This is a genomic window from Streptomyces sp. NPDC028991 (assembly GCF_055564775.1).
On sequence record NZ_JBVHVP010000003.1, the window covers coordinates 395,407 to 448,485 of the forward strand.

Sequence of the window (53,079 nt, forward strand, 5' to 3'; positions counted from 1 at the left end):
CGTGCGGGCGCGGGACGTGGAGCACTTCGAGGAGGTGCTGGAGCGGATCCGGGCCGAACCGTTCATCCGGAAGACGATCAGCGTCATGGTGCTGTCCCATCTGATCCAGGACGCTCCGGAGGCAGGCGCGAGCCACCCGGCACCCGAGGGCGGGGCACCGGACCGGGCCGGGGGCGCAGCAGACGTGCGCTGACCTGGCTCAGGACGCAGCGTTCCTGCGCCAACACGCAGCTCCTGTCGCTTGTCGTCCGTCTCCTTCGCTTTCTACCGTGGTGTCATCCCTCAGTCACAACCCGTAAGGAAGCGGAGGAACCCCTCTGTGCCCGAATCACGTGTGCCGCGCCGGCGGCGCTTCCTGGTCTGCGAACCCAGACACTTCGCCGTGCAGTACGCGATCAACCCGTGGATGAGCACCGGCCGACCGGCCGACGTCATCCGCGCCCTAGACCAGTGGCAGGCGCTGGTCGACGCCTACCGGACCCACGGCCACACCGTCGACGCCGTCGGGCCGGTCCCGGGCCTGCCCGACATGGTCTTCGCCGCGAACTGCGCGGTCGTCGTCGGGGGCCGGGTCTTCGGCTCCCACTTCCACGCACCCGAGCGCCGTCCCGAGTCCGTCCCGTACGAGGCGTGGTTCAAGACGGAGGGCTTCGAGGTGCACCATCCCGAGGCGGTCTGCGAGGGCGAGGGCGACCTGGTCCCGGCCGGCCGCTGGATCCTGGCCGGCACGGGGTTCCGCACGACCCGTGAGGCGCACCGCGAGGTGCAGGAGTTCTTCGGCGTGCCGGTGATCTCGCTGACGCTCGTGGACCCGTACTTCTACCATCTGGACACGGCCCTGTTCGTGCTCGACGCCGGGGACGACCGGGGCGACGGGAACATCGCCTACTACCCCGGGGCCTTCTCGCCCGGCAGCCGTGAAGTGCTCGAGCGGCTCTACCCGGACGCGGTGATCGCCACCCGCGAGGACGCCATGGCGTTCGGGCTGAACTCCGTCTCCGACGGACGCCACGTGTTCATCTCGCCCGGGGCCCGGGGACTCGCCGATCAGCTCGCCGGCCTCGGCTACGTCCCCGTCCCCGTCGACCTGTCCGAGTTCCACAAGGCCGGCGGCGGCATCAAGTGCTGCACCCAGGAGATCCGGGAGACCCGCTCATGACCGCACCCGCCCGCCCCCGCGGCTCCGAGGAGCTCATCCGCGCGGAGGAGCCCGTCCTCGCGCACAACTACCACCCGCTGCCCGTCGTCGTGGCCCGTGCCGAGGGCGCCTGGGTCGAGGACGTGGAGGGCCGCCGCTACCTGGACATGCTGGCCGGCTACTCGGCGCTCAACTTCGGCCACCGCCACCCGGCGCTGACCGAGGCCGCCCACCGCCAGCTGGACCGGCTCACGCTGACCTCGCGCGCCTTCCACAACGACCGGCTCGCGTCCTTCGCCGAGCGGCTGGCCGCGCTGACCGGCACGGACATGGTGCTGCCGATGAACACCGGCGCCGAGGCGGTGGAGAGCGGCGTCAAGGTGGCCCGCAAGTGGGCCTACGACGTGAAGGGCGTCCCGGCCGACCGGGCCACGATCGTGGTCGCGGCGGACAACTTCCACGGCCGTACGACGACGATCGTGAGCTTCTCCACGGACGAGACGGCCCGCTCGGGCTTCGGCCCCTTCACCCCCGGCTTCCGGGTCGTCCCGTACAACGACCTGGCGGCCATGGAGGCGGCCGTCGACGAGACGACGGCGGCCGTGCTGATCGAACCGATCCAGGGCGAGGCGGGGGTGCTGATCCCGGACGACGGCTATCTGGCCGGCGTGCGGGAGCTGACCCGCCGGGCCGGGTGCCTGTTCATCGCGGACGAGATCCAGTCGGGTCTCGGCCGCACGGGGCGCACCCTCGCCGTCGAGCACGAGTCGGTGGTGCCGGACGTGGTGCTGCTCGGCAAGGCGCTGGGCGGCGGCATCGTGCCGGTGTCGGCGGTGGTCGGCAGCCGGGAGGTGCTCGGTGTGCTGCATCCGGGCGAGCACGGTTCGACGTTCGGCGGCAATCCGCTGGCGGCCGCGGTCGGCACGGCGGTGGTGGAGCTGCTGGAGACGGGCGACTTCCAGCGCCGGGCGACCGAGCTGGGCACGGTGCTGCGCGAGGGCCTCACCGCCCTGGTCGGCAGGGGCGTCGTCGGCTTCCGCGCGCGCGGGCTGTGGGCGGGCGTCGACGTGGACCCGGCGCTCGGCACCGGGCGCGAGATCAGCGAACGCCTGATGCGCGAGGGCATCCTCGTCAAGGACACGCACGGCTCCACGATCCGCCTGGCGCCGCCGCTGACCGTCACCGGTGAGGAGCTGGAAGGGGCGCTGAGGACGCTGGAGAAGGTCCTGACGTCCTGACCCCGTCCCGAGGTGCTGTCACGGAGCGGCTCGGCCCCGGTCGAGCCGCTCCACGTGTGTCACGTTGTCGCGGTCCTCGGCGTCCTCGCCGGGCGCGCCCGCGAACCAGGCGTCGAGGATCTCCCGCAGCAGCGGCGCCGACGTCAGCCGCAGACTGAGCGCGAGTACGTTGGCGTCGTTCCAGCGGCGGGCCCCGTCCGCCGTGTACGCGTCGGCGCACAGGGCCGCCCGCACGCCCGGCACCTTGTTCGCGGCGATCGACGCGCCGGTGCCGGTCCAGCAGCAGACCACCGCCTGGTCGGCGCTGCCGTCGGCGACCTCACGCGCCGCCCGTTCCGAGCACACCGCCCACCGCGGGTCCGCGCCGGGCCGCAGCGCGCCGTGGGCCAGCACCTCGTGGCCGCGTTCGCGCAGTTCGTCGACGAGGAGGCGGGCGACGGGTTCGTCCATGTCGGAGGAGACGGAGATGCGCATGGGCGAAGCGTACCCACCGGGCCCGCTCGCCGCGCCGCTCACCTCATCAGCTCAACCACATGACTGAAGTCACGACCATACCCAGCATGATCGGGGGAACGGTACGACCCGAGAAACGTAAGACCGAGCAGCACTCCGCCAGGAGCGCCTGCGCGTGGAAAGGGAGGCCGCCACGTCCCCCAACGAGAACGGCCAAGAATCCGACCCCACGGCGATCCGCCGCCACCCGGCCCTGTTCCGGGCGGTCAGGCGTCGGCAGAACCCCCGGCTGCGCCGGTCGGACATCACTGTCACGGACGAGGCCGCGGTCAAGAGAGCGGTGAAGGCCGCCTCTCTGGGCAATGCCATGGAGTGGTTCGACTTCGGCATCTACGCCTATCTGGCCGGCACCATCGGCCGCGTGTTCTTCCCGTCCGGGAGCGACACCGCGCAGCTGCTGTCCTCGTTCGCCACGTTCGCCGTGGCGTTCCTGGTGCGCCCGCTCGGCGGCATGGTCTTCGGTCCGATGGGTGACAAGGTCGGCCGCAAGAAGGTGCTCGCGCTGACGATGATCCTCATGGCGATCGGCACCGCCGCCATCGGGCTCATCCCCAGCTACGACGCCATCGGCTTCTGGGCCCCCGTCCTGCTGATCCTGTTCCGCCTGCTCCAGGGCTTCTCGACCGGCGGCGAGTACGGTGGTGCCTCCACGTTCATCGCCGAGTACGCGCCCGACAAGCGGCGCGGCTTCTTCGGCAGCTTCCTGGAGCTGGGCACGCTGGCCGGGTACACCGGCGCCGCGAGTCTGGTCACCGGCCTCACGGCCTGGCTCGGCAGCGACGCCATGGACGCCTGGGGCTGGCGCATCCCGTTCCTGGTCGCGGCGCCGCTCGGCATCGTCGGTATCTATCTGCGGCTGAGGCTGGACGACACGCCCGCGTTCCTGAAGCTGGAGGAATCCAACGTCCACATCTCGGAGGCGGCGACCGCGGTGGAGACCACCGCCCGGGGCGACCTCGCCAAGATCTTCCGCACGCACTGGCGCTCGCTGGTGCTGTGCATCGCGCTCGTCGGCGCGTACAACATCACCGACTACATGCTGCTGTCGTACATGCCGACGTACCTGTCGGACGAGCTGCACTACAGCGAGAGCCACGGCCTGATGATCCTGGTGGCCACCATGGTGCTGCTGATGCTGATCATCAACCAGGTCGGCCGCCTGTCCGACCACTTCGGCCGCAAGCCCCTCCTCATGACGGGCATGGTCGGCTTCTTCGTCCTGTCCGCCCCGGCCTTCGTGCTGGTGCAGGACGGCAGTCTGCTCGCCGTCTCGGCCGGCATGCTGATGCTCGGTCTCTCCCTGGTCTGCCTGCTCGGCACGATGTCGGCGGCACTCCCGGCGATGTTCCCGACCAACGTCCGGTACGGGTCCCTCTCGGTCGGCTACAACCTCTCGGCGTCGCTGTTCGGCGGCACCACGCCGCTGGTCATCACCGCCCTGATCAGCGTGACCGGCTCCGACATGATGCCCGCCTACTATGCGATGGCCGCGGCCCTGGTCGGTGTCGTGGCGGTGGCCTGCATGAAGGAGACGGCCCAGCAGCCCCTTGAGGGCTCCCCTCCCTCGGTGCAGACCCAGGAGGAGGCGGCGGAGTTGGTCGAGTCGCAGGCCCCCACGCCGAAGTTCTGATCACGCGGGGCGGGGGCGGTGGGGCCGGCCCGCACCCCACCGCCCGGCAGAACGCCACCGCGCCGGCCGGGTCGAGCCGAAGAGCGGCCGGACCGGCCCCGGCCGGACCGGCACGGTCCGGGCTACGATCGATCACCGGACGCGGACGTCCGACACGGAGCCGTGCCTTGCCTACCGGGAGAGCGGGAGACACACCGTGTTCTACTACGTGCTCAAGTACGTGCTGCTGGGCCCGCTGCTGAGAGTCGTCTTCCGTCCCCGCATCGAGGGCCTGGACCACGTGCCGGCATCGGGCGCGGCCATCGTCGCGGGCAATCACCTCTCCTTCGCGGACCACTTCCTGATGCCGGCGGTGCTCAGGCGCCGGATCACCTTCCTCGCCAAGGCCGAGTACTTCACCGGCCCGGGCCTCAAGGGCCGGCTGACCGCGTTCTTCTTCCGCAGTGCCGGGCAGATCCCCGTCGACCGCTCCGGCAAGGAGGCCGGTCAGGCCGCGATCCGCGAAGGGCTCGGGGTGCTGGGCAAGGACGAGTTGCTCGGCATCTATCCGGAGGGCACGCGATCGCACGACGGCCGGCTGTACAAAGGCAAGGTCGGCGTCGCGGTGATGGCGCTCAGGGCCGGGGTGCCGGTCGTGCCCTGCGCGATGATCGGCACCTTCGAGGCGCAGCCGCCGGGCCGCAAGATCCCCAAGCTGCACCCCGTGGTGATCCGCTTCGGCGAGCCCCTGGACTTCTCCCGCTACGCCGGGCTGGAACGGGAGAAGGCCGTGCTGCGCGCCGTCACCGACGAGATCATGTACGCCGTCCTGACGCTGTCCGGGCAGGAGTACGTCGACCGGTACGCGGCCGACGTGAAGGCCGAGGAGACGGCGAAGGCCGCGAAGGGGCCGAGGTTCCCCCGGCTGCCGCACCGCTAGGGGCCGTCGCCCGCCCCCGGCCGCTCCTCGCCCGCCGACGGGGCCCGTTGTCTGCTGTCGGGGCCCGTTGTCTGCTGTCGGCAGAAGGGCGTGGCCGGGTGGCCGGGCGGGCGCCTACGGTCGCCGTATGACACGTGCTGTGGTGGTCGGAGCGACGGGACAGATCGGACGGGTGGCGGTGGCGGCGCTGGCCCGGGACGGCTGGGAGGTGACGGCCGTCTCGCGAAGCGGCGAGCGCGACGGGGACTGGCCCGAGGACGTCCGGGTGGTGCGGGCCGACCGGGAGGACGAAGCGGCCCTGTCGGCGGCGGTCGGTGACGGCTGTGACGTCCTGGTGGACATGGTGGCCTTCGGGGAGGACCACGCGCGGCAGTTGGTCTCGCTCGCCGGGCGGGTCGGCTCGGCGGTGGTGATCTCCAGCGTGTCGGTCTACGAGGACGACAAGGGCCGCAACTTCGACACCCAGGCCGACCCCGGCGGCTTTCCCGAGTACCCGGTGCCGGTCACCGAGGAGCAGCGCACGGTCCGCCCGGGCGACACCTCGTACAGCACCCGCAAGGCGGCGCTGGAGCGGGAACTCCTGGCGGCGGGCGACCGGTTGCCCGTCACACTGCTGCGCGCGGGCGCGGTCCACGGTCCGTACTGCCGGACCCCTCGGGAGCTGTACTTCGTCAAGCGCAACCTCGACGGCAGGCGCCGGCGCGTCCTCGCGTACGGCGGTGCCAGCCGCTTCCACCCGGCCGGCGTGCACAACGTCGCCGAGCTGATCCGGCTGGCCGCCCCTCGTCCGGGTACGCGCGTCCTGAACGCGGTCGATCCGGACGCGCCGACGGTGGCACAGATCGCAGCCGCGATCGACGCGGTGATGGGCGTGGAGGCGGAGGACGTACTGGTGGACGGGCCGCCGCCCGCGGACGCCGTGGGCGACACACCGTGGTCCGTGCCCGTGCCGGTCGTGTGCGACATGACGGCGGCCGAGCGGCAGTTGGGCTACCGGCCGGTCGCCCGCTACGCCGAGACCCTGCCGGACACGGTCGCGTTCATCGAGGAGCGGCTGGCCGGCCGGGACTGGCGGGAGGCCTACCCGAAGATGTTCCAGGCGTACGGCGACCTCTTCGACTACGCGGCGGAGGACGTCTGGCTGGCGGCGCGGGAGGGTTGAGGACGCCGGAGGGGGCGGCCGGTCGGACCGGCCGCCCCCTCCTCGTACCCGGTGTCGTTACGGCTTGGGCGTGGCGTGCGGGGCGCAGGTCACGTCCTCGGCGTCCACCTCGCCGGTGAGCAGGTAGGTGTCCACCCGGTCGTTGACGCAGGGGTTGACCAGGCCGGTGACGCCGTGCGAACCGGCGTCCCGCTCGGTGATCAGACGCGACCCCTTGAACCGCTGGTGCAGTTCGAGGGCGCCCTCGTAGGGGGTGGCCGCGTCCCGTTCGGACTGGACGATCAGCACCGGCGGAAGGCCCTTGCCGCTCTTCACGTTCACCGGGGTCCGCTGCTTGACCGGCCAGGTGGCGCACGGCAGGTTCATCCAGGCGTTGGCCCAGGTCATGAACGGGTGGTCGCGGTGCAGCCGGGTGTTGTCCCGGTCCCAGGTGCGCCAGTCGGTGGGCCACTTGGCGTCGGCGCACTCCACGGCGGTGTAGACGGCGTTGCCGTTCTCCGCGGAGGCGTTGCCCGCGGTGTCGGACGGGTCGGGGGCGGCGGCGTCGACGAGAGCCTGGGTGTCACCGGCGACGTACTTGCTGAAAACCGTCGCGACCGGCGCCCACGCGGAGTCGTAGTAGGGGGCGCTCTGGAAGAAGGAGATCAGCTCGGCCGGGCCGACGACCCCGCCGAGCGGCTCCTTCTTCGCGGTGGCGCGCAGCTCGAGCCACTGCTCCTGGACCTCGGCGCGGGTGTCGCCGAGGTGGAAGGTGGCGTCGTGCTCGGCGACCCAGTCCTGCCAGTCCTTCCAGCGCTTCTCGAAGGCGACGTCCTGGTCCAGGTTGGCCTGGTACCAGATCTTGTCGCGGGACGGGTTGACGACGCTGTCGACGACCATCCGGCGCACGTGGCCGGGGAAGAGGGTGCCGTAGACGGCACCGAGGTAGGTTCCGTAGGAGACGCCGAGGTAGTTGAGCTTCTTCTCGCCGAGCGCGGCGCGGATGACGTCGAGGTCGCGCGCGGTGTTCGGCGTGGTCATGTGCGGGAGCATCTCGCCGCTGCGCTCATGGCAGCCTTCGGCGTACTCGCGGGCGAGCTTGCGCTGGGCGAGCTTGTCGGCTTCGGGGCCGGGCACGGGGTCCATCTTGGGTGCCTTGACGAACTCCCGCGGGTCGACGCAGGAGATGGGCGCGGACTTGCCGACGCCGCGTGGGTCGAAGCCGACGAAGTCGTAGGCCTTGGCCGCGTCGGCCCAGACCGCGCTCTTTCCGGTGACGCGGGCCGGGAAGCGCAGTCCGGAGCCGCCCGGGCCGCCGGGGTTGTAGATGAGCGCGCCCTGGCGCTCGGCCTTCGTGCCGGTGTTGCCGATGCGGTCGACGGCTATCTCGATCTGCTTGCCGAAGGGCTTGGCGTAGTCGAGCGGCACCGTGACGTAGCCGCACTGGATCGGCTTCGGCAGGTTCCAGTCGGCGGGGCAGTCCTGCCACGCGACGCCGGCGCGTGCGGCGCGGGCCGCGGCGATGGTGGCGCCGCGGGCCTCGCGGTCCCAGCCCTTCGCGTGTCCCTGTCCCTGCCCCTGCCCCTGTCCCTGGCCCTGGCCGGTGGACGGAGCGGCGCTCGCGGCGGGCGCCGCGACGGTGCCGGCCATCAGCGTGGCGGTGACCAGCGCTCCGGCCGAGCCGACCGCCGCCGTCCTCCGCCCCAGTCTGATCTTCCTCAAGTGGCCCTCCCCGTACATGGTTGCGACAAGTACGGGGATCCTCGCGGCTGTGCGTTCGCCGAGAACAGAGGTGGCACTACTTCTTTGCCAATCCGATAAACGGAGCGGTGCGTTCGGTCGTCGGGAACTCAGCCCAGCGCCCCAGCCGCCTCGTCCAGCAGCCGCCTGAGCCGCAGGGCGTCCGGCGCGACGGCCGTCACCAGCGCGGCGGGCCCGGCGAGCGGCATGACCGCCACGCCCTCGGCGATGGTCCGCGCCGCCGGTGGGTCCACCGCGAAGTGCGGCCGTACGACGACGAGCTGACCGACGGCACGGTGTCCCGCCAGGCCGGCGGGGCCGTCCCAGCCGCCCGGGGCTCCGGGGCCGCAGGCCAGTTCCTGGTCGAGTACGCAGCGGCCCTCGATCCGTACCGTCAGACGACTGGTGAGCCGCCCCGGTTCCTCGCCGGACCGGCCGAGTACCTGTTCCTCCCGCAGCAGGAGCCGGGCCTTGGCGGCCAGGTCGACGCGGGTGGTGACGCGCAGGTCACTTCCGTGCGCGGAGATCAGCTGCTCGGGCAGCCAGCGGAGTTCGGCGTCGTCGCCGACGGTCAGCTCGACGTCGTAGCGGGCCCCGGCCTTGGCCTGCCCCGGCAGGGCGAGGGTGGCGGCGGCCGAGCCGACCCGCAGCCGGGCGCCCCGGGCCGCCTCGGCGGCCACCGTGAAGTGGTCGCCGCCGAGCGGCCCGCTCATCGCGCCGACCAGCATGACCCGGGCCTCGGCCCCGCTCCCCCGGGTCCGCCGAACCGAGAGGGGCCCCTCCCCCTCCAGCACGGGCAGTGCGGTGCCGCCGCGTCCGTCGCCGCGCGCGGCGATACGCGCCCGCGCCCGCACGCCGCCCGGCGTGGTCATGCCGTCCATGCGGCGAGCCGGGACCGCACCCAGGCGGCGACGTCCCGTACGCCGTCCTCGCTCCGCAGGGACTGGAGGACGACGGGCAGTTCGCCGCGCTGTGCCTTCGCGTCGGCCGCCATCCGCGCGAGGTCCGAGCCGACGTGCGGGGCGAGGTCGGTCTTGTTGACGATCAGCAGGTCGGCGGTGGCGACGCCGGGCCCGCCCTTGCGCGGGATGTCGTCCCCGCCGGCCACGTCGATGACGAAGATCTGGGCGTCGACGAGCCCCTTGGAGAAGGTGGCGGTGAGGTTGTCCCCGCCGGACTCCACCAGGATCAGGTCGAGCGGCCCGACCTCGTCCTCCAGGTCCTCGACGGCCTCGAGGTTCGCGGAGATGTCGTCCCGGATCGCGGTGTGCGGACAGGCTCCCGTCTCGACGGCACTGATCCGCTCCGGCGGCAGTACGGCCTCCCGGAGCAGGAACTCGGCGTCCTCACGGGTGTAGATGTCGTTGGTGACGACGGCCAGGGACAGCTCCTCCCGCAGTGCCCGGCACAGCGCGGCGACGGTCGCCGTCTTCCCGGATCCGACGGGCCCGCCGAGCCCGACACGCAGGGCACGGCGGCGCCCGTCGGGCCGGTGGGCGTCGGCGGAGACGGCGGGGAGGTCGTGGTGATGGTCGAGATGCATGCTGCGACTCCTCATGGAACTGGGACCGGCTCTGTCAGCCCGCCGGGAGGTACCCCTTCTGGGGGAGTTGAGGACGAGGCCGTTCAGGCCGACCGGGGTCCAGGGGGCTGAGCCCGCTGGCGGGGTCGAAGGGGCGGAGCTCTGGGGCCGGGAAAGGGGAGGGGCGGCGGGGCATCCCCCTACGAGGCGAACAACCGCACAGGCCAGGCCGCATGCGCCTCCGCCCCGATCTCCAGCAACGGCGCGGACCGCGCGGGCAGCCCGTCGACCCCGTCGGTCACGGCCAGCCGTCCCGCGTCCACCGCGTCCCGCGCCACCCGGTCGAGGTCGGGCGCGATCCGTGCGAGCACGCCGGTCGCGTCGAACGGGTCGAGGCTGAGCAGCCGTACCACGGCCGTTGCCGGCCCGCTCACCCCCTCGTATGCGGAGCAGTACGCCGCGTCGAGGGGCTCGAGCCCGGCCGCCCGGGCGGCAAGCCCGAGGACGACCGGCTGATGGGCGCCCTTGGGGAACCGTCGTGCCAGCGCGTCGAGTTCGGGATGCGGCCAGGTGGCTCGGGCGGCGCGCATCAGCTGCCGCCCGAGCCTGCGTGCCGCCACCCGCAGGGCGGGTGACGGGGTGCGGGCGTCCGCGGCCCGGTCGAGCTCGCCGGGGTCGGCGCCGAGGGCCGCGGCTGCCGCGAGGGATGCCGCGACGGCCCCGCTCGTGTGCAGCCGCCCCCGGCAGAACTCCTCCAGGCTCGCGGCGTCGGTGATGCGTCCCGCCCGGACGGCGGCCTCCGCCCCGCCGGAGTGGGCGTGCCCTCCGGCGGGGAAGCGGCCGTCCGCGAGGACGAGCAGTGTCGCGCGGCTCATGTCGGCCCTCAGAAGAGGAAATACCGCTGCGCGAGCGGCAGTTCGGCGACGGGTGCGGGTTCGACGAGCTCGCCGTCGATGGTGACCGCGAAGGAGTCCGCGGCGACCTCGACGCGCGGCAGGGCGTCGTTCTGGCGCATGTCGGCCTTGGTGCGGCCGCGGGTCGACCGGATGGGCACGAGCTCCCGCCCGAGACCGAGGCGCTCCGGGAGCCCGTCCTCGATGGCCGCCTCCGCCACGAAGGCGACCGAGTTGGCGGCGGGCGCCGTGCCGTGCGCGCCGAACATCGGGCGCGGCAGTACCGGCTGCGGGGTGGGGATGGAGGCGTTGGCGTCGCCCATCTGCGCGTACGCGATCTGGCCGGCCTTGAGCACGGCCTGCGGCTTCACGCCGAAGAAGCGGGGGTCCCAGAGCACCAGGTCGGCGAGCTTGCCGGTCTCGACGGAGCCGATCTCGTGGTCGATGCCCTGGGCGACGGCAGGGTTGATGGTGTACTTGGCGACGTAGCGACGGGCGCGCAGGTTGTCGGCGCGGGTGTCACCCGGCAGGTGACCGCGGCGCCGCTTCATCACGTGCGCGGTCTGCCAGGTCCGCAGGATCACCTCTCCGACGCGGCCCATGGCCTGGGCGTCCGACGCCATGATGGAGATCGCCCCCATGTCGTGCAGGATGTCCTCGGCCGCGATGGTGCTGGGCCGGATACGGGACTCGGCGAAGGCCAGGTCCTCGGGGACGGCGGGGTTCAGGTGGTGGCAGACCATCAGCATGTCGAGGTGTTCCTCGACGGTGTTGACGGTGTGCGGCCGGGTCGGGTTCGTGGACGCCGGCAGCACGTTGGGCAGCGAGACCGCGGTGATCATGTCAGGTGCATGGCCGCCGCCGGCGCCTTCCACGTGGAAGGCGTGCAGGGTTCGGCCCGCGACGGCGTCGAAGGTGTCGCCGACGAATCCCGCCTCGTTCAGGGTGTCGGTGTGGACGGCGAGCTGGACACCGGACTCCTCGCACACGTCCAGGCAGGCGGAGATGACGGCGGGGGTGGCGCCCCAGTCCTCGTGAATCTTGAAACCGAGGATGCCGGCGCGCAGTTGGTCGCGCATCGACTGCTTGGACATGGTGCTGCCCTTGCCCAGGAAGCCGATGTTGACGGGGCTGGACTCGAGGGCGGCGAACATCCTCGCCAGGTGCCAGGAACCGGGGGTGACGGTGGTCGCCTTGCTGCCCTCGGCGGGGCCCGTGCCGCCGCCGATGAGGGTGGTGATGCCGGAGGCGAGGGCCTCGTCGACGGCGACCGGCGAGATGAAGTGGACGTGGGTGTCGATGCCGCCCGCGGTGACGATCTTCCCGTTGCCCGCGATGACCTCGGTTTCGGGGCCGATGACGAGGTCGGGGTGGACGCCGTCCATGGTGTCCGGGTTGCCGGACTTGCCGATGCCGGTGACGCGGCCGTCGCGGATGCCGATGTCGGCCTTGACCACGCCCCAGTGGTCGATGATCACGGCGCCGGTGATGACGGTGTCGGGGGCGCCGTCGGCGCGGGTGGCACGGGACTGGCCCATGGACTCGCGCAGCACCTTGCCGCCGCCGAAGACCGCTTCGTCGCCGGAGCGGCCGGGGCCGCCCGAACGGTCCTCCTCGATCTCGACGAGGAGGTCGGTGTCGGCGAGGCGGATGCGGTCGCCGGTGGTCGGGCCGAACAGGTCGGCGTAGGCGGGACGGGACAGTTCAGCCATCGAGGGCACCTCCGCCGTCCAGGGCACCTCCGGTCGCGCCGCGCAGACCCGTGACGACGCGGGCTCCCGCGAGCGGGACGAGCCGCACGTCGACCGGGATGCCGGGCTCGAACCGGACGGCGGTACCGGCGGCGATGTCGAGCCGCTTGCCGTGGGCGAGGGCGCGGTCCAGGTCGAGAGCGGGGTTGGCCTCGGCGAAGTGGTAGTGGGAGCCGACCTGGACGGGCCGGTCGGCGGTGTTGAGCACGGTCAGGCGGGTGGTTTCACGCCCCTCGTTGAAGGCGACCGGCTCGTCGGCGAAGAGGATCTCTCCTGGAATCATGACCGCCGCCCCGTCAGATGACCGGATCGTGGACGGTGACCAGCTTGGTGCCGTCGGGGAAGGTGGCCTCGACCTGCACGTCGTGGATCATCTCGGGGACGCCCTCCATGACCTCGTCACGCTGGAGCAGCTTGCGGCCGGAGGCCATGAGTTCACCGACCGTGCGGCCGTCCCGGGCACCTTCGAGGATGTGCGAGGTGATCAAGGCGACCACCTCCGGATGGTTGAGCTTCACGCCTCGTGCGCGGCGCTTCTCGGCCACGTCCGCGGCCACATGGATGAGCAGTCTCTCCTGCTCGTGCGGGGTCAGTTGCACGTACCACCTCACAGGGCATGACGCCGGGACCGGACGTCCGGCTGCCGCGTCCACCGCGACAGCTCTAGATGTAACACACATGAATGCGCCGGAGTTGTACCCGCCTGTGCTCGAAAACCGCAGGTGGATCGGGGTGGAGACTAGGGCTGGAGTGTTTCTGCCGCGTCACGCTTTCTTGACCGACTGATTACCGATGCCGTCGGTTTCCTCTCGCATGCTCAACAGTCCCCGCACCCCCGCCTGGAGGGCCTCCGGGGAAAAGCTGCCGAACAGCGCGTACTGGGCTCCGAAGCCCTGCACCACGGCCACCAGTGTCCGGGCCACGGCGTCCGGGTCGACGTCGTCGCGCATCATGCCGGTTTCCTGGTAGCGGACCACGACCTTCGCCCAGGCCGCCGCCACCTTGGTGAAACCCTCGGCGAGGAGGGCGGAGAGCGCGTCGTTGCGCAGCGTCTCGGACCAGGCCTGGATCATGAGCCGCGGGAACAGCCACTCGCCGCCGTCCGTCATCGCCGGCCGCTCCCGCGCCATGTGCGCCAGGGCGCGGGCGATGAGTTCGTCGGGCATGGGCGGCGGGCTCTCCTCGGCGGCACGTTCGTACACGCTGCGGATGGCGCCCAGCACGTCGGTGACGATGGCCTCGATCAGCTCCTCCTTGCCGCTGAAGTAGCGGTAGACGGCGCCCGCCGAGAGGTCGACCTCCTTCAGGACGTCCTGCATGGAGGTGGCATGGAAGCCGTTGCGGGCGAAGCAGAGCGCGGCGCCGTCGAGGATCTGCCGGCGGCGGGCGTCGAGGTGTTCCTGCGATACGCGTGCCATGGCACCCAATCTAAAACGAACGTTCCTTCTTGACAAGGACGCCAAGGCGGTCGCACGGTGGTGGCACAGCTAAAACGAACGATCCTTCTTTTTGAGGAGCCCCTCATGGACAGCCGTCGCGTGATCGCCGTGATCGTCCTGGTCCCCGTGCTGGTGGCGCTGGCACTGTGGGCCTTCGCCTGGCCGGCCGCCCGCACGGCACCCCGCGATCTGCCACTCGGCGTGGCGGGGCCGCCTACCGCGATCGCACAGGTGGAGCAGCGGCTCACCCAGCACGAGGGCGCCTTCGAGATCCACCGCTACGCCGACGAGGCCGAGGCCCGGGACGCCATCGCGGAGCGGTCCGTGTACGGCGCGGTGGTCGCCGCCGACGGTGGCCCGAAGCTGCTCACGGCCTCCGCGGCGAGCCCCGCCGTCGCCCAGTTGCTGCGCCAGTCGATGACCGGGCAGGTCGCCGCGACGGGGGCCCCGGTCCAGGTCGTCGACGTGGCGCCCGCACCCGAGACGGATCCGCGCGGAGCGGCACTGAGCGCGAGTGTGCTGCCGCTGGCGCTGGCCGGAATCGCGACGGGCGCGGTCGCGTCCCTGCTGGGGCTGCGCGGTGTCCGCGCGGTCGTCGCGCTGGTCGGTGCCGCCGCGCTGACGGGACTGGTCGCGGCGGCGATCGCGCACAGCTGGCTCGGGGTGGTCACCGGTGACTGGTGGGCCGTGGCCGGCGTGTTCGGACTGTCGACCCTGGCCGTGGGCGCGGGCGTCGCCGGGCTGGCGGCACTGCTCGGCCGCGCGGGTCTCGCGTTGGGCGGCGCGCTGATGATGCTGCTGGGCAACCCCTTCTCGGCGGCACCCTCGGCGCCGGAGATGCTGCCCCGGCCGGCCGGGGCGATCGGCCAGTGGCTGCCGCCGGGCGCGGGCGGCTCACTGCTGCGCTCGGTGTCCTTCTTCGACGGCGCCGCGGCCACCGGCCCCGCGCTCACGCTCACGTGGTGGGCGGTGCTGGGCCTGGGCGCGGTGCTGCTCGGCGGCGCGCTGCGCCAGCGTACGCACGGCGACGCACCGACGCCTGACCGGACTCCGGCACCCTCGCCGTCACCGGCCGCCTGAGCTCCGGCCGAACGCCGACCGCCGCTCCCCCGGGGACGCGGTGAGCGAGCCCCCAGCCCGGCGACCGCGGGCCCCGGCCTGCGAAGCAACGGCGGCGAGCGCCTCGGTCGCAGCTACGACGGAGACGACCCCGAGGCCGCTCGACGGCAGCCCGCGGCAGCCGCAGGCAGCCACAGGCACGATCGCCCGCGGGCCCCGGGCAGGACACCGGCCGCCCGCCGACAGGACCCGGAAGCGGTCGTCCGGACCTTGCCGGGATAGCGGGATCTGGCACGCGTACTGCGGCGTTGGCGTCGGTTGCGAGGCACCGTTGCCTGGGGCCGGCCCTGATCCGAACGACACCCCTAGCCCTAGGCCGGCTTCGGCCCCCTGTGTTCCGCCGCGATGCCGAACCGATGAGGCTCGCGGGGCGTGGAGGCGGAAGTGTCGCGGACACCGGTGACCGAGGTGATCACCTGGTCCCCCGGCGGCTCCGGGACCTCCTCCAGACGCTGGAGGTCGGCGGCGGAGACGAGGGCGACGAGAGGCTTGCCGTGGCGCGTCACGACGACGCGTTCACCACCGTAGACCACCCGGTTGATCAGGTCGGCGAGCTCAGCCCTGGCTTGCGTCACCGGAATCTCGTAGGCCATGCCCCCAGCTTACGGTTCGCCTCGCGACGGCCGGCTGCGCCGCCGTTCGGCGGGGAGGACGATGGAGACGGGGCGAGTACAGGCCACAGGCACAGGCCACAGGCCACAGGCCCACGGGAGGTTTCCATGACATCCAGCACACCCAGCACACCCACCACGCCCGCCACCGGCGAACCGTCGTTCTTCGAGCTCGGCGTGGCCGACCCAGAGCGCGGCCGTGCCTTCTACGGGACCCTGTTCGGCTGGGCCCTCGATGCCGGCCCCGGGGGACGCGGGTTCTCCATCGGCACCGGCGGCGTACCGGGTGGTCTGCACGGCGGTGACGCCGGGGCCTCTCCGTACCTCTTCTTCCGGGTCGACGACCTGGACGCCGCCGTTGCCCGCGTACGGGAGCTGGGCGGCTCGGTCGAGGACCTCGGCGAGCAGGAGGAGGGCGAGGGGGGCGCGGAGTCGGTGGCCCGGTTCGGGCGGTTCGCACTGTGCCGTGACGACCAGGGCTCCTCCTTCGGTCTGCACGAGCCGCCGAACGGGGGATGAACGCGGCCGTGCCGCCCTTCGGCCCTTCGGCGATGCGGCCCCTCGGCCGCTCGGCTTCGGCTGCTCGGCTTCACTCGGCTTCGGCCGTCGGCGAACGCCCGATTCCCGCGACATCCCCGCCCTCGTAACGTACGTCCTGTACATTTTTTACAGAGGTAGTGCAGCCGAAGACGTTCCGTCACGAGGAGGGGTCCGCCATGACCCGACCGTCCGCCCGTCACGTCCTGCCCGAGTTCACCGAGCGCACGAGTACCGGGAGCCGGACGACGGACCCGTACTCGAAACTACTGGAGGAGCGGATCGTCTTCCTCGGGACGCCGATCGACGAGACCTCGGCGAACGACGTGATGGCGCAGTTCATGCACCTGGAACACCAGGCCCCGGACCGGGACATCGCGCTGTACATCAACTCGCCCGGCGGCTCCTTCACCGCGATGACGGCGATCTACGACACGATGCGCTATGTCACCTGCGATGTGGAGACGACCTGCCTCGGACAGGCCGGCACGTCCGCCGCGGTGCTGCTGGCGGCGGGCACGCCCGGCAAGCGCGCCGTACTGCCGGGCGCACGAGTGGTCATCCGTCAGCCCGCGCTCACCGACCCGGTGGAGGGACAGGCCAGCGACCTGGCCATTCAGGCCGGCGAGTTGACCCGCGTCCGCGCCCGCCTGGAGGAGATCCTCGCGCGGCACACGGGCCGCAGCCCGGAGCAGGTGAGCGCGGACATCGAGCGGGACACCGTCATGGACGCGCAACAGGCCCTGGAGTACGGCCTGGTCGACCGCATCGTGGCCGGCCGCACGATCCCGTCCGCGGCACCCGGCGCGAGGTGACCCACCGATGCTGCCACCGGAGCTGCCGCCCCTGCCCGCCCTGACCCGCGCGGAGGCCGAGCTGATCGACCGGTACCTGGACGTCGTCGACCAGCTCGGCCGCATCAACCCCGCACGGGACGGCGACACCTACCGTGGGCTGCGGGCGGCCCAGGCGCTGGTCGCCAAGGCGACCGCCCTGCGCGACGCACTGGCGCTGATGCACCGGCGGGGCGAGACGGAACTGCACGCCGCCACCCTGACCCGGGCGCTGCGCGTACTGGACGGTGAACGGCGGACGGCACGCGTCAGCCTGCCGCCGCTTTCCGAAAGCTGAGGCGCCACGAGCCGAAACGGACCAAAAGGCGTACCCCCTTTCGGCGTAGCAACACCTCGGATTTCCGGCCGGCCCGGCTTGCGCGATCCCCGCGCCCGAACAGCGGAATGAGTCACTCCGCCGCTGGTCCCGGTGTCCGCAACGCACTCGACGATGACTCGAACGCAGCACCGCCCACCCGAACGGGTGAGTGGTGAGTAACAACACAAAGGGCACGTTCCGTTGGGATTTTCCCATGGGGCGAGACAAGATCCGTGACTGACGACAAGCCCCCGCCGCAGCGGCGGGGCGGTCCGGGCGGACGCCGAGTCCTGCCGCCGCCCGGACGACCGGTCGACAGGAGTGGATCGGCAGGAGTGGAGGACCCGAGCACAACGGGTCGCCGGAACGGTCGTCTCCGCGGGAGACGCGCCGGGCCGAGCAGCCCTTGGGGTGAAGCCGCACTCGTGTGGCCGGGCAACTTCGCCAGCCCGAATCCGACAGGTCATCCTTCACAGGCGGCTGACGAAGGGTTGCGCATGTCTGCGCTGAATCGTGTCCCGTCGATGATGGCCCGTGCCGGTACGGCCTCGGCCCTCACCCTCGCCGCCGTCGGCGGTTCCGTAGTGGTCCCCGGCGTCGCCTCCGAGGCGGCCGCCGCGAGCCATGCGACGAAGGCCCTCAAGATCGCTGCCTCCAAGAAGGGCGCGCCATACAAATGGGGCGCCGTCGGACCAAGCAGGTTCGACTGCTCGGGGCTGACCCTGTATTCGTTCAAGAAGGCCGGCAAGAAGCTGCCGCGCACCGCCGCCCAGCAGTACAACAAGACCCGTCACATCTCCGCCAAGAACCGCAAGACCGGGGACCTGGTGTTCTTCCACTCGGGCCGGAGCGTCTACCACGTCGGCATCTACGCCGGAAAGGGGAAGATCTGGCACGCCCCGAAGACCGGGGACGTGGTGCGTCTGCAGAAGATCTGGACCGGCAGCGTCTGGTACGGCCGGGTCAAGTAGCGCGCCCGAGGGGGTGACGGTGCCCTGACCCGCCGTCACCCCCTCGGGTGCGCGGTATCCGCATGCGGTGCGCCGGGGGCCGTCGGCGCCTCACCGCTGGGTCCCCTGCCTTCCCACGGCCCGTCCGACGGCCGTGGCCGCCGGTTCGGCGGGCACCGGGCCGCCCGGTGGCGCCCAGGGAAATTCGACGGAGATGGTCTTGCCACCCTCCCGGGTGGGCCGCACTCTCAGCTTGCCGCCGCATTCCGCCGTCAGCCAGCGGATGATCACCATGCCCCGGCCGTTGTCCTGCTGGACGGCGGCGGGCAGGCGCTTGGGAAACCGCGGATGGCTGTCGGTGACGCCGATGCGCAGCCGCTCGTCGCGGTCGAGCACGAGGCCCACGGTGAAGGTGGGTGACTGCCCGAACGTGTGCTGGACCGCGTTGGTCGTCAGCTCGGAGACGATGAGCCGGACGGTTTCGGACAGGTCGGTGTCCGGCGGCAGACCCCACTCCGCCAGGGTGCCGACCACATAGGTACGCGCTGCGGCCACCGAGGCGGGTTCGCTCGGCAGAGTGACGGATGCTTCCAGGTGGTCTGCCATGGCGACGTCGTCCCTTTCCCACGGGACCGCAGCCGGACACGGAGCGGATGGTTCGAGTACGGTCCCGGACTGGTGCTTCGCCGCCAGAGTGCCATCACAAGGCTCGTGAAGGGCGGCGATCCACCAAGATATGCATATATCTGTCGCTCGAAGCGGTGAACTCTGCGACGGCAGAGCGTATTTGGGCGACTCACAGGGAGTAAAGGAGTGGCCCATGCAGCACGGCCCCGTGGTGCGCCGTCGGAAGCTGGGCGCGGAACTGCGCGCCCTGCGCACGTCGGCGGGGATCACCAGTGGCGAGGCGGCCCGGCTGGTGGGCTGGCACCAGTCGAAGGTCAGCCGGATCGAGACCGGGACGAGCGGGGCGAAACCGGCCGACGTACGGTTACTGCTGGACGCCTACGGCGTGGCCGACGACCAGCTGCGGGAGCTGCTGGTGATGCTGGCCGGCTCCGACGACTCGGGGGGCCGCAACCACTGGTGGCACGCCTACCGAGGGGTACTGCCGCCGACCTACCGCGATTTCATCAGCCTGGAGTCCCAGGCCAGCGCGATGCGCACGCTGGAGACCACGGTGGTCCCCGGACTCCTGCAGACACCGGAGTACGCCCGCGCGGTGACGCGCGCCGCGGCGGACGGGCTGCCCGAGGAGCGCCTCGACACGCTGGTGGAGGTCCGGCTGGCCCGGCAGGACGTGCTGCGGGCGCAGCCGCCGCTCCGGCTGAGCGCGGTCCTGGACGAGGCGGTGCTGCGCCGGGAGGTGGGCGGACCCGGCGTCATGGCCCGTCAGCTGGCGCGACTGGTCGAGGCCGCCCGCCTCCCCCATGTCCGGCTCCAGGTACTGCCGTTCGCCGCCGGGGCGCACATCGGTGTCACCGGCCCTTTCGTAATCTTCTCTTTTTCGAGCACTTCTGATCTGGACGTGGTGGTTCTCGACCACTTGACGAGTAGCCTGCATCTCGAACGGAAAGAAGACCTAGAGGCCTACACCGAGGCCTTCAACGCCCTTCTGATCCATGCCCTTTCGCCCGAGGACTCGTTGGACTTCATCGCCGCGACCGCGGCAGGCGCGTAAGGAGGCACCATGACAGGCTCCATGACCGCACTCTCCCGGAACATCCCTGCCAGTACCGATCTGTCCGACGTGCGGTGGCTGCGCAGCAGCTACAGCACCGGAGCGAACAACTGCGTCGAGACCGCCCGGCCGTCGGCCGGCCCCTGTGCCGGACTGCTCGCCGTGCGCGACTCCAAGGACCCGGCGGGACCCGCGCTGCTCTTCTCCCCCGAGAGCTGGGCGTCGTTCACGGCCGGGGTCCACCGCCCCTGACCCCGGTACACCGTCTGGCGGCACACGGCCGTGTCACGCCGACTCATGGCCGCGTCTCGCCGATCACCCGTACAGCGCGTTCGATCTGCTCCCCGGAGAGGTCCGCACGAGCGGTCAGCCTGAGCCGTGAGATGCCGTCGGGTACGGAAGGAGGACGGAAGCAGCCCACGGACAGGCCGGCCGTACGGCAGTCGGCCGCCCACCGTACGGCCGCCTCCGGGGAGGGGGCGCGCACCGAGACGACCGCGGCGTCCGGACGTACCGCGGAAAGCCCCAGCGCGGTCAGACGCGCGTGCAGTTCGGCCGCCACCGCGCGTGCCCGCGCCGCTCGTTCCGGCTCGCGGCGCAGCAGGGTGAGCGCCGCCAGCGCCGCGCCCGTCGCCGCGGGGGCGAGGCCGGTGTCGAAGATGAAGGTCCGGGCCGCGTTGACCAGGTGCTCGATCACCCGGGCGGGGCCGAGCACGGCACCGCCCTGACTGCCGAGTGACTTGGACAGCGTCACCGTCACGACGACGTCGTCGGCGCCCGCGAGTCCCGCCGCGTGCGGGGCGCCCCTGCCGCCGTGGCCGAGCACACCGAGGCCGTGGGCGTCGTCGAGGACCAGCCCGGCGCCGTGCTCCCGGCACACCTCGGCGAGGGCGGCTAGGGGGGCCGCGTCCCCGTCGACCGAGAAGACCGTGTCGGAGACGGTGACGGCCGGCCCGTCGTGCGTCCCCAGTGCCTTGCGTACGGCGTCCGGGTCGGCGTGCGCCACGACCTGGGTCGTCCCGCGCGCGAGCCGGCAGCCGTCGATCAGCGAGGCGTGGTTGCCCGCGTCGGAGACGACGAGGGAGCCGTGCGGCGCCAGCGCGGTGACCGCGGCGAGGTTGGCCGCGTAGCCGGAGGAGAAGACGAGCGCGGCCTCGAAACCGCAGTGGGCGGCCAGCTCGCGTTCGAGCTCGGCGTGCAGTTCGGTCGTGCCGGTCACCAGCCGGGAGCCGGTCGCGCCACCGCCCCAGGCCCGCGCGGCCCGCACCGCGCCCACGGTGACCTCCGGATGCCGGGCCAGTCCGAGGTAGTCGTTGCTCGCCAGGTCCAGCAGCGGCGAGTCGGCCGGACGAGGGCGCAGAACACGTACGAGTCCGGCCCGGCGGCGCGCCCGGGCCTGCTCGTCGATCCAGCCGAACGCCATGGGTCGGTCCTCCGGAGTTTTGTAGGCAGTGGACAGACATTAGCGGCACGACAGCCCCCGCGAGGTGTGGCGATACCCACACGCCGATCTGTCAGTGTTGTGCGAACTCTCCTTGGCCCCGGGCGGCCCCTTAAGACAGGATCGGCTCTCATGGACCTGCTGAACACGCTGGTGGACAAGGGGCTTCGGCGCGAGACGCCGACCCGCGAGGAGGCTCTTGCCGTCCTCGCCACTTCCGACGACGACCTGCTCGATGTGGTGGCCGCGGCCGGCAAGGTACGCCGTCACTGGTTCGGGCGACGGGTGAAACTCAACTACCTCGTCAACCTCAAGTCGGGCCTGTGCCCCGAGGACTGCTCCTACTGCTCGCAGCGGCTCGGCTCCAAAGCCGAGATCCTCAAGTACACCTGGCTCAAGCCCGACCAGGCCTCCCAGGCGGCCGCCGCGGGCGTGGCCGGGGGCGCCAAGCGGGTGTGCCTGGTGGCCAGCGGACGCGGTCCGACCGACCGGGACGTGGACCGGGTCTCGGACACCATCAAGGCGATCAAGGAGCAGAACGAGGCCGTCGAGGTGTGCGCCTGCCTGGGCCTGCTCTCCGACGGCCAGGCGGAGCGGCTGCGCGAGGCGGGTGCGGACGCCTACAACCACAACCTCAACACGTCCGAGGCGACGTACGGGGACATCACGACCACGCACACGTACGCCGACCGGGTGGACACGGTGAACAAGGCGCACGCGGCCGGGCTGTCCGCCTGCTCGGGGCTGATCGCGGGCATGGGCGAGAGCGACGAGGACCTGGTCGACGTGGTCTTCTCGCTGCGCGAGCTGGACCCGGACTCGGTGCCGGTCAACTTCCTGATCCCGATGGAGGGCACGCCGCTGGCCAAGGAGTGGCACCTCACCCCGCAGCGGTGCCTGCGCATCCTGGCGATGACACGGTTCGTCTGCCCGGACGTCGAGGTGCGCATCGCCGGCGGTCGCGAGGTCCACCTGCGCACGATGCAGCCGCTCGCCCTGAACCTGGCCAACTCCATCTTCCTCGGCGACTACCTCACCAGCGAGGGGCAGGCGGGCCATGCCGACCTGGAGATGATCGCGGACGCCGGTTTCGAGGTGGAGGGCGCCGACCAGGTGACCCTGCCCGGGCACCGGGCGACGGCAGGCGGCGGCTGCGGGTCGCACGACAGCGGCGGCGGCTGCGGGTCGCACGGCAGCGGCGGGGCCTGTGGTTCCGCCCCGGCCGAGGCGGATCGCGACTCCGTGTCGGCCGCCGCGTCCGCGGTGGCCGGCGAAGCCCGCACGGACCTGGTCGCCGTACGCCGCCGTGGTGCCGGAACGGACCTCGCGCCCAATGCCTGAGCCCGCGCTGACCGTGGACGAGCTGCTGGCCCTCGACCGGCGGCACGTCTGGCATCCGTACGGCCCCATGCCCGGCCGGCGGGACCCGCTCGTCGTGGAGTCGGCGAGCGGGGTGCGGCTGCGGCCGGCCGATGGTTCGGGCGAGCTCGTCGACGGCATGTCGTCCTGGTGGTCGGCGATCCACGGCTACAACCACCCGGTGCTGAACGAGGCCGCGCGGGAGCAGCTCGAGCGGATGAGCCATGTGATGTTCGGCGGACTCACCCACGAGCCCGCCGTGCGCCTGGCGAAGCTCCTTGTCGACATGTCACCCGAGGGTCTGGAGCACGTCTTCCTGGCCGACTCGGGTTCGGTGTCGGTCGAGGTCGCGGTCAAGATGTGCCTCCAGTACTGGCGTTCGCTGGGTCGCCCTGCCAAGCGTCGCCTGCTGACCTGGCGCGGCGGCTACCACGGCGACACCTGGCAGCCGATGTCGGTGTGCGATCCCGACGGCGGGATGCACGAGCTGTGGGAGGGCGCCCTGCCACGCCAGGTCTTCGCGGACGCGCCGCCGGCCGAGTACGAGGAGTCGTACGCCGACCGGCTGCGGTCACTGATCGAGCGGCACGCCGGCGAACTGGCCGCGGTGATCGTGGAGCCGGTGGTGCAGGGCGCCGGTGGCATGCGGTTCCACTCCCCCGCGTATCTGCGGGTGCTGCGGGAGGCGTGCGACGCGCACGGCGTGCTGCTCGTGTTCGACGAGATCGCGACCGGGTTCGGGCGCACGGGCGCGATGTTCGCGGCGGAGCACGCGGCGGTGACGCCGGACGTGATGTGCGTGGGCAAGGCGCTGACCGGCGGTTACCTGACGATGGCGGCCACGCTGTGTACGTCACGGGTGGCCGACGGGATCTCGCGTGGCGAGGTGCCGGTGCTGGCCCACGGGCCGACGTTCATGGGCAATCCACTGGCGGCCGCCGTGGCATGCGCCTCCATCGGGCTGCTGCTCGGCCAGGACTGGCTCGCGGAGGTCAACCGGATCGAGGCGGGTCTGCGCGAAGGGCTCGCACCCGCCTGCGAACTGCCGGGCGTCACCGACGTACGCGTGCTCGGCGCGATCGGCGTGGTGCAGCTCGACCACGCCGTCGACATGCGGGCGGCGACGGAGGCGGCCGTGCGCGAGGGCGTGTGGCTGCGGCCGTTCCGCGATCTGATCTACACCATGCCGCCGTACGTCACGGGTGACGCGGACGTGGCGCGGATCGCCCGCGCGGTGTGCGCGGCGGCACGGGAGGGATGACATGCCGGTACTGGTGATCACGGGCACGGGCACGGAGATCGGCAAGACGGTCGTGACCGCCGCCGTCGCCGCGACGGCGGCGGCGGGCGGCCGCTCGGTGGCCGTACTGAAGGCGGCGCAGACGGGCGTACGACCGGACGAGCCGGGGGACGCCCAGGAGGTGGCGCGCCTCGCGGGCGCCGTGACGGCGGCCGAGGTCGCCCGCTACCCGGAACCCTTGGCACCGGGGACGGCCGCGCGCCGGGCCGGCCGGGCGCCCGTGCGCCCCGAGGAGGTGGCGGAGGCCGCGGACAAACTGGCGACCGAGCACGACCTGGTGCTGGTCGAGGGCGCGGGCGGACTGCTCGTACGCTTCGACGCGGCCGGCGGGACGCTGGCGGATGTCGCCGGGCTGCTGGGAGCGCCGGTGCTGCTGGTGGCCTCGGCCGGGCTGGGGACGCTGAACACCACGGAACTGACGGCGCGTGAACTGCGCTCCCGAGGCCTGGCGCTGCCGGGCGTGGTGATCGGCAGCTGGCCCGAGGCCCCGGACCTCGCCTCGCGCTGCAACCTCGCGGACCTCCCGGACGTGGCCGGAGCGCCCCTGCTCGGCGCCCTGCCCGCCGGAGCGGCCCGCCTCCCGCCGGCCGCCTTCCGGACGACGGCACCGCACTGGCTGGCCCCCCGGCTGGACGGCACTTGGGACGCGGACGCCTTCCGGGCCCGGGAGGCGCCCTGACCGGCGGCACGGCTCGGGACGTCCGCCGGCCCGGCCGGGGGTGGGACGAGGGCCGGACCCGGCCCCGGCGCGGGGCCACGCCTTCGCGGCCCGGCGTCCCGCCCGGCCTCAACGACCCCGGGAGACCGATGCGAAGCACGCCGCGCTCCCCAACTCCGCACCTTGACCGGAACCGGCGACCGGCGACCGGCGACCGGCGACCGGCGACCGGCCGAGAACGAGCCGTCCGCGCGGTGGGTGCGCGGGGCTCGTCCGGGGGACAATCGCGGTAAGGCACCACCTCGTGAGGGAGGTCCCATGGCACTGCGATCCGCCCGTGCCCGCGGAGTGCCGCGGGACGCCGTGCACCATCCGCTGTTCGCCCGCTACTACGCCCGGGTCAGTGTGGGCGCCGAGACCCGGATGGGGATGGGGCGCGTTCGCGAGCGGCTGCTCGCCGGGCTGTCCGGGCGGGTGATCGAAGTCGGCGCGGGCAACGGACTGAACTTCTCGCACTACCCGGGCACCGTCTCGGAGGTCGTCGCCATCGAACCGGAGCGCGTACTGCGGCAACTGGCCGTGGAGGCGGCGCTGCGCGCCGAGGTACCGGTGGACGTGGCGCCGGGCGCGGCGGAGGCCCTCCCGGTCAAGAGCGAGGCCTTCGACGCCGCCGTCGTCTCGCTCGTGCTGTGCAGTGTCCGCGACGTGCCACGGGCGCTCGGGGAGCTGCGACGGGTGCTGCGGCCCGGCGGACAGGTGCGGTTCTTCGAACACGGCCGGGGCGGTGGGCGGGTGATGACCTTCACCCAGCGCGCGCTGGACCGGACGCTGTGGCCCCCGCTGTCCGGCGGCTGCCACCTGTCCCGCGAGCCGGTCGCCGCGCTGCGGGACGCGGGGTTCGCACTCGGGCCCTACCGGCGGGTGATGATTCCGGAGCACGGGCCGGCGCTGCCGAGTTCCTACTGCGTGCTCGGCACGGCCTGGCGGCCGCCCGGGACCGAGGCGTAGTCAGCCCCTCACCAGCCCCTCACACGCTCCACCGGCGCAGCTCGTCCGCGATGTCGTCGACCGCGGCCTCACCGCTCTTGACCAGTAGTGCGAGATCCCGCACCTGCTCCGGTGTGGTGGCGACCTTGACCCCGCTGGCGACCAGGTAGGCGTAGGCGACCGCGGAGGCGAACAGGGCGTTGGAGCGCTCCAGCGCAGGGATGTGGATCAGCATCTGGAGCAGGGCGGCGGCACGGGAGTGCGGACTGTCGTAGACGAGGGTGCCGAATATCTCGGCCCGGTGGCGGGAGACGGCCGCTACGAGCGCTCCCCAGTCGGTGACCTGGGGATCTCCCGGGGTGCGCTGTTCGGCGAGCATCAGCAGCCAGGCGAGGTCGATACGGAGGTCATTCATCCGGGGTCTTTCGTCCGGGACTCGTCCGGCGGCTCAGCGGCCGCCGTCGCCGACCTCCTCGGCGAAGACCTTCTCGTACTGCCGCATGAAGTCGGCGGCGGCCTCCACGAAGGTGTGGCCGGCCTCGCCGGTGTCCTGCCGGACCAGTTCCTCGATGTAGCGGTTGACGCTCATCCCCCGGGCCAGGGCCTTCTCGCGGGCCGCCCGGGCGGTGCCCTCGTCCACCCGCACGTTCAGCTGGGCCTTCTGGGTCTTCGCCATGCCTCGAAGCTAGCGCCGCAACGCTAGCAGCGGCAAGGGCGGCCGCCCATGAACATCGCGGGCCGGGGCCCCGGCCCGGACTGGCTCGACCAGGTGGTCGGCACCCTGGGCCCGCGGGACCGGCTGAAGCACCGGTCGGCCCAGCTCTCCGGGGGCCGGCAGCAGCGCGTGGCCTGTGCGCGGGCGCCGGCCTCCCGGCTGCCCCGGGCGCTACAGAGACGGACTGACGCCGGGCGCCGGGCACGTCGTCCGGTCTGGTGCGCGCCGGTCTGGTGCGCGCCGGTCCGGGCCCGGCCGGACGCGGTGCGGCCGGACGCGGTGCGAGCGGACGCGGTGCGAGCGGAGCACGACGCGGCGGGGCTGCCGTTCGGCTCCCCGGGCGAGCGGGCGGACCGTCTGCGGCGCACCGTCGAGGAACTGGAGCGCCTGCCGGGACCGAGGACCGCGAGACCGCGGTCCGCCCCCTCCTGGAGCACGTGCCGCACCTGACCGCCGGCCAGGTACTCGAACTGCCCATCGTCCTGGCCGGGACCCTGGAGCGGATCACCGCGCAGGCGAGGGCGCAGCGCGAGCGGTACGGATTCACCTACCTGACCGTGCCGGAGCCGTACATGGAGGCCTTCGCACCGGTGATGCGGGCGCTGCGCGAGGCCTGACGGCGGGTCGGCGCGCGGTCCGGCCGCCCGCATGCTGGAATCCCGCCTGGCGATGCGGCGTGGGTGATGGGATCGCCCCATGACCGAACTGCGCATACGGGCCGCCGGGCCCGAGGACCTCGACACCGTGCTGGCCTTCTGGAAGGTGGCCGCCGAGGGGACGAGCATCAGCGACGACCGGGAGGGCGTGGAGCGGCTGGTCGCCCGCGACCCCGAGGCACTGGTCCTGGCCGAGCTGGGCGGGGACCTGGTGGGCACGGTGATCGCGGGTTTCGACGGCTGGCGCTGCCATCTGTACCGGCTGGCGGTGCACCCGGACCACCGGCGCCGGGGCATCGGATCGGCGCTGCTCACGGCCGCGGAGGAGCGGTTCGTACGGCTGGGCGGGCGCCGCGGGGACGCGATGGTGCTGCGGCGCAACGAGCGGGCACAGCATGCCTGGCGGGCGGCCGGGTACGCGCCCGAGGAGCAGTGGCGACGCTGGGTGAAGCCCCTCACCGACGGAAAGGTGTGAGCACCGGCGCATGAGCGAGTCCGCATCGGCGTTCCTTCCGGCGCTCACCCCGGCGCCTCCCCCCGGGACCTCGTCCCGCTGCGCCCCCTCGGCGCACGACGTCGCGCGAACCGCCGGGTCCTGGCCGATCATGGATCCGAGGTGACCCGATGACCGAAGTGCTCCTGCTGCTGGTGGCGATCCTGCTCTCGCTCGCGTGCGGCGCCTTCGTCGCGGCCGAGTTCTCGCTGACCACCGTCGAGCGCGGCGAGCTGGAGCGGGCGGTGGCGCGCGGCGAGCGGGGGGCGGCGAGCGCCCTGAAGGCCGTACGGAACCTGACCTTCCAGCTGTCCGGGGCGCAGCTCGGCATCACGGTCACCAACCTGGTGGTCGGCATGCTGGCCGAGCCCTCGGTCGCGGCGCTGATCTCGGGTCCGCTGGAGAGCGTCGGGGTGTCGCGCTCGGTGGCCTCGTCGCTGGCGCTGGTGCTGGGCACGGCCCTGTCGACGGTCTTCCTGATGATCGTCGGCGAACTGGTGCCGAAGAACTGGGCGATCTCCTCACCGCTGGCCGTCGCCAAACGGGTGGGTGGTCCGCAGCGCTGGTTCAGCACCGCGTTCCGGCCCTTCATCACCCACCTGAACAACACGGCCAACCGCATCGTGCGCGTGTTCGGTATGGAGCCCGCCGAGGAACTGGCGTCCGCGCGTGGGCCGCAGGAGCTGGCCGCGCTCGCCCGGCACTCGGCCAAGCAGGGTGCGCTGGAGGCGGACACCGCCGAGTTGTTCGTGCGGACCCTGAACCTGGCCGACCTGACGGCACAGAACGTGATGACCCCGCGCGTCCAGGTCGTCGCCCTCGACGCCCGGGCGACGTGCGAGGACGTGGCGAACGCGACGCGGGCGACCGGACTGTCCAGGTTCCCCGTCTACCAGGACACACTCGACGCCGTGGTGGGCACCGCGCACGTCAAGGACGTCCTGGCGGTGCCCGCCGAGCGGCGGCCCCGGATGCCGGTCGCCGAACTGATGCGCGAGCCGCTGCTCGTCCCGGAGTCGCTGACCGTCGACCGGCTGCTGGACCGGCTCTCCGGTCGGCGCACGATGGCCGTGGTGATCGACGAGTACGGCGGGACGGCGGGCGTGGCCACGCTGGAGGACATCGTCGAGGAGGTCGTCGGCGAGGTGCGGGACGAACACGATCCACACGAGACGCCCGAGTTGGACCCGGCCGGCACCGACGAGCGGGGGCACGCCCTGTACCGGGCCGACGGCGCGGCGCGCGTGGACCGGCTCGCGCGGCTGGGACTCAGGGTGCCCGAAGGGCCGTACGAGACGGTCGCCGGTCTGGTCGCGGCCGGGCTGGGGCACATCCCCGCCGTCGGCGACTCCCTGGAGGTCGCCGGCTGGCGGCTGGACGTAGTGGACGCCACGGGCCACAGGGCCGCCCGGGTGTTGCTGCACGCGCCGCTCGACGACGCGCGCGCCGCCGGCGACACCGACGAAGGGGGGGCCGGCCGGTGACCGCCGTGCAGCTGCTGATCGGTCTGGCGACGCTCGTGGTGAACGCGTTCTTCGTGGGCGCCGAGTTCGCGCTGATCTCCGTGCGCCGCAGCCAGGTGGAGCAGCACGTCGAGGCAGGGGCGGCGGGGGTGGAGGGCGACCGGCGCGCGAAGAGCGTGCTCTGGGGCCTGGAGCACGTGTCGGCGCTGATGGCGGCGGCGCAGCTCGGCATCACGCTGTGCACGCTGGTCCTGGGTGTGGTCGCGGAACCGGCCATCGCGCACCTGTTGGAGCCGGTGTTCCACGCGGTGGGCGTGCCGTCCGGCGCGGGGCACGCGGTGTCCTTCGTCATCGCCCTCGCGTTGGCGACGTATCTGCACATGCTGCTCGGCGAGATGGTGCCGAAGAACATCGCGCTGGCCGAGCCGGTGCGCAGCGCGCTGCTGCTCGGGCCGCCGCTGGTGGCGCTGTCCCGGGCACTGCGCCCGGTGATCTTCACGGTCAACGCCTTCGCGAACGCGTTGCTCAAGCTGCTCAGGGTCGAGACGAAGAACGAGGTCTCGGCGACCTTCACGGACGCGGAACTCGCCGAGATCGTCAAGGACGCCAGCGAGGCCGGTCTCATCGACGACCGGGCCCAGGAGCGCCTGCACGACGCCCTGGAGCTGGGCCGGCGACCGGTGCGGGACGTGGTGCTGCCGCTCGAACGCGTCGTCCAGGCACGCGTGGGGATCACTCCGGAGCAGTTGGAGCGGCTGTCGGCGGAGTCCGGGTTCTCTCGCTTCCCGGTGGTGGACGACGGGCGGCGGATCGTCGGCTACCTGCATGTGAAGGACGCCCTGGACGCCTCGCCGCGGGACCTGCCGTTCGGCCTGCGGGACATGCGGCCCATCGCGCGGGCCCGGGAGCGCACCCCGCTGGACGACGTGCTGACCGCCATGCGCCGCAGCCGTACACATCTGGCGGCCGTGATCGGTTCCGACGGGCGGCTGGCGGGGCTGGTGACCATGGAGGACGTGCTGCGGGAGCTGTTCGGGCAGCGGACGTGAGCCTCCTCTCCCCTGCGGAGGGCGACCGACGCGGAGGGCGACCGACCAGTGGGTATGTGCAGGCGCTACCATTTCTGTCGCCATGCAGACGAATCCCACCCACACCAGCCTCGTCGCCGTCGGAGACTCCTTCACCGAGGGCATGTCGGACCTGCTGCCCGACGGCTCCTACCGGGGCTGGGCCGACCTCCTCGCCACCCGGATGGCCGCCCGGACCCCCGGCTTCCGGTACGCGAACCTCGCGGTGCGCGGGAAGCTGATCGGGCAGATCGTCGACGAGCAGGTCGACGTGGCGGCGGCCATGGGGGCCGACGTGATCACGCTGGTCGGCGGGCTCAACGACACGCTGCGGCCCAAGTGCGACATGGCCCGGGTGCGGGACCTGCTGACGCAGGCCGTGGAACGGCTCGCCCCGAACTGCGAGCAGTTGGTCCTGATGCGCAGCCCGGGCCGCCAGGGCCCGGTGCTGGAGCGGTTCCGGCCCCGCATGGAGGCTCTGTTCGCGATCATCGACGACCTGTCCAAGGAGCACGGCGCCGTGGTCGTCGACCTGTACGGGGCGGACTCGCTGGCCGACCCGCGCATGTGGGACGTGGACCGGCTGCACCTGACCTCCGAGGGGCACCGCCGGGTCGCGGAGGCCGTGTGGCAGACGCTGGGGTACGAGCCCGAGGACCCGCGGTGGCACGCGCCGATCCCGGCGACGCCCCCGCCGGGCTGGATCATGCGCCGGACCGCTGACGTCCGGTTCGCCCGGCGGCACCTGCTGCCCTGGATCGGGCGCAGGCTGACGGGCCGGTCGTCCGGGGACGGCCTGCCGCCCAAGCGTCCGGAGCTGCTGCCTTACGAGCACCTGGCGCCGTGATCCCCGGGCCCGCACGCCCTTCGTAGGTTCCGACGAAGGGCCCCGTGGAGCTGGCCTGCAGGAATCGCCAGTAGAATCCGTTTACGTGACTTCCGCTCCCGCCAAGCCCCGCATCCCGAACGTCCTCGCCGGACGCTACGCCTCCGCCGAGCTCGCCACGCTCTGGTCGCCCGAGCAGAAGGTGAAGCTGGAGCGGCAGCTCTGGCTCGCCGTGCTGCGGGCCCAGAAGGACCTCGGCATCGAGGTGCCCGACGCCGCGCTCGCCGACTACGAGCGCGTCCTCGACCAGGTCGACCTGGCCTCGATCGCCGAGCGCGAGAAGGTCACGCGGCACGACGTGAAGGCGCGGATCGAGGAGTTCAACGACCTCGCCGGGCACGAGCACGTGCACAAGGGCATGACCTCCCGTGACCTGACGGAGAACGTCGAGCAGCTCCAGGTCCGGCTCTCGCTGGAGCTGATCCGCGACCGCTCGGTGGCCGTCCTGGCCCGGCTGGGCAAGCTGGCCGGCGAGTACGCCGAGCTGGTCGTGGCCGGCCGCTCCCACAACGTCGCCGCGCAGGCCACGACGCTGGGCAAGCGCTTCGCCACCGCCGCCGACGAGCTGCTCGTCGCGTACGGCCGGGTGGAGGAGCTGCTCGGCCGCTACCCGCTGCGCGGCATCAAGGGCCCGGTCGGCACCGCCCAGGACATGCTGGACCTGCTCGGCGGGGACGCGGGCAAGCTCGCGGAGCTGGAGCGGCGGATCGCCGGTCACCTCGGCTTCTCGCAGGCGTTCACCTCGGTCGGTCAGGTCTACCCGCGCTCGCTGGACTACGAGGTCGTCACCGCCCTGGTGCAGCTGGCGGCGGCGCCGTCGTCCCTGGCGAAGACCATCCGGCTGATGGCCGGGCACGAGCTGGTCACCGAGGGCTTCAAGCCCGGCCAGGTCGGCTCCTCCGCGATGCCGCACAAGATGAACACCCGCTCCTGCGAGCGCGTCAACGGCCTGATGGTCATCCTGCGTGGTTACGCCTCGATGACCGGCGAGCTGGCGGGCGACCAGTGGAACGAAGGCGACGTGTCCTGCTCGGTGGTGCGCCGGGTGGCGCTCCCCGACGCGTTCTTCGCCCTCGACGGGCTGCTGGAGACGTTCCTGACCGTCCTCGACGAGTTCGGCGCGTTCCCGGCCGTCGTGGCCCGGGAGCTGGACCGCTACCTGCCGTTCCTGGCCACCACCAAGGTCCTGATGGGCGCGGTGCGGGCCGGCGTCGGCCGCGAGGTCGCGCACGAGGCGATCAAGGAGAACGCCGTCGCCTCCGCGCTGGCGATGCGCGAGCGGGGCGCCGAGCGCAACGAGCTGCTCGACAAGCTGGCCGCCGACGAGCGCATCCCGCTGGACCGCGCCGGGCTGGAGGCGCTGATGGCCGACAAGCTGTCCTTCACGGGCGCCGCGGCCGATCAGGTCGGCGTGCTCGTCGGCCGGATCGAGGAGATCGTCAAGCAGCACCCGGCGGCCGCGGGCTACACCCCCGGAGCGATCCTCTGACGCGCTTCACCCGCGACGAGCTGGAGGCCGCCCGCGACCGTCTCGTACCGGACGTCGTCGCGGACGGTCTCCGCGTGCTGTTCTGCGGCATCAACCCGGGTCTGATGACCGCGGTGACGGGCCACCACTTCGCCCGTCCCGGCAACCGATTCTGGCCGGTGCTGCATCTGTCCGGGTTCACCCCGAGGCTGCTGAAGCCCTCGGAGCAGGGTGAGCTGCCGTCGTACGGGCTCGGCATCACGAACGTCGTCGCGCGGGCCAGCGCCCGGGCGGACGAGCTGACCGCCGAGGAGTACCGGGAGGGCGGCCGGCTGCTGGCGCTGAAGGTGGCGCGGTTGCGGCCCCGTTGGCTGGCCGTGGTCGGTGTCACCGCGTACCGCGCGGCGTTCGACGACCGGAAGGCCCAGGTGGGGCCGCAGGCGCGGACGATCGGGGACACGCGGGTGTGGGTGCTGCCCAACCCCAGCGGACTCAACGCGCACTGGACGGCGCAGACGATGGCGGAGGAGTTCGCGCGGCTGCGGGTCGCGGCGGAGGCGGGGACAGAGGCGTAGCCGTGCCGCGGAGGCGTAGCCGTGCCGCGGAGGCGTAGCCGTGCCGCGCAGACACAGGCGTGCCACGCAGACACAGGCGTGCGGAGAGACGTAGGTGTGCGCGGAGGCGGCGGAGGCGGCGGTGTGCGCGGAGGCGGTGGTGCGCGCGGAGGCGGTGGTCACGGTGGTGCCTGCTCCGTGACGACGGCCAGCAGCTGCACCTCGTCCGTTTCGTCCCGGTCGGCGACGGCCACCGCGACCCAGCGGCCGGTGCCCTCCGCCTCCCAGAGGTACGCCACCCCCGCGCGGGCGCTGAGAGCGGCCCACGGCTCGGGTATCTGCTCTCCTTCCGTCCGCAGCAGGACCGTCTGCAGGTTCCAGGGGTCCGTCTCCCCCCAGCGCGGTGCGAGGCGCTCGTAGAGGGCGTCGCGGTACTTCTCGTACCGTCCCACCGTCACCGGTCGCTCCCCCTGATCGCCGCCGCGCAGGCCGTGGCTGCTTTCCAGGACCGCCACGAAATGACCGGCGCCCCCCGCGCCCCCGTGCGACGGGCCGCGCTCCGCCGGGAAGGGCCGGAAGCACAGCTCGTCGATGAGGGCGATGTGCCGCGCGATGTTCATGCCGTCCAGTAAACCGGCCACCACTGACAATTGGCGGGGCGTCAGCGGTGGCCGGCTTCAGGCGTCCCGGCTGCGCAGCCGCCAGGCTCCCGCGAGGGCGGCGGCCGCCGCCCACAGCGCGGTCACCGCTAGTCCGGCCCAGGGTCCCAGAGTTCCGTCGTGCGTCTGGTACAGGACGACTTGCCCCGCCTTGTCCGGCAGGAAGTCCGTGGCGCCGCCCGCCGCGTCCCCGATCACGAAGGAGATGATCAGGATGAACGGGATCAGGACGGACAGGGTGGCCACGCCGCTGCGGAACAGGGCGGTGAGACCGGCCGCGAGCAGGGCCATCAGCATGAAGTAGATCCCGCAGCCCACGACGCCGCGCGCCTGCTCACCCATGCTGAGCCCGCTCGCCGCGGAACCGAGTACCGCCCGGGCCGCGACGAGGGCGGCGAACGCGGTGACGGTCCCCACGACGAGGACCGGTACGGCGACGACCGCCAGCTTCGCCGCGAACCACCGCCCGCGCTGCGGGACTGCGGCCAGGGAGAGCCGGATCCCGTTGCCGTGGTACTCGGCCGAGACGACCATCGCTCCGAAGGCGATGGCGGCGATCTGGCCGGGCATGACGCCGGAGAGGGACGCGAACAGCGGGTCGAAGTCCGGCCCCGAGCTGTCGGAGGCGCCGGCCAGCGCGGAGAACGCCGTGGTGACCGCGAACACGGCCAGCAGGGTGCCGCACAGCGAGCGCAGGGTGCGGACCTTGAGCGCCTCCGAGCGGAGTACGGGCGTGAAGTGCATGGCTAGGCCTCCTGGCGCTGTGCGGTGAACTCGGTCTCGGCGGCCGTCAGGTCGAGATACGCCTGCTCCAACGTTCCTTCGTCGGCGGCCAGTTCGAGGATCGGGACACCCGCGCCGGACATCGCACGGCCGATGTCCTCCACTCGCGTGTGGTGCACGATCCAGTACCCGTCGTCGTGTTCCACGGCGTCGTGGCCGTGCCGGGCGAGGACGGCCTTCAAGGCGGTGGCGTCCGACGTACGGACGCGGACCCGCGGTTGCACGCGCGCGTCGATGAACTCCCGCATCGGCGTGTCGGCCAGCAGGCGGCCCCGGCCGAGGACGACCAGGTGGTCGGCGAAGGACGCGGTCTCGTTCATCAGGTGACTGGAGACCAGGACCGTACGTCCCTCGGCCGCGAGCCGGCGCAGCAGCCCGCGGATCCAGATGATGCCCTCGGGGTCCAGACCGTTGGAGGGCTCGTCCAGCATCACCACCTCCGGATCGCCCAGCAGGGCCGCGGCGATGCCCAGGCGCTGCCGCATGCCCAGGGAGTACGTCCGCACCCGGCGGCGGGCCACCGACGCGATACCCGTCTCCTCCATCACCTCGTCCACCCGGCGCGACGGGACGCGGTTGCTCGCCGCCAGCACGCGCAGATGGTCCCGCGCGGTGCGCGAGCCGTGTGCGGCGTGCGCGTCGAGCAGGGCGCCGACGTGCCGCAGTGGCTCGGAGAGGGTGGCGTAGGGGCGTCCACCGACGGTCGCCGTCCCCGACGTCGGCCGGTCGAGGCCCAGGACGAGCCGCAGGGTGGTGGACTTCCCGGCGCCGTTGGGGCCGAGGAAGCCGGTGACCCGGCCGGGGCGGACGGTGAAGGTGAGGTCGTCGACGGCTCGTCGGGTGCCGTACTCCTTGGTGAGGTGCTGCACGTCGATGCTGGTCATGGTGACAGCGTCGCCGGTCGGGGCGGGCCGGGTCCTCCCCCGCCGGCGGGCGGTGTCTCCCCCGTGCGGGGGAGTTCGTTGTCGGTGGGCGCTGGCACGATGAGGCAATGGCACGGTTTCTGCGCCCGCTGCTCCGCGGGACGACGTACACACGCCTACTGCACCTGTGGACACCGATGGCGGCCTACAGCCTGTGGATGTTCGTCAAACCCGGGGTGCACTGGGTGCCGGTACTCGCGGTGGTGCCGATCGGTCTGCTTCCGGCCGTGCGGGTGGGCGAGGGGCTGCAGGCGCGGTTCCTGCTGACGCCGGGCGACGCGGAGCCGGGATTCTCCGTGCGGCCCGCCACGACCTGGCGGGACCGGTTGCGGACCGTGCTGTGGCTGGAAGTGCGCCTGCTGCTCGGCGCGGTGACCGCGGTCGCCACGGTCTGGCTGCCGATCCTGTCGTACACCGCCGCCTCCTGTGCCGTCGGCCACGTGCCCGAGGACATGGCAGCCGTGGCCGGTACGGAACCGCACTGGGCCTACGCCCTGCTGGTGCCGGTCCCGCTGATCGTGCTCTGCGCGGTGGTGGTCGGCCTCGGCGAACTGGCCACCGCCGCCGCGCGGCGGCTGCTCGGCCCGTCGGCCGCCGAGCGTATGGCGGCCCTCGAGGAACGCACCGACCAGCTTCTGGAGCGCACCCGCATCGCCCGCGAGCTGCACGACTCCATCGGCCACGCGCTGACCGTCGCCGTCGTACAGGCGGGTGCCGCCCGCACGGCCAACAGTGCCGAGTTCACCGACCGGGCCCTGATCGCGATCGAGGAGACCGGCAGGGCGGCCCTGGAGGATCTGGAGCGGGTGCTCGGCGTCCTTCGGGAGTCGGAGAAACCCGTGAACGCCAGACCGACCCTCGCGGACGCGGACCGGCTCCTGGAGTCCGCCCGTGCCTCCGGGGCGAAGGTGGACGCCGGGATCACGGGCCCTGTGGAGACCTTGCCGGGGCCGGTCTCCCGCGAGGGCTACCGCATCCTCCAGGAGGCGCTGACCAATGTGCTGCGGCATGCGGGGACGGTGCCCGCGCGGGTCAGCGTCGAGGTGACGGACGGCGCGCTCACCCTGGAGGTGCGCAATCCGCTGCCGGACGCGAGGGTCGCGCCCGGACGCGGCAGCGGGCTGCGCGGCATACGCGAGCGGGCCGCGCTGCTGGGCGGGCGGGCGCACACGGGGCCCGACGACTGCGGTGACTGGCGGGTGCGCGTCGAGCTGCCGTCCGGCTGATCTACGCTGGGCGGATGCCGGTCAGAGTGCTCCTCGTGGACGACGAACCCCTCGTACGCGCGGGCCTGCGGGCGGTGCTGGAGGCACAGCCCGACATCGAGGTGGTCGGCGAGGCGGCCGACGGGGCGGCGGTCATTCCGCTGGTGCGGCAGGTACGGCCGGACGTGGTCGCCATGGACGTCCGGATGCCGCTGCTGGACGGCATCGAGGCGACGCGCGCGCTGCTGCGGACGGTGCCCGATCCGCCGAAGATCCTCGTCGTGACGACCTTCGAGAACGACGAGTACGTGTACGAGGCGCTGCGCGCGGGCGCCGACGGGTTCCTGCTGAAGCGGGCCCGGCCGGCCGAGATCGTGCACGCGGTACGGCTGATCGCCGAGGGCGAGTCCCTGCTGTTCCCGGCCTCGGTGCGGCAGCTCGCCGCCGAGTACGGGGACGGTGGCGGAAACCGCGCGGCGCGCGCCGAGTTGGAGCGGGCGCAGCTGACCGATCGGGAGGGCGAGGTGCTGCGGCTGATGGCGCGGGGGCTGTCGAACGCGGAGATCGCCGCCCGGCTGATCGTGGGCACGGAGACGGTCAAGTCGCACGTGAGCGCGGTACTGGCGAAGCTCGGGGCCCGGGACCGCACGCAGGCGGTGATCACGGCGTACGAGTCGGGATTCGTGGCGCCGGGCTGAGGCGCCCCGCGGAGGAACGCACGGCGGACCGGCACTCGCCGGGGCGGAGCGGGCCGAGTACGATCCGGCCAACACGCGCACGAGCTGGGAGGACGGACGTTGGGCGGGCTGACCGGCGGAGATCCGTCGCTGCTGCGGAGGATCAACTCCGCTGTGGTGCTGCACGCGTTGCGTGCCACGGACTGCGCGACGCTGACCGAGATCACCAGGGTGACGGGGCTGTCCCGGCCGACCGTCGAAGGGGTCGTCGAGGGGCTCATCGAGACCGGTCTCGTCGTCGAGGCAGCCGCCGACGAGGGCACGGCCCGGCGGCAGGGGCGGCCCGCGCGGCGGTTCCGGTTCCGGGCGGAGGCCGGACATCTGCTGGGTCTCGAGATCGGGCCGCACCGTGTCGCCGCGCTCCTGTCCGACCTGGACGGCCGGGTCATCGGCGCGCAGGCCAAGGACGTCGACGAGACCGCCCCGGCGGACGAGCGGCTGGAGCGGCTGCGCACCGCGGTCGCCGAACTGCTGCGCCGGGCCGGTGTCGCGCGCGGCTCGCTGCGGGCCGTGGGCGCGGCGACGCCCGGGATCGTCGAGGCGGACGGAACCGTGCGGCTGAGCACCGCGCTGCCCGAGTGGACGGGGCTGCGCCTGGGCGAGCGGCTGAGCCGTTCCTTCAAGTGCCCGGTGCTGGTCGAGAACGACGCGAACGCGGCGGCGGTCGCCGAGCACTGGAAGGGCGCCGCCACCGAGTCCGACGACATCGTGTTCGTGCTGGCCGGGCTGAGCCCGGGCGCCGGGGCGCTGATCGGCGGGCGGCTGCACCGGGGGTACGGCGGGGCGGCCGGCGAGATCGGCGCACTGCATCTGCTGGGCCGGGACGTGACGCCGGAGACGCTGCTGTCCACCACGGGCCGGCCGCTGCACCCGCTGGACGAGCAGGCGGTCGCCAGGGTCTTCGCCGAGGCCCGTGAGGGCGACCAGCGGGCACGCGCGGCCGTCGAGCGTTTCATCCAGCGGCTGGTGCACGACGTGGCGGCGCTGGTGCTTGCCCTCGACCCGGAACTCGTCGTCGTCGGCGGCTGGGCGGCCGGGCTGGACGGCGTACTGGAGCCGCTGCGCCGGGAGCTGGCCCGCTACTGCCTGCGCCCGCCGAAGGTGACCCTGTCGCTCCTCGGCGAGGCCGCGGTGGCGACGGGCTCGCTGCGGCTGGCCCTCGACCACGTGGAGGAGCAGTTGTTCGCGGTGGAGGGGGCGACGGCCCGGCGCTGAGCCGCGCCGGTCCACAGCGGAGGCGGGGTCCGGCCTTCAGAAGGTGTCCGGGGCCGTCCGGGACTCAGGAGGCGCGGGTCTCGGGGCCGTGGTGGATCTCCACGTCGCCGGAGTCCCCGAACGTCAGCCGACAGGTGTCCGCGCGGTAGGTGGCGACGGAGAGCGCGGCGGTGCGGCGCTCGGCGAGGTATCGGGTGGTGACCACGAGGACGGGCGCTCCCGGGAGCCGGTCCAGTTCCTTCGCGTCCTCCGCTCCGGCCGACCCCAGCTCCACGGCGCTCTCCCGCCGCTCCAGTTCTCCGCGCTGCAGTTCGCGGAGCACGACCCGCGCGCGTGCGGCGCCGGAGGGCGCGTCGATGGCGGTGAGGTCGGGCACCGAGGCCGGCGGGACGTAGAGCAGCTCCGCCGCTACGGGCTGGCCGTGCGACACACGGGAGCGGCGGACGATGTGCACGGTCTCACCCCGGCCGGTGCCCAGGGCGTCGGCGACGGCCGCGGGCGGAGCGGCCGGCACGCAGTCGGCCGGTTCCCAGGCGTCACCGGCCGTTCCAGGCCAGGCGTGCCGCTCGGTACCGACGGCCACGCCGACGCGCGGCGGGGCGACGGTCGTACCGACGCCTCGGCGGCGCTGGAGCCTGCCTTCCAGTTCGAGCTGTTCCAGGGCCTGCCGGAGCGTGGCGCGGGCGACGCCGAAGCGGGCGGCGAGGTCGCGCTCGTTGGGCAGGACCTCGCCCACCGAGAACTCCGAGTCCAGGGCCTCGCTGAGCACGGTCCTGAGATGCCAGTACTTCGGTTCCGGCACCGATTCCAACTGCGTGGTCCCCACCCTGTCCTCCGCAATCGCCGTGGTCCGGCGGCGTTTTGACGCCCTTGTTTATTAAAGGTTGTTGCAGTTCTCTGCGACCATAAAACGGCCCACACCCTTGGTCAAGACCAATCCCGCGACAGGACGGCGAAGCCCCCGTCGCGGGACGGGGGCTCGATCCGTGGCGGATGGGCGGATGGCGCGGCCAGGGCCTGCCCTAGGGGGTGTCCAGGGAGCGCAGTTTGTCGGGGTTGCGAACGATGTACACCGACTGAATGCGCCCGTCGGCCACGTCCAGCTGGAAGACGGAGTCGGGCCTGCCGCCGGACAGGGCCAGCAGGGCCGGGCCGCCGTTGAGCTCCAGGAAGCGGTAGGAGAAGTCCGGGATCCCCTTCTGTGCGACGCCGAGCAGGAAGCGGCCCACCTTGTCGGAGCTCTCCAGCACGCGCAGGGGCGCCTTGGACTTGCCACCGCTGTCGCCGACCAGCCGGACGTCGGGCGCGAGCAGCGCCATCAGCCCTTCCAGGTCGCCGCCGGCCGCGGCGGCGAGGAAGCGTTCGGTGAGGTCCCGGCGCTGCGCCGGGTCGACGTCGTAGCGGGGCCGCCGCTCGTCGACGTGCTTGCGGGCCCGACCGGCTAGCTGGCGCACCGCGGCCTCGCCGCGTTCCAGCATGGCGGCGATCTCGGCGTACGGGTAGCCGAACGCCTCCCTCAGGACGAAGACCGCCCGCTCCAGCGGTGACAGCGACTCCAGGACGACGAGCACGGCGAACGACACCGAGTCGGCGAGAACGGCCCGCTCGGCGGTGTCCGGTACGGCGTCCCCGAAGTCGGTGGCGTAGGGCTCCGGCAGCCAGGGGCCGACGTACGTCTCGCCCCGCGACTTGACCTGACGCAGCCGGTCGATGGCGAGGCGGGTGGTGACGCGCACCAGGTACCCGCGCGCCTCCCGGACGCCGGAGCGGTCGGCGCCGGACCAGCGCAGCCAGGCCTCCTGGACCACGTCCTCCGCGTCGGCGAGGCGGCCCAGCATGCGGTAGGCGACCCCCAGGAGGACGGGGCGGTGCTCTTCGAAGACATCGGTCGCGGTTTCGGTGGTCACCGTTCCATCCCAGCGGACGCGTGCGGCCGTGTCCAGGCGGAATCACCCCCGCCCGAGGCCGACCGGCGACCGGGGGCTACCCGTCGGTAGTTCTTACTGACAAGGTGTCTACGCAACGTCGTCGTTCATCTGTTCCCGACGACACGTGTTCCCACAACGCGCGTTCCCACAACACGTGTTCCCGACAAGGAGCAACAAGGAGCCCCATGTCCGCAACGCTCTCCTTCACGGCCCCCACCGAGCACGGTCCACAGGACATCACCCTCGCCTACGCGCGCGTGGGTGAGGGCGAGCCGCTGCTACTGCTGCACGGCATAGGTCATCACCGGCAGGCCTGGGACCCGGTGGTCGACATCCTCGCGACCGAGCGCGAGGTGATAGCCGTGGACCTGCCGGGGTTCGGGCAGTCGTCCGCGCTGCCGCACGGCCTGCCGCACGATCTGCCGACGACGAGCGCGGTACTCGGCGCCTTCTGCGCGGCGCTGGGGCTCGACCGGCCGCACGTGGCCGGCAACTCGCTGGGCGGTCTGCTGGCCCTGGAGCTCGGCCGCGAGAACCTGGTGCGGTCGGTGACGGCCCTGTCCCCGGCCGGCTTCTGGACGCAGGCCGAGCGGCGCTACGCCTTCGGCGTCCTGATGGGGTTGCGCCGGACCGCCCGGGGCCTGCCCCTCCCCCTGGTCGAGCGGCTGTCCCGCACCGCGGTCGGCCGCACCGCGCTGACGAGTGCGATCTACGCCCGTCCCGGCCGCCGCTCCCCCGAGGCGGTCGTCGCCGAGACGCTGGCGCTCGCACACGCGCAGGGGTTCTCCGAGACGCTCCGGGCCGGACGGAGCGTGCGGTTCACCGACGACGTGCCCGGCGTCCCCGTCACCGTGGCGTGGGGCAACCGGGACCGGCTGCTCCTGCCCCGGCAGGGCATACGCGCCAAGCACGCCATTCCGCGGGCCCGCCTGGTACGGCTGCCCGGCTGCGGCCACGTCCCGATGAACGACGACCCGGCGCTGGTCGCCCGCGTTCTCCTGGACGGCAGCAGGGCTCAGTCGGCCAGGGCCTTGAGGACCTCGTTCAGCACGGTCGCGTTGTAGGGCATGCTCACGTGCGGGGTGTGGTCGTCCGGGTCGATGTCCTGCAGGACGATGTTGTTGACGTAGCGCCCCTCGGTCTTCGCGAGGGCGCACGACGTGTACGGAGTGACCACGTCGTCGTACTGGGTGGCGATGACGGTGTGGCGGACGCCCTCCGTCGTCTCGCCGAGTTCGGCCAGCTCGCGCTGGAAGGGGTGGTCGTGCTGGAGTTGCGGCCAGGCGGGCACGACCTCCCCGACGGTGCCCTGTTCGAGGAGTTCCGCCGCGCCGGGAATCTGGCGGGCGAGGTTCATCAGCCCCTGTGCCGTGACTCCGTGGTTGCTGGGCGCGATGCCGACGAAGTTGCGCACCTTGGGCCCTCCGCCCAGGGCGTTCAGGTAGTAGCGCGGCATCATGCCGCCCTGCGAGAAGCCGACCACGTCGACCTCCTGGGCGCCGGTCCGCCGCAGCACCTCGTCGACGAAGTCCGCGAGCTGCCGGGCGGAGTGCTTGATGTCGCCCAGGCCGAAGATCAGGGGGTTGCCGTGCTGGCCGTAGTCGAGCCGGAAGACCCGGTGACCGTGCTGCCGTAGCAGCGGTGTTGCCGTGTTCCAGGTGTAGCCCCGGTTTCCGAAGGTGCCGTGCACGAGCACCACCGGACGCGGACGCTCCTCGGAGGGCGGGGCGTTCCAGTCGTCCTCTCCCGCCGGTACGTCGACGGTCGCGATGACCTGCGCTCCGCCGGCCCGGGCGACCGCACCCAGGCGGTGCGGGGCCTCGGTGATGTCCGTGACGACGTCGTCCGAGTTGGCACCGGGGATGCGGGGATTGAGGAAACTCACGGTCTTCTCCCTTTCGTTGGGGAATGGCGCTGAGATCGATCCGGCTCCTCAGTCTCGCGTCCATTGAATTCCGCAACTTTCCTTCGACCGGGGGGAAAGAATTCACTCCATCACGGCAGCTGCGGATGCGGATGCGTTGTGTGTTGAGGCTGGTCAGCGAGATGGCGAGGTGTCTGCGGGCATGGTTACGGCCACCGTGATCATGAACTTTTGTGATGACGCTTCAGAACCAGGTGGCCGTGGAGGCGCCGCGAGATCCGTGCCTGCCTCCGAGCCTTCTCAGAGCTGTCCCGATCGGCTGTGCACGGAGCCGAAGCCCGCGCCCTGATCGCGAAGGCTCCCAACGGCGGTCGACGGAGCGGTCGTTCGGATGGCCGTGCCGCCGCCTGGAGATGCTCACGGTGAAGGAGCGGCGGGCTCCCGGGCCGGTTCGGTGGGGCAGCTTCTGAAGGCGAGTACGGCGTTGTGGCCGCCGAAGCCGAAGGAATGGCTCAGGGCGAGGTCGACGGGCTGCGCCCGGCTGGTGCCGGTGACGGCGTTGATCTCGGCGTCTCCTTCCTGTTTCTCGAGGTTGGCCACGGGAGGCACCCGGCCGTGGGCCACGGACAGGGCGGTGATCGCCGCTTCGACCGCCCCGGCCGCGCCGAGCAGGTGGCCGAGGGTGCCCTTGACCGAGGTCACGGAGGGCTGATGAGGGAAGAGGCGTTGGATCAGACGGGCCTCGGCGGCGTCGTTGAGCGGCGTGCCGGTGCCGTGCGCGTTGATGTGCTGCACGTCCGCGGGGCGGGCGCCGGCGTCGTCGAGGGCCCGCCGCACGGCGAGGGCGGCGCCCTTGCCCTCGGGGTCGGGTGCCACGGGGTGGTGGGCGTCGGACGATGCTCCGTAGCCCGCCAGCAGAGCGTAGCCGGAGCGTCCGCGGGCCCTGGCCGCACTCGCCGGCTCCAGGACCAGGGCCGCACCGCCCTCCGCCATGACGAAGCCGTCCCGGGCGGCGTCGAAGGGCCGGGAGGCGGCCCGCGGGTCGTCGCCGCGCCGGGACAGCGCGCCCATCCGGTCGAAACCGGTGACCCAGAAGGGCTGTACGACCGCGTCGGAGGCCCCCGCGACGGCGATGTCGCAGGCCCCGGAGCGCAGGAGTTGCAGGGCGGTGCCGATGGCGGTGGCGCCGGAGGCGCAGGCGGTGACCGTGCACAGCGCCGGGCCCCGGGCACGCAGGTGGATGGTGAGCTGTCCGGTGGCCATGTTGGGCAGGAACATCGGCAGCATCATCGGTGAGACGCGTGCCGTGCCCAGTTCGAGCAGTTTACGGTGCTGTTCCAGCATGGTGCCGGTGCCGCCGGCCGAGCTGCCGAAGACCACCGCGACGCGGTCCGCGTCCCAGTCGGCCGGGTCCAGGCCGGCGTCGGAGACCGCCTCCAGGGCGGCGTAGAGGGCGAACTGGGTGAAGCGGTCGTACTGCCAGGGGCGTGAGCCGGGGACGTGACCGCGGGGGGAGAAGTCCGGTACGAGGCAGGCGAAGTCGACCGGGAGACCCTTGAGTTCGGGGACGTACCGGGCGGTGGGGCGGCCCGCGCACACGCCGTCCCAGGTGGCCTCGCGGCCGGTGCCGGCCGGAGTGACCAGGCCGATCCCGGTGACTGCGACGTCGGGCCGGGCGCCGGTCACGGCTTGACGGCCTGGGCGATGAGGTCGGCCACGCCGGCCAGGGTGAGATCCGGGTCCGCCTCGCCGTCCTGTACTTCGATGCCGAGTTCCTCGGTGATTACGACGAAGAGCTCCACCACGGCCAGCGAGTCGAGGTCCAGCTGTTCGAAGGTCGCGGTGGGGGCGATGGCCTCGGGGGGCACTTCGAACTTCTCGCTGAGAACCGAGGCGAGCAGGTCGTAGGCGCGGCTGTGGGGGCTGGTGTCGGTGGTCATGTCAGGGGTGTCCTTTCCGGTCCGACGGGCGGTACCCCGGGGTGGTGGGGTTCCGTGTGGTGGGGTTCTGCGGTGGCGGGGTTCCGTGGTGGCGGGTCGGCGGTCAGCCGAGCGCGGCCGGTGCCTCCAGCTCCGCCTTGACGTCCTCAAGCAGGGCCATCGCGTCCCTGCCGTTGACCACCCGGTGGTCGTAGACCAGGCCGAGGTGGACGAACCGGTGGCTGCGAGGGGTGCCCTGCGCGTCCAGGAGCACCTGGTCGTCGACGGCGCCGATGGAGATCACGCAGGTCTGGCCGGGGAAGACGATGGGGGTGGCCAGGACCATACCCTCGGTGGTGTGCGGGGCGACCATGATGTTGGCACCGGCGAGTTCGGCGGCCTGGAACGTGCCCCGGAACGCCTTGCTCCGGAAGCCGGTCAGCAGGTCGGCGATCCGGTCGCTGCTCAGCTCGGCGGCGTCGTGCACCACCGGGGTGTACAGGCCTCGGCCCGCGTCCATGGTGACGCCCACATGGGCCCGTTCGCTCTCGCGTACCGCGCCGTCGTCGGTGAGCGCGGCGAACATCAGGGGGTGTGCCGCGTGCCGGCGCGCCACCGCCTTGATCAGCAGGACGGGCAGGGAGACGAAACTGCCGGTGCGCTCGGACAGCTGCCGGGCCAGTTCCTCCGCCTGTCCGACGTCGACCTTGGCGTAGGCGGCCGCGGCCGGAACGGTCCGCATCGACTCGGTCACCACCGCCCCCACCGTCCGCTGTCGCTTCGACAGTTGGCGCTGGGGGGAGGGGGGCGCCGACGCGGCCCGCCGCACCAGGGCCTCGACATCGGCCGTACGGATCACCGTGCGCCCGAGACCGCACAGCTCGGCCTCGGACACGCCGTGGCGGTCGGCGAGCGCACGGGCCGCGTTGGTGATGCTCAGCTCCGCGCCGGGGGGTGCGGATGTCGCCACCGGGGTGGCGGCCGACGCCCGGTAGGAGTCGCGCTCCTCGGCCGACTCGAAGAGGTAGGCGATGGTCTGCCCCGGCCTGCAGTCCTGGCCGCCGACGACGAGGACGTGCAGGATTCCGGGGCCGGTGCTCTCGATCTCCTCACTGGCCTTGGAGGTCTCCACGACCGCCAGCGGTTCCTCGCCCTCGATACTGCTGCCGTCGGGGACGAGCCACTCGACCAGGGTGTAGCTGGAGTCGTTCGTGTTGAGCGTGGGCAGCTCGATGCCGATCACTTCGTCGCCTCCATGATCGCGCGGTGGATGGTGGACGCCTGGAGCAGCACGTCGTGCTCCAGGTGCGCCGCGGTCGGTACGATGCTCGGCTCGGCACTCAGCGGCAGCACCGGGCGGGCCAGTCGGCTCCACAGCTGCTCGTGGAGTTGCTGTGCGAGCAGCTCGCCCCAGGTCCCGTCGGCCGTGGAGTCCTCCATGACACAGATGCGGTCGGCACGGGACAGCACCGGGAGCAGCGCCTTGCTGTCGAAGGGGTAGAGCTGGGAGGGCACCAGCAGTTCACACGTGATCTCCTCTTCGAGGAGCAGGGTGCGCAGGGCGGCGACGGCCCGTTCGGTGAGCCCGCCCGGGGCCAGGACGATCCAGTCGGGGGGCCCGCAGTCCGGCGCGAACACCCGGGCGGTCTCGCTGGGATCGGCCAGTACCTCGTAGCGGAAGAGGTCGTCCACGACCCCCGCCTGGTACATGGCGCGGGTGTAGAGCACCTTGTCCTCGAAGAGCACACCGGGCTCCTCGCGGTCGAGCATCGCGGTCAGTACGCGCTGGTTGTCGTGGAACGGGGAGACTTCCCGCAGGTGCAGCGAGGGAATGCCGAGGAAGTGCTTCTGCAGGCTCTGGCTGTGCGTCGGGCCGTACCCCCGGTTGCCGCCGGTGGGGCAGCGGACGACCATGCTCATCGGAACCCTGCGGCCGTACATCGACACGGACTTGGCGGCGAAGTTCAGCAGCGGGTCGAAGGCCAGCGCGGCGAAGTCCGAGAACATCATCTCGACCACGGACCGGTTGCCGGCCAGGGCCAGGCCCGCGCCCACGCCGGCGATGCCGCCTTCGCTCAGCGGTGAGGAGAGCACCCGGTCCGGGAAGCGGTCGGAGAGGCCCCGGGTCACCTTGAACGCCCCACCGTACGGGTCGGCGACGTCCTCGCCGATCAGATAGGTGCCGGGGTGGGCGCCGAGGAGGTGGTGCAGTGCGCTGTTGAGGTTCTCGGCCACGCGCTGGCGCCTGGTCATCGGGCCTCCCATCGGGACGCCGGACGCGCGCCGACCTCTCGTACGACGGCGGCGACGGCCTCCGCCTGTGCCTGGTCGGCGGCGGCGAACTGTGCGGGATGGTCCTGTCGGTAGCGGCGGTACCAGTCGTGCCGGGCCGCTCGCTCACGGACCTCGGCCGCGCGGGTGTCGTCCCCCTTGCTGTGCGGGCCCACGCGGTGGGTCACGCACTCGACCACGTACGGCCGGTGCCGGTCGCGGACCTGCTCGACCACGGGGGTGAGGGCGGCGCGTACGTCGGTGACGTCCACGGAGTCGATCCGCAGGTGCCCGACGCCGAAGGCCGCCGCCCGGGTCGCGACGGTGCCGGACATCTGCCGCTCGGTCGGTGTCGACTGGGCGATCCCGTTGTGCTCCACCACGACGAGCACCGGGACCTGCCACAGCTGCGCCATGTTGAGCGCCTCGTACACGGCGCCCTCGCCCCAGGTGCCGTCGCCGATGTGCACCACCGCGATCCGGCCCGGCTCGGCCCGCTTCAGGTGCAGGCCGACTCCCACGGCGACGGGCAGGCTCTGGCCCTGTACGCCGGTCGACAGGTAGCGGTCGCGGTAGAGGTGCTGGCTGCCGCCTACGCCGTGGCAGACGGCACCGGCCCGCCCCATGATCTCCGCGAGCAGACCGTGCGGGTCGTGGAAGCGGGCCAGGTAGTGGCCGTGCCCGCGGTGGTTGCTGAAGACGTAGTCGCCCTCGTCCAGCAGCGGGTAGAGCGCGACGGGGATGTACTCCTGGCCGAGGCAGGTGTGCGTGGTGCCGTGCAGCCGGCCCTGGGAGAACAGCTCCAGCACGGCCAGTTCGAAGTGGCGGATCATCAGCAGGGTGCCGAGATCGGCGTCGGACAGACGGGACAGGGGACGGGCCACGACACCGGCTTCGGATTCGCCGGCGGGCCTGAGGTCGACCGCGGGGGACGCGGACGTGACGTTCATGAAGTGCTCCTTACGGAAGTTCGACCACCTGGGCGCACCAGGTCAGCCCGGCGCCGAAGCCCAGGAGCAGCGCCTTGTCGCCGGGCCGTACGGTGGCCGAGGCGAGCAGCGACTCCAGAGCCAGCGGGATGGACGCCGAACTGGTGTTGCCGTCGGTGACGATGCTGCGGGCGATCGCCACGTGCGCGGGCGGGCGCAGTCGGCGCACCATCGCGTCGATCAGCCGCCCGTTGCACTGGTGCGGCACGAAGGCGCCGATGTCGTCCCAGGTGAGCCCGGCCGCGTCGAGTGCGTCCCGGGCCACTTGCGGCATGTGCGAACCGAACCAGCGGACCACCCGGGTGCCGTCCATGTGCATGTACGGGCGGGCGGCACCGGGTTTGGGCGGGGCGCTGGTCATCCAGGGCTCACCAGGGCCGTGGGTTCCCCACACCGCCGGTCCGATCCCGCCGTGCTCCGTGGCGCTGACCACCGCGGCCCCGGCGGCATCGCCGAAGACCATGACGGTCCCGCAGTCGTCGGGGTCGGTGATGTCGCTCAGCCGCTCGGCGGCGACGACCAGGATCTGACGCGCCTGCTGTGCGGCGATGAGTCCGGAGGCCAGGGTCAGCCCGTAACTGAACCCGGCGCACCCGCCGTTGACGTCGAACCCGCCGGCCCGGCCGGCTCCGATGCGGTGGGTGAGACTGGCGGCCCGGCACGATGCCTGGCCGACGCTGCTGGCGGAGGAGAACAGGACACAGTCCAGGTCCTCGGCGAGCAGGCCCGCGTGGGCCAGGGCCTTGTCCGCCGCCTGCGCGGCCATCTCGACGAAGGTGTCGTCGGGGTCGGCCTTCAGCCTGGTCCGGATTCCGGTGATCTGCTCGATCCAGCCTTCCTCATGGCCGAACCTGGTGTCGAGTTCGGTGCTGGTGAGCAGGCCACCGGGGCGGTAGACGCCGATGCCGGTCAGCCGTCCCGCGCCCCGGGCCATCAGCGGGCTCCGTCCGCCGCGGCGACGGCCGCCTGGCCGTTCACGTAGTCGAGGGTCCGCCGGACGGTGCGCAGGTCGTGCACCGCCTCGTCCGGGATGGGAACGCCGTAGCGCTCCTGGATCCGCTCGGCCAGTTCGATGACGGCCATCGAGTCGAACCCCAACGATGTGAAGGGCGCGTCGGCCGGCTGCTCCGAGAGCGCCCGGGCCGCTTCGGCGCCGGCGATCTCGGCCACCATCGCCGTCAGGTCTTCCAAGGTGAAAAGGGACATGCGGAAACTCCAGCTGATGAGGTGCGGGAGGGGTGCACGGGAGGGACGGGAGGAGAGAACCGCGCGTGGGTCACTGGGCGGGCAGCATGGCGTCGCGGCTCAGGAAGGCGAGCATCCTGCGGAAGTAGTCGGAGTCGAGCACGGGCGGGGCGCGGTGCGCGGACGCCGCGGTGGGGCCGGCGGTGTCCTGCCCCGGGCCCGGGATCATCTGCCGGAGGGTCTCGCCGGCCAGCCGCAGGGTGCTGCGGGGGACCTCGTCGCCCAGGTCGCGAAGCCGCTCCAGCCAGGTGTCGAACGGAACGAGCGGAAGGTCGACACCCGCGTCCGCGAAGCCCTGGAAGTACGACCGGAAGGGCAGCGGTTCGGGATCGATCACGTGGAACACCTGTCCTCGGGCACGCCGGCTCAGGGACAGGTCGACGATGGCGCGGCTGGTGAAGTCGACCGTTCCCACCGGCAGGAGACCGGGGTGGTCGGGGGCGCAGCCGGCGCGGATGCTCGCCGTCGTCAGGTGGACGAACCAGTCCGACTTCCCCACCAGGCCGGTGCGCGAGTCCGCCAGGATCACACCGGGCCGGTGCACCATCGTGGGCGATCCGCGGTCCGCGGCCTGCGCGACCAACTGCTCGGCGACCCATTTGGTGGCGCAGTAACCGGAGACACCGGCCCCGGCCTCTCGGGCCGCCGGGATCACCCCCATCGTCGAGATGTAGTGCACGGGAATCCGGCGGGTCCGGGTCGCAAGTCTCAGGATTTCCTGGGTTCCCGACACATTGCAACCGCGTAGGATCGGGTAACTCGCCAGAAGATTGACCCAAGCACCGCAGTGGTAAATGACGTCGATGCCGCGCGAGAGGCCCGAGAATTCCTCGTCGGTCAAGCCGAACCGCGGCTTCGCCAGGCTGCCGGGCACGACGTCGACCCGGGACATGTGGTGCACCGGCACATCCCGGGCGCGTAACTGACCGGCGAGTCGCTCCCGGGCCTGAGCGGCCGACTCCGCCCTCACCAGGCAGTGGATTCGAGCGTCGGTCGCAGCCAGCAGGTCGGCGAGCAGGAAACCGCCGAGGAATCCCGTGGCTCCCGTCAGCAGAATTCTCTCAGGCGGCCCTTCGGAAACATCCGTCAGAGACGACGCATCGATTTCCGCCGGAAGTCGCAAATCGTCGGCGATCGGGAAACTGACCATACCAACACCGCATTTCAGCACAGGCGAGATTCGGTCCTGACCTGAACACTCCCCGCGCCTCACGAGGTTTACTACAGAAATCTTCCACCAGTGGGAGCACAGGGCGCATCCTCCTCCCGTCACCCGCGCCCGCACCCCCACAACGGGTGAGTAGGGCTCATTCATTCGAACAGGACACCGCTCCGAATGGACGCCCGGAACGTACGCCCGGCGCGCGTTACCGGTATCGCGCGCCGCCGGTTGCACGCCAACGCGCTTACGCGGACGGAGCGTTGTGAAACGGGGGGCGGGGGGCGGAGGGCGGCCCGAGCGTAAAGACAGATGAGACGGACACAGCCAATAGGTCGCGAGGCAAGGGGGGTTGCGCCATGGCCGCAGGGCCTGAGATGCCGGAGGTCCCCGATCCCCGGGGGAGCGGGGCGAGTTCACACTCCGTCCCACCGAGGGTGTTGCCCGAGGCATGGCAGCCTCTGCTCGGCCGCCCGGCCCTCGCGGAGCTGCTCGGGCACCCCCTCGCGGGCGCCGCGCTGACGGAGATGTGCCGGCTCCTGCCGCCCCACGTCGCCGTGCACTCTCTGCGGACGTTCCTGCTCGCCGACGCCTGTGCGCGGACCCACGGGACCGCCTACGACCGGGTCGGCCTGCTGGCCGCCGCGGCGTTCCACGACGCCGGGCTGGTAGGGCGCACTCCGCTCGGTCGCGGTGGATTCCCGTGCCGCTCCGCCCAGTTGCTCGACCACTTCCTGGCCCGGCACCAGGTGGGCACGGTGCGGCGCACGACCCTCACGCGTGCGGTGCGCGAGCACATGCGGCCGTTCCCCGCTCGCGACGCCGGACCCGAGGCGCGGCTGCTGCACTTCGGCGTGTGGCTGGACGTCACCGGGCGCGGCGAGCGGCAAGTGCCCGGTGACCGACGCCTGTTGACCGGACTGGCGCCCACCCCCGGGTTCGCCGCGTCCTTCTCCGCCCGGGTGGTGGCCTGCGGGCTGCGCCGGGTGCTGCCGGGCTCCCCGGTCACCCACCGGTGACCGGGGAGCCCGGCGACTCGCCCTTCCCGTCGCGAAAGGAACCGCAGACATGCAAGAAGACCAGCGTGTTTTCGATGTCGCCATCGTCGGAGGCGGCATCGGCGGGACGATGCTGGGGACCGTACTCGCACGTCACGGCGTGCGCGTGCTGCTGCTCGAAGGCAGCGGCCACCCCCGGTTCGCCATCGGAGAGTCCACCGTCCCCGAGACCACGTTCGGGCTCCGGGTCCTGGCCCGCCGCTACGACGTCCCCGAGCTCGAGCACCTGGCGACCAACGCGGCACTGCGCCGCCACGTGTCGTCGAACAGCGGGGTCAAGCGAAACTTCAGCTTCATCTACCACCGGGAAGGTGAGCCCACCCGGCCCGACGAGTGCACCCAGTACCCCACCTGGGGGCCTCCGCTCGGTCCCGACTCGCACTACTTCCGGCAGGACGTGGACGCGTACATGTTCCACGTCGCCGTGTCCTACGGCGTGACCGCGTACACCCACACCATGGTCGACGACGTGAAGTTCGAGGAGGACGGCGCGACTCTCGTCACCCGGGACCGGGGCACCTTCCGGGCTTCGTACGTGGTCGACGCCGGCGGCATGCGGGCGGTCCTGCCCGAGCGCCTCGGGCTGCGGCAGGAACCGCCCTACCGCACGAGGTCGCGCACGATCTTCACGCACATGGTGGACGTGCGGCCCTTCGACGCCGTGGCGCCTTCGCGTGAACAGCACGGCATGCCCAGCCCGTTCAGCCAGGGAACGCTCCACCACATGTTCCCGGGCGGGTGGTTCTGGGTCATCCCGTTCGACAACCAGTCGACCAGCACGAACCAGTTGTGCAGTGTCGGCATCAACCTCGATCTCGACCAGCACCCCCGGCCGGAGGACATCTCGGCGGAGGAGGAGTTCTGGCGGTACGTGCGCCGGTTCCCCAGTGTGGCCCGGCAGTTCGAGCGCGCGCGGGCGGTCCGGCCGTACGTGTCCACCGACCGCACCCAGTTCGCCTCGCAGAAGGTGGTCGGCGACCGGTGGTGTCTGCTGCCGCACGCCAGTGACTTCATCGACCCGCTCTTCTCCAGCGGTCTCGCCGTCACCGTGATGGCGCTCAACGCCCTGGGCCACCGGCTGATCGACGCCGTGCGCAAGGACGACTTCGACACCGCCAGGTTCGCGTACCTGGACCACTGGACCAAGCGCATGTTCCGGTTCTACGACGACCTGGTGTCCTGCAGCTACATCGCGTTCGACGACTTCGACCTGTGGAACGCCTGGAACCGCGTGTGGACCATCACCACGCTGTACGGCACGAACGCCCAGAACCAGGTCGCCGTGACGTTCGAGAAGACGCACGACCCGGCCTGTTTCGACATGCTGGAGCAGCCGCCGTACCGAGGTCTCCAGGGTATGGACAACCCCTGGGTGGAGCGGATGTTCGACCAGTCGCGGGACGCCGTACTCGCCTATCGTGCGGGCGAGTTGACGAAGGAGCAGGCGATCGCACGCATCTACGAGCTGCTGGGCGAGAGCGGACTGGTCCCGGCGGTGTGGGGCACCCTGGACCCCGACGACCGGTGCCCGTCCGGGGTGTTCACCCTCTGGCCGTTGATGAAGATCCTGCTGTGGGGCAAGTACCGCTCACCGCAGCACGTCCGGGGCTCCTACTTCACCGGCGGAGCGCGGCTGGTGGGCAAGGAAGCGGTCCAGGCCTACACCACCGAGCTGCGCGCCGGCAGCTCCCAAGTGCACCAGACCGTACGGGACATGTGGCTCAACTGGAACCGCGACTGGGCGCGGCGGCCCGCTCCTCGGAAATGAGCACGGAAAAACATTCCTGCCGACTGACGGAGGCGCATATTCCGGTTTGCCGCTCCAGGGCCTCGGGTAGGAAAACCACATGGCCGAACAAATGGAAAGTCGGCCGCGGTTCTCCCTGCTCAATCCGAGAGACAACGGGCTGCAATCCACGATGGTGCGACATTCCACCTGCCAATCGCCCGCTGAATGCTCCTGGGAAGAAATCTTCCAGCATCAGGACCGCCTCATGCGGCTGGTTCGGCGAAGACTACCAAGTTTTCAGGACGCCGAGGACTGCGTTCAGGAAACCATGGCCCGGGCAGCTGCCCACGCCACGTTGGACAGGAACCGACTCG

General features: G+C 72.1%; 59 protein-coding genes, 1 pseudogene and 1 riboswitch (2 of these 61 cut by a window edge). Of the genes and pseudogenes, 32 read left to right on the plus strand and 28 right to left on the minus strand.

The window, feature by feature from the left end; translation table 11 throughout:
- From ACZ4V1_RS09405 to rocD, 3 genes are all read left to right on the plus strand, one after another.
- A protein-coding gene (locus tag ACZ4V1_RS09405) for an Lrp/AsnC family transcriptional regulator (protein ID WP_468331864.1) crosses the window boundary here: on the plus strand, positions 1-193 show its end. Its footprint begins 335 nt before the window's first position; the window shows 193 of its 528 coding nt (coding positions 336-528); its start codon lies off the left edge, out of view; it ends in the stop codon at positions 191-193.
- 126 nt (positions 194-319) lie between these two features.
- Positions 320-1,159: a dimethylargininase gene (ddaH, locus tag ACZ4V1_RS09410; RefSeq protein WP_468331867.1), complete on the plus strand. Its 840-nt coding sequence runs from the start codon at positions 320-322 to the stop codon at positions 1,157-1,159.
- The gene (gene rocD, locus ACZ4V1_RS09415) at positions 1,156-2,376 is read left to right on the plus strand and encodes an ornithine--oxo-acid transaminase (protein WP_468331870.1); all 1,221 of its coding nucleotides are present in this window, start codon (positions 1,156-1,158) and stop codon (positions 2,374-2,376) included. Before ddaH ends, rocD begins: the two co-directional genes overlap by 4 nt.
- 18 nt (positions 2,377-2,394) lie before the next feature.
- On the opposite strand, the gene ACZ4V1_RS09420 is transcribed toward rocD, so the two are convergent.
- Positions 2,395-2,850 (minus strand): RpiB/LacA/LacB family sugar-phosphate isomerase, encoded by a 456-nt coding sequence (locus ACZ4V1_RS09420; protein WP_468331873.1) that lies wholly within the window; start codon positions 2,848-2,850, stop codon positions 2,395-2,397.
- A 154-nt stretch (positions 2,851-3,004) separates the two neighbouring features.
- Here ACZ4V1_RS09420 and proP point away from each other — a divergent pair, with 154 nt between their 5' ends.
- The 3 genes from proP to ACZ4V1_RS09435 all read left to right on the plus strand — a co-directional run bounded on the left by proP (position 3,005) and on the right by ACZ4V1_RS09435 (position 6,600).
- Positions 3,005-4,519 (plus strand): glycine betaine/L-proline transporter ProP, encoded by a 1,515-nt coding sequence (proP, locus tag ACZ4V1_RS09425; protein ID WP_468331876.1) that lies wholly within the window; start codon positions 3,005-3,007, stop codon positions 4,517-4,519.
- Positions 4,520-4,715: 196 nt separating this feature from the next.
- Complete coding sequence (locus tag ACZ4V1_RS09430) at positions 4,716-5,438, plus strand: lysophospholipid acyltransferase family protein (protein ID WP_468331879.1); 723 nt, start codon at positions 4,716-4,718, stop codon at positions 5,436-5,438.
- A gap of 127 nt (positions 5,439-5,565) precedes the next feature.
- A complete protein-coding gene (locus ACZ4V1_RS09435) occupies positions 5,566-6,600 on the plus strand; it encodes an NAD-dependent epimerase/dehydratase family protein (protein ID WP_468331882.1) in 1,035 nt (344 codons plus the stop codon).
- A gap of 57 nt (positions 6,601-6,657) precedes the next feature.
- On the opposite strand, the gene ACZ4V1_RS09440 is transcribed toward ACZ4V1_RS09435, so the two are convergent.
- From ACZ4V1_RS09440 to ACZ4V1_RS09475, 8 genes are all read right to left on the minus strand, one after another.
- On the minus strand, positions 6,658-8,319 hold the full coding sequence (locus ACZ4V1_RS09440; protein WP_468331885.1) for an alpha/beta hydrolase: 1,662 nt from the start codon (positions 8,317-8,319) through the stop codon (positions 6,658-6,660).
- Between the two features lie 110 nt (positions 8,320-8,429).
- Positions 8,430-9,200 carry an urease accessory protein UreD gene (locus ACZ4V1_RS09445; RefSeq protein WP_468331888.1) on the minus strand — a complete coding sequence of 257 codons (771 nt, stop codon included), beginning with the start codon at positions 9,198-9,200 and terminating at the stop codon, positions 8,430-8,432.
- On the minus strand, positions 9,188-9,862 hold the full coding sequence (gene ureG / locus ACZ4V1_RS09450; protein WP_468331890.1) for an urease accessory protein UreG: 675 nt from the start codon (positions 9,860-9,862) through the stop codon (positions 9,188-9,190). Before ureG ends, ACZ4V1_RS09445 begins: the two co-directional genes overlap by 13 nt.
- 179 nt (positions 9,863-10,041) lie before the next feature.
- Complete coding sequence (locus ACZ4V1_RS09455) at positions 10,042-10,716, minus strand: urease accessory protein UreF (RefSeq protein ID WP_468331893.1); 675 nt, start codon at positions 10,714-10,716, stop codon at positions 10,042-10,044.
- An 8-nt stretch (positions 10,717-10,724) separates the two neighbouring features.
- Positions 10,725-12,446, minus strand: coding sequence for an urease subunit alpha (locus tag ACZ4V1_RS09460; RefSeq protein ID WP_468331896.1), 1,722 nt, complete (start codon positions 12,444-12,446; stop codon positions 10,725-10,727).
- Positions 12,439-12,768 carry an urease subunit beta gene (locus ACZ4V1_RS09465; protein WP_468331899.1) on the minus strand — a complete coding sequence of 110 codons (330 nt, stop codon included), beginning with the start codon at positions 12,766-12,768 and terminating at the stop codon, positions 12,439-12,441. Before ACZ4V1_RS09465 ends, ACZ4V1_RS09460 begins: the two co-directional genes overlap by 8 nt.
- A 13-nt stretch (positions 12,769-12,781) precedes the next feature.
- On the minus strand, positions 12,782-13,084 hold the full coding sequence (locus ACZ4V1_RS09470) for an urease subunit gamma (protein ID WP_468331902.1): 303 nt from the start codon (positions 13,082-13,084) through the stop codon (positions 12,782-12,784).
- A gap of 165 nt (positions 13,085-13,249) precedes the next feature.
- The gene (locus tag ACZ4V1_RS09475) at positions 13,250-13,903 is read right to left on the minus strand and encodes a TetR/AcrR family transcriptional regulator (RefSeq protein ID WP_468331905.1); all 654 of its coding nucleotides are present in this window, start codon (positions 13,901-13,903) and stop codon (positions 13,250-13,252) included.
- A gap of 105 nt (positions 13,904-14,008) precedes the next feature.
- Between ACZ4V1_RS09475 and ACZ4V1_RS09480 the strand changes: the two genes are divergently transcribed.
- Complete coding sequence (locus ACZ4V1_RS09480) at positions 14,009-15,004, plus strand: ABC transporter permease (RefSeq protein WP_468331908.1); 996 nt, start codon at positions 14,009-14,011, stop codon at positions 15,002-15,004.
- Positions 15,005-15,354: 350 nt separating this feature from the next.
- Here ACZ4V1_RS09480 and ACZ4V1_RS09485 read toward each other — a convergent pair whose 3' ends face one another.
- Entirely contained in the window at positions 15,355-15,636 is a 282-nt protein-coding gene (locus ACZ4V1_RS09485; RefSeq protein ID WP_468331911.1) for a type II toxin-antitoxin system Phd/YefM family antitoxin, read from the minus strand.
- A gap of 126 nt (positions 15,637-15,762) precedes the next feature.
- Here ACZ4V1_RS09485 and ACZ4V1_RS09490 point away from each other — a divergent pair, with 126 nt between their 5' ends.
- The 4 genes from ACZ4V1_RS09490 (at position 15,763) to ACZ4V1_RS09505 (ending at position 18,314) form a co-directional block, all read left to right on the plus strand.
- Positions 15,763-16,173: a VOC family protein gene (locus ACZ4V1_RS09490; protein WP_468331913.1), complete on the plus strand. Its 411-nt coding sequence runs from the start codon at positions 15,763-15,765 to the stop codon at positions 16,171-16,173.
- 197 nt (positions 16,174-16,370) lie between these two features.
- Entirely contained in the window at positions 16,371-17,006 is a 636-nt protein-coding gene (locus tag ACZ4V1_RS09495; RefSeq protein WP_468331916.1) for an ATP-dependent Clp protease proteolytic subunit, read from the plus strand.
- Positions 17,007-17,013: 7 nt separating this feature from the next.
- Positions 17,014-17,322 carry a hypothetical protein gene (locus ACZ4V1_RS09500; protein ID WP_468331919.1) on the plus strand — a complete coding sequence of 103 codons (309 nt, stop codon included), beginning with the start codon at positions 17,014-17,016 and terminating at the stop codon, positions 17,320-17,322.
- A gap of 370 nt (positions 17,323-17,692) precedes the next feature.
- A riboswitch (cyclic di-AMP (ydaO/yuaA leader) is annotated at positions 17,693-17,837 on the plus strand.
- A gap of 3 nt (positions 17,838-17,840) precedes the next feature.
- Positions 17,841-18,314 (plus strand): C40 family peptidase, encoded by a 474-nt coding sequence (locus ACZ4V1_RS09505; protein ID WP_468331922.1) that lies wholly within the window; start codon positions 17,841-17,843, stop codon positions 18,312-18,314.
- 90 nt (positions 18,315-18,404) lie between these two features.
- Here ACZ4V1_RS09505 and ACZ4V1_RS09510 read toward each other — a convergent pair whose 3' ends face one another.
- Entirely contained in the window at positions 18,405-18,899 is a 495-nt protein-coding gene (locus ACZ4V1_RS09510; protein ID WP_468331924.1) for an ATP-binding protein, read from the minus strand.
- 214 nt (positions 18,900-19,113) lie between these two features.
- On the opposite strand from ACZ4V1_RS09510, the gene ACZ4V1_RS09515 reads away from it, so the two are divergent.
- Both ACZ4V1_RS09515 and ACZ4V1_RS09520 read left to right on the plus strand, forming a co-directional pair.
- Positions 19,114-19,974 carry a helix-turn-helix domain-containing protein gene (locus ACZ4V1_RS09515; RefSeq protein ID WP_468331927.1) on the plus strand — a complete coding sequence of 287 codons (861 nt, stop codon included), beginning with the start codon at positions 19,114-19,116 and terminating at the stop codon, positions 19,972-19,974.
- Between the two features lie 21 nt (positions 19,975-19,995).
- Positions 19,996-20,226: a DUF397 domain-containing protein gene (locus ACZ4V1_RS09520; RefSeq protein WP_468332324.1), complete on the plus strand. Its 231-nt coding sequence runs from the start codon at positions 19,996-19,998 to the stop codon at positions 20,224-20,226.
- A 43-nt stretch (positions 20,227-20,269) separates the two neighbouring features.
- Here the strand turns inward: ACZ4V1_RS09520 and ACZ4V1_RS09525 are convergent, their stop codons facing one another.
- Positions 20,270-21,397 carry an 8-amino-7-oxononanoate synthase gene (locus ACZ4V1_RS09525; protein WP_468331929.1) on the minus strand — a complete coding sequence of 376 codons (1,128 nt, stop codon included), beginning with the start codon at positions 21,395-21,397 and terminating at the stop codon, positions 20,270-20,272.
- Between the two features lie 150 nt (positions 21,398-21,547).
- Between ACZ4V1_RS09525 and bioB the strand changes: the two genes are divergently transcribed.
- From bioB to ACZ4V1_RS09545, 4 genes are all read left to right on the plus strand, one after another.
- Positions 21,548-22,756, plus strand: a complete 1,209-nt coding sequence (gene bioB, locus ACZ4V1_RS09530) for a biotin synthase BioB (protein WP_468331932.1) — start codon at positions 21,548-21,550, stop codon at positions 22,754-22,756.
- Positions 22,749-24,035, plus strand: a complete 1,287-nt coding sequence (locus ACZ4V1_RS09535) for an adenosylmethionine--8-amino-7-oxononanoate transaminase (RefSeq protein ID WP_468331935.1) — start codon at positions 22,749-22,751, stop codon at positions 24,033-24,035. The genes bioB and ACZ4V1_RS09535 overlap by 8 nt, the downstream gene beginning before the upstream one ends.
- A gap of 1 nt (position 24,036) precedes the next feature.
- The gene (gene bioD / locus ACZ4V1_RS09540) at positions 24,037-24,753 is read left to right on the plus strand and encodes a dethiobiotin synthase (RefSeq protein WP_468331938.1); all 717 of its coding nucleotides are present in this window, start codon (positions 24,037-24,039) and stop codon (positions 24,751-24,753) included.
- 297 nt (positions 24,754-25,050) lie between these two features.
- Positions 25,051-25,740 (plus strand): class I SAM-dependent methyltransferase, encoded by a 690-nt coding sequence (locus tag ACZ4V1_RS09545; protein ID WP_468331941.1) that lies wholly within the window; start codon positions 25,051-25,053, stop codon positions 25,738-25,740.
- 19 nt (positions 25,741-25,759) lie between these two features.
- Here ACZ4V1_RS09545 and ACZ4V1_RS09550 read toward each other — a convergent pair whose 3' ends face one another.
- Together ACZ4V1_RS09550 and ACZ4V1_RS09555 are read right to left on the minus strand one after the other, a co-directional pair.
- Positions 25,760-26,134, minus strand: coding sequence for a fic family toxin-antitoxin system, toxin component (locus tag ACZ4V1_RS09550; protein ID WP_468331943.1), 375 nt, complete (start codon positions 26,132-26,134; stop codon positions 25,760-25,762).
- A 33-nt stretch (positions 26,135-26,167) separates the two neighbouring features.
- Complete coding sequence (locus tag ACZ4V1_RS09555; RefSeq protein ID WP_468331946.1) at positions 26,168-26,395, minus strand: toxin-antitoxin system HicB family antitoxin; 228 nt, start codon at positions 26,393-26,395, stop codon at positions 26,168-26,170.
- 45 nt (positions 26,396-26,440) lie between these two features.
- Here ACZ4V1_RS09555 and ACZ4V1_RS09560 point away from each other — a divergent pair.
- The 8 genes and pseudogenes from ACZ4V1_RS09560 to mug all read left to right on the plus strand — a co-directional run.
- Positions 26,441-26,593 (plus strand): annotated as a pseudogene (locus ACZ4V1_RS09560) (ABC transporter ATP-binding protein); the annotation flags it as partial.
- A 278-nt stretch (positions 26,594-26,871) separates the two neighbouring features.
- Positions 26,872-27,051 (plus strand): hypothetical protein, encoded by a 180-nt coding sequence (locus tag ACZ4V1_RS09565; protein ID WP_468331949.1) that lies wholly within the window; start codon positions 26,872-26,874, stop codon positions 27,049-27,051.
- 79 nt (positions 27,052-27,130) lie between these two features.
- Positions 27,131-27,565 (plus strand): GNAT family N-acetyltransferase, encoded by a 435-nt coding sequence (locus tag ACZ4V1_RS09570; protein ID WP_468331952.1) that lies wholly within the window; start codon positions 27,131-27,133, stop codon positions 27,563-27,565.
- A 149-nt stretch (positions 27,566-27,714) separates the two neighbouring features.
- Entirely contained in the window at positions 27,715-29,067 is a 1,353-nt protein-coding gene (locus ACZ4V1_RS09575; protein ID WP_468331955.1) for a hemolysin family protein, read from the plus strand.
- Positions 29,064-30,095: a hemolysin family protein gene (locus ACZ4V1_RS09580; RefSeq protein ID WP_468331957.1), complete on the plus strand. Its 1,032-nt coding sequence runs from the start codon at positions 29,064-29,066 to the stop codon at positions 30,093-30,095. The genes ACZ4V1_RS09575 and ACZ4V1_RS09580 overlap by 4 nt, the downstream gene beginning before the upstream one ends.
- 82 nt (positions 30,096-30,177) lie before the next feature.
- Positions 30,178-30,960, plus strand: a complete 783-nt coding sequence (locus ACZ4V1_RS09585; RefSeq protein ID WP_468331960.1) for an SGNH/GDSL hydrolase family protein — start codon at positions 30,178-30,180, stop codon at positions 30,958-30,960.
- Between the two features lie 85 nt (positions 30,961-31,045).
- Entirely contained in the window at positions 31,046-32,488 is a 1,443-nt protein-coding gene (gene purB, locus ACZ4V1_RS09590) for an adenylosuccinate lyase (RefSeq protein WP_468331963.1), read from the plus strand.
- Positions 32,485-33,042 carry a G/U mismatch-specific DNA glycosylase gene (gene mug / locus ACZ4V1_RS09595; RefSeq protein WP_468332327.1) on the plus strand — a complete coding sequence of 186 codons (558 nt, stop codon included), beginning with the start codon at positions 32,485-32,487 and terminating at the stop codon, positions 33,040-33,042. Before purB ends, mug begins: the two co-directional genes overlap by 4 nt.
- A gap of 158 nt (positions 33,043-33,200) precedes the next feature.
- Here mug and ACZ4V1_RS09600 read toward each other — a convergent pair whose 3' ends face one another.
- Genes ACZ4V1_RS09600 through ACZ4V1_RS09610 form a run of 3 tightly spaced genes read right to left on the minus strand, consistent with a single transcriptional unit; the run spans position 33,201 to position 35,347 of the window.
- A complete protein-coding gene (locus tag ACZ4V1_RS09600; RefSeq protein ID WP_468331966.1) occupies positions 33,201-33,641 on the minus strand; it encodes a hypothetical protein in 441 nt (146 codons plus the stop codon).
- Positions 33,642-33,698: 57 nt separating this feature from the next.
- The gene (locus tag ACZ4V1_RS09605; RefSeq protein ID WP_468331969.1) at positions 33,699-34,424 is read right to left on the minus strand and encodes an ABC transporter permease; all 726 of its coding nucleotides are present in this window, start codon (positions 34,422-34,424) and stop codon (positions 33,699-33,701) included.
- A gap of 2 nt (positions 34,425-34,426) precedes the next feature.
- Positions 34,427-35,347 carry an ABC transporter ATP-binding protein gene (locus ACZ4V1_RS09610; RefSeq protein ID WP_468331972.1) on the minus strand — a complete coding sequence of 307 codons (921 nt, stop codon included), beginning with the start codon at positions 35,345-35,347 and terminating at the stop codon, positions 34,427-34,429.
- A 107-nt stretch (positions 35,348-35,454) separates the two neighbouring features.
- On the opposite strand from ACZ4V1_RS09610, the gene ACZ4V1_RS09615 reads away from it, so the two are divergent.
- From ACZ4V1_RS09615 to ACZ4V1_RS09625, 3 genes are all read left to right on the plus strand, one after another.
- Positions 35,455-36,612: a sensor histidine kinase gene (locus ACZ4V1_RS09615; protein ID WP_468331975.1), complete on the plus strand. Its 1,158-nt coding sequence runs from the start codon at positions 35,455-35,457 to the stop codon at positions 36,610-36,612.
- Positions 36,613-36,626: 14 nt separating this feature from the next.
- Complete coding sequence (locus ACZ4V1_RS09620) at positions 36,627-37,289, plus strand: response regulator transcription factor (RefSeq protein WP_468331978.1); 663 nt, start codon at positions 36,627-36,629, stop codon at positions 37,287-37,289.
- A gap of 99 nt (positions 37,290-37,388) precedes the next feature.
- Positions 37,389-38,543, plus strand: coding sequence for an ROK family transcriptional regulator (locus tag ACZ4V1_RS09625; RefSeq protein ID WP_468331981.1), 1,155 nt, complete (start codon positions 37,389-37,391; stop codon positions 38,541-38,543).
- Between the two features lie 64 nt (positions 38,544-38,607).
- On the opposite strand, the gene ACZ4V1_RS09630 is transcribed toward ACZ4V1_RS09625, so the two are convergent.
- Both ACZ4V1_RS09630 and ACZ4V1_RS09635 read right to left on the minus strand, forming a co-directional pair.
- The gene (locus ACZ4V1_RS09630) at positions 38,608-39,369 is read right to left on the minus strand and encodes a GntR family transcriptional regulator (RefSeq protein ID WP_468331984.1); all 762 of its coding nucleotides are present in this window, start codon (positions 39,367-39,369) and stop codon (positions 38,608-38,610) included.
- A 196-nt stretch (positions 39,370-39,565) separates the two neighbouring features.
- A complete protein-coding gene (locus ACZ4V1_RS09635; protein WP_468331986.1) occupies positions 39,566-40,450 on the minus strand; it encodes an RNA polymerase sigma-70 factor in 885 nt (294 codons plus the stop codon).
- A gap of 206 nt (positions 40,451-40,656) precedes the next feature.
- On the opposite strand from ACZ4V1_RS09635, the gene ACZ4V1_RS09640 reads away from it, so the two are divergent.
- Entirely contained in the window at positions 40,657-41,535 is an 879-nt protein-coding gene (locus tag ACZ4V1_RS09640; RefSeq protein ID WP_468331989.1) for an alpha/beta fold hydrolase, read from the plus strand.
- On the opposite strand, the gene ACZ4V1_RS09645 is transcribed toward ACZ4V1_RS09640, so the two are convergent.
- The 9 genes from ACZ4V1_RS09645 to ACZ4V1_RS09685 all read right to left on the minus strand — a co-directional run bounded on the left by ACZ4V1_RS09645 (position 41,487) and on the right by ACZ4V1_RS09685 (position 49,972).
- Entirely contained in the window at positions 41,487-42,356 is an 870-nt protein-coding gene (locus ACZ4V1_RS09645; RefSeq protein WP_468331992.1) for an alpha/beta fold hydrolase, read from the minus strand. The two genes, ACZ4V1_RS09640 and ACZ4V1_RS09645, sit on opposite strands and share 49 nt — an antisense overlap.
- Positions 42,357-42,752: 396 nt before the next feature.
- Positions 42,753-44,021: a beta-ketoacyl-[acyl-carrier-protein] synthase family protein gene (locus tag ACZ4V1_RS09650; RefSeq protein WP_468331995.1), complete on the minus strand. Its 1,269-nt coding sequence runs from the start codon at positions 44,019-44,021 to the stop codon at positions 42,753-42,755.
- On the minus strand, positions 44,018-44,275 hold the full coding sequence (locus ACZ4V1_RS09655; RefSeq protein WP_468331998.1) for an acyl carrier protein: 258 nt from the start codon (positions 44,273-44,275) through the stop codon (positions 44,018-44,020). Before ACZ4V1_RS09655 ends, ACZ4V1_RS09650 begins: the two co-directional genes overlap by 4 nt.
- A 103-nt stretch (positions 44,276-44,378) precedes the next feature.
- Positions 44,379-45,497, minus strand: a complete 1,119-nt coding sequence (locus tag ACZ4V1_RS09660; protein ID WP_468332001.1) for a 2-oxo acid dehydrogenase subunit E2 — start codon at positions 45,495-45,497, stop codon at positions 44,379-44,381.
- Entirely contained in the window at positions 45,494-46,507 is a 1,014-nt protein-coding gene (locus tag ACZ4V1_RS09665; RefSeq protein ID WP_468332004.1) for an alpha-ketoacid dehydrogenase subunit beta, read from the minus strand. Before ACZ4V1_RS09665 ends, ACZ4V1_RS09660 begins: the two co-directional genes overlap by 4 nt.
- Positions 46,504-47,475, minus strand: a complete 972-nt coding sequence (locus ACZ4V1_RS09670) for a thiamine pyrophosphate-dependent dehydrogenase E1 component subunit alpha (RefSeq protein WP_468332007.1) — start codon at positions 47,473-47,475, stop codon at positions 46,504-46,506. Before ACZ4V1_RS09670 ends, ACZ4V1_RS09665 begins: the two co-directional genes overlap by 4 nt.
- 10 nt (positions 47,476-47,485) lie before the next feature.
- Positions 47,486-48,448 carry a ketoacyl-ACP synthase III gene (locus tag ACZ4V1_RS09675; RefSeq protein ID WP_468332010.1) on the minus strand — a complete coding sequence of 321 codons (963 nt, stop codon included), beginning with the start codon at positions 48,446-48,448 and terminating at the stop codon, positions 47,486-47,488.
- Entirely contained in the window at positions 48,448-48,720 is a 273-nt protein-coding gene (locus tag ACZ4V1_RS09680; protein ID WP_365616138.1) for an acyl carrier protein, read from the minus strand. The genes ACZ4V1_RS09675 and ACZ4V1_RS09680 overlap by 1 nt, the downstream gene beginning before the upstream one ends.
- A 70-nt stretch (positions 48,721-48,790) precedes the next feature.
- Complete coding sequence (locus ACZ4V1_RS09685; protein ID WP_468332013.1) at positions 48,791-49,972, minus strand: thioester reductase domain-containing protein; 1,182 nt, start codon at positions 49,970-49,972, stop codon at positions 48,791-48,793.
- A 383-nt stretch (positions 49,973-50,355) separates the two neighbouring features.
- Between ACZ4V1_RS09685 and ACZ4V1_RS09690 the strand changes: the two genes are divergently transcribed.
- The 3 genes from ACZ4V1_RS09690 to ACZ4V1_RS09700 form a co-directional block, all read left to right on the plus strand.
- Complete coding sequence (locus ACZ4V1_RS09690; RefSeq protein ID WP_468332016.1) at positions 50,356-50,937, plus strand: HD domain-containing protein; 582 nt, start codon at positions 50,356-50,358, stop codon at positions 50,935-50,937.
- A 49-nt stretch (positions 50,938-50,986) separates the two neighbouring features.
- Entirely contained in the window at positions 50,987-52,744 is a 1,758-nt protein-coding gene (locus ACZ4V1_RS09695) for an NAD(P)/FAD-dependent oxidoreductase (protein ID WP_468332019.1), read from the plus strand.
- A gap of 79 nt (positions 52,745-52,823) precedes the next feature.
- Positions 52,824-53,079: the start of an RNA polymerase sigma factor gene (locus tag ACZ4V1_RS09700; protein WP_468332022.1), read on the plus strand. It continues 341 nt past the right edge of the window; only the first 256 of its 597 coding nucleotides appear in the window; the start codon lies at positions 52,824-52,826; the stop codon falls past the right edge of the window.

Excerpts from the sequence above, each read along its gene's own strand:
- rocD (WP_468331870.1), top strand. The coding sequence starts at position 1,156 with ATGACCGCACCCGCCCGCCCCCGCGGCTCCGAGGAGCTCATCCGCGCG.
- ACZ4V1_RS09420 (WP_468331873.1), bottom strand. The coding sequence starts at position 2,850 with ATGCGCATCTCCGTCTCCTCCGACATGGACGAACCCGTCGCCCGCCTC.
- ACZ4V1_RS09435 (WP_468331882.1), top strand. The coding sequence starts at position 5,566 with ATGACACGTGCTGTGGTGGTCGGAGCGACGGGACAGATCGGACGGGTG.
- ACZ4V1_RS09440 (WP_468331885.1), bottom strand. The coding sequence starts at position 8,319 with ATGTACGGGGAGGGCCACTTGAGGAAGATCAGACTGGGGCGGAGGACG.
- ACZ4V1_RS09445 (WP_468331888.1), bottom strand. The coding sequence starts at position 9,200 with ATGGACGGCATGACCACGCCGGGCGGCGTGCGGGCGCGGGCGCGTATC.
- ureG (WP_468331890.1), bottom strand. The coding sequence starts at position 9,862 with ATGCATCTCGACCATCACCACGACCTCCCCGCCGTCTCCGCCGACGCC.
- ACZ4V1_RS09455 (WP_468331893.1), bottom strand. The coding sequence starts at position 10,716 with ATGAGCCGCGCGACACTGCTCGTCCTCGCGGACGGCCGCTTCCCCGCC.
- ACZ4V1_RS09460 (WP_468331896.1), bottom strand. The coding sequence starts at position 12,446 with ATGGCTGAACTGTCCCGTCCCGCCTACGCCGACCTGTTCGGCCCGACC.
- ACZ4V1_RS09465 (WP_468331899.1), bottom strand. The coding sequence starts at position 12,768 with ATGATTCCAGGAGAGATCCTCTTCGCCGACGAGCCGGTCGCCTTCAAC.
- ACZ4V1_RS09475 (WP_468331905.1), bottom strand. The coding sequence starts at position 13,903 with ATGGCACGCGTATCGCAGGAACACCTCGACGCCCGCCGCCGGCAGATC.
- ACZ4V1_RS09480 (WP_468331908.1), top strand. The coding sequence starts at position 14,009 with ATGGACAGCCGTCGCGTGATCGCCGTGATCGTCCTGGTCCCCGTGCTG.
- ACZ4V1_RS09485 (WP_468331911.1), bottom strand. The coding sequence starts at position 15,636 with ATGGCCTACGAGATTCCGGTGACGCAAGCCAGGGCTGAGCTCGCCGAC.
- ACZ4V1_RS09490 (WP_468331913.1), top strand. The coding sequence starts at position 15,763 with ATGACATCCAGCACACCCAGCACACCCACCACGCCCGCCACCGGCGAA.
- ACZ4V1_RS09495 (WP_468331916.1), top strand. The coding sequence starts at position 16,371 with ATGACCCGACCGTCCGCCCGTCACGTCCTGCCCGAGTTCACCGAGCGC.
- ACZ4V1_RS09500 (WP_468331919.1), top strand. The coding sequence starts at position 17,014 with ATGCTGCCACCGGAGCTGCCGCCCCTGCCCGCCCTGACCCGCGCGGAG.
- ACZ4V1_RS09505 (WP_468331922.1), top strand. The coding sequence starts at position 17,841 with ATGTCTGCGCTGAATCGTGTCCCGTCGATGATGGCCCGTGCCGGTACG.
- ACZ4V1_RS09510 (WP_468331924.1), bottom strand. The coding sequence starts at position 18,899 with ATGGCAGACCACCTGGAAGCATCCGTCACTCTGCCGAGCGAACCCGCC.
- ACZ4V1_RS09515 (WP_468331927.1), top strand. The coding sequence starts at position 19,114 with ATGCAGCACGGCCCCGTGGTGCGCCGTCGGAAGCTGGGCGCGGAACTG.
- ACZ4V1_RS09520 (WP_468332324.1), top strand. The coding sequence starts at position 19,996 with ATGACCGCACTCTCCCGGAACATCCCTGCCAGTACCGATCTGTCCGAC.
- ACZ4V1_RS09525 (WP_468331929.1), bottom strand. The coding sequence starts at position 21,397 with ATGGCGTTCGGCTGGATCGACGAGCAGGCCCGGGCGCGCCGCCGGGCC.
- bioB (WP_468331932.1), top strand. The coding sequence starts at position 21,548 with ATGGACCTGCTGAACACGCTGGTGGACAAGGGGCTTCGGCGCGAGACG.
- ACZ4V1_RS09535 (WP_468331935.1), top strand. The coding sequence starts at position 22,749 with ATGCCTGAGCCCGCGCTGACCGTGGACGAGCTGCTGGCCCTCGACCGG.
- bioD (WP_468331938.1), top strand. The coding sequence starts at position 24,037 with ATGCCGGTACTGGTGATCACGGGCACGGGCACGGAGATCGGCAAGACG.
- ACZ4V1_RS09545 (WP_468331941.1), top strand. The coding sequence starts at position 25,051 with ATGGCACTGCGATCCGCCCGTGCCCGCGGAGTGCCGCGGGACGCCGTG.
- ACZ4V1_RS09550 (WP_468331943.1), bottom strand. The coding sequence starts at position 26,134 with ATGAATGACCTCCGTATCGACCTCGCCTGGCTGCTGATGCTCGCCGAA.
- ACZ4V1_RS09555 (WP_468331946.1), bottom strand. The coding sequence starts at position 26,395 with ATGGCGAAGACCCAGAAGGCCCAGCTGAACGTGCGGGTGGACGAGGGC.
- ACZ4V1_RS09570 (WP_468331952.1), top strand. The coding sequence starts at position 27,131 with ATGACCGAACTGCGCATACGGGCCGCCGGGCCCGAGGACCTCGACACC.
- ACZ4V1_RS09575 (WP_468331955.1), top strand. The coding sequence starts at position 27,715 with ATGACCGAAGTGCTCCTGCTGCTGGTGGCGATCCTGCTCTCGCTCGCG.
- ACZ4V1_RS09585 (WP_468331960.1), top strand. The coding sequence starts at position 30,178 with ATGCAGACGAATCCCACCCACACCAGCCTCGTCGCCGTCGGAGACTCC.
- ACZ4V1_RS09600 (WP_468331966.1), bottom strand. The coding sequence starts at position 33,641 with ATGAACATCGCGCGGCACATCGCCCTCATCGACGAGCTGTGCTTCCGG.
- ACZ4V1_RS09605 (WP_468331969.1), bottom strand. The coding sequence starts at position 34,424 with ATGCACTTCACGCCCGTACTCCGCTCGGAGGCGCTCAAGGTCCGCACC.
- ACZ4V1_RS09610 (WP_468331972.1), bottom strand. The coding sequence starts at position 35,347 with ATGACCAGCATCGACGTGCAGCACCTCACCAAGGAGTACGGCACCCGA.
- ACZ4V1_RS09615 (WP_468331975.1), top strand. The coding sequence starts at position 35,455 with ATGGCACGGTTTCTGCGCCCGCTGCTCCGCGGGACGACGTACACACGC.
- ACZ4V1_RS09620 (WP_468331978.1), top strand. The coding sequence starts at position 36,627 with ATGCCGGTCAGAGTGCTCCTCGTGGACGACGAACCCCTCGTACGCGCG.
- ACZ4V1_RS09640 (WP_468331989.1), top strand. The coding sequence starts at position 40,657 with ATGTCCGCAACGCTCTCCTTCACGGCCCCCACCGAGCACGGTCCACAG.
- ACZ4V1_RS09655 (WP_468331998.1), bottom strand. The coding sequence starts at position 44,275 with ATGACCACCGACACCAGCCCCCACAGCCGCGCCTACGACCTGCTCGCC.
- ACZ4V1_RS09665 (WP_468332004.1), bottom strand. The coding sequence starts at position 46,507 with ATGACCAGGCGCCAGCGCGTGGCCGAGAACCTCAACAGCGCACTGCAC.
- ACZ4V1_RS09670 (WP_468332007.1), bottom strand. The coding sequence starts at position 47,475 with ATGAACGTCACGTCCGCGTCCCCCGCGGTCGACCTCAGGCCCGCCGGC.
- ACZ4V1_RS09675 (WP_468332010.1), bottom strand. The coding sequence starts at position 48,448 with ATGGCCCGGGGCGCGGGACGGCTGACCGGCATCGGCGTCTACCGCCCC.
- ACZ4V1_RS09680 (WP_365616138.1), bottom strand. The coding sequence starts at position 48,720 with ATGTCCCTTTTCACCTTGGAAGACCTGACGGCGATGGTGGCCGAGATC.
- ACZ4V1_RS09695 (WP_468332019.1), top strand. The coding sequence starts at position 50,987 with ATGCAAGAAGACCAGCGTGTTTTCGATGTCGCCATCGTCGGAGGCGGC.